Annotated in this window: 64 protein-coding genes and 4 tRNA genes (1 of these 68 cut by a window edge); 59 read left to right on the plus strand and 9 right to left on the minus strand. The window is 55.5% G+C overall.

The features are described 5' to 3' along the window. Window positions 1–241: 241 nt before the first annotated feature. From birA to bfr, 49 genes are all read left to right on the plus strand, one after another. Window positions 242–1,189 (plus strand): bifunctional biotin--[acetyl-CoA-carboxylase] ligase/biotin operon repressor BirA, encoded by a 948-nt coding sequence (gene birA, locus KO536_RS18265; protein WP_219262607.1) that lies wholly within the window; start codon window positions 242–244, stop codon window positions 1,187–1,189. Then, on the plus strand, window positions 1,179–1,922 hold the full coding sequence (locus KO536_RS18270; protein ID WP_219262608.1) for a pantothenate kinase: 744 nt from the start codon (window positions 1,179–1,181) through the stop codon (window positions 1,920–1,922). Before birA ends, KO536_RS18270 begins: the two co-directional genes overlap by 11 nt. A gap of 7 nt (window positions 1,923–1,929) precedes the next feature. Next, window positions 1,930–2,406, plus strand: a complete 477-nt coding sequence (locus KO536_RS18275; protein ID WP_219262609.1) for a hypothetical protein — start codon at window positions 1,930–1,932, stop codon at window positions 2,404–2,406. A gap of 110 nt (window positions 2,407–2,516) precedes the next feature. Next, window positions 2,517–2,601: transfer RNA gene (locus KO536_RS18280), tRNA-Tyr, on the plus strand. A gap of 25 nt (window positions 2,602–2,626) precedes the next feature. Then, window positions 2,627–2,700 (plus strand) — tRNA-Gly (locus tag KO536_RS18285). A gap of 26 nt (window positions 2,701–2,726) precedes the next feature. Beyond that, window positions 2,727–2,802, plus strand: a tRNA-Thr gene (locus tag KO536_RS18290). A gap of 240 nt (window positions 2,803–3,042) precedes the next feature. Then, window positions 3,043–3,118, plus strand: a tRNA-Trp gene (locus KO536_RS18295). Window positions 3,119–3,163: 45 nt separating this feature from the next. Continuing rightward, window positions 3,164–3,532, plus strand: a complete 369-nt coding sequence (gene secE / locus KO536_RS18300; protein ID WP_003444399.1) for a preprotein translocase subunit SecE — start codon at window positions 3,164–3,166, stop codon at window positions 3,530–3,532. A 9-nt stretch (window positions 3,533–3,541) separates the two neighbouring features. Beyond that, the gene (gene nusG / locus KO536_RS18305) at window positions 3,542–4,075 is read left to right on the plus strand and encodes a transcription termination/antitermination protein NusG (RefSeq protein WP_003444397.1); all 534 of its coding nucleotides are present in this window, start codon (window positions 3,542–3,544) and stop codon (window positions 4,073–4,075) included. A 116-nt stretch (window positions 4,076–4,191) separates the two neighbouring features. Next, on the plus strand, window positions 4,192–4,623 hold the full coding sequence (rplK, locus tag KO536_RS18310) for a 50S ribosomal protein L11 (protein WP_008008888.1): 432 nt from the start codon (window positions 4,192–4,194) through the stop codon (window positions 4,621–4,623). After that, window positions 4,623–5,318: a 50S ribosomal protein L1 gene (rplA, locus tag KO536_RS18315; RefSeq protein ID WP_003444394.1), complete on the plus strand. Its 696-nt coding sequence runs from the start codon at window positions 4,623–4,625 to the stop codon at window positions 5,316–5,318. The genes rplK and rplA overlap by 1 nt, the downstream gene beginning before the upstream one ends. A gap of 196 nt (window positions 5,319–5,514) precedes the next feature. Further along, window positions 5,515–6,015, plus strand: coding sequence for a 50S ribosomal protein L10 (gene rplJ / locus KO536_RS18320; protein ID WP_003444392.1), 501 nt, complete (start codon window positions 5,515–5,517; stop codon window positions 6,013–6,015). Between the two features lie 80 nt (window positions 6,016–6,095). Next, on the plus strand, window positions 6,096–6,461 hold the full coding sequence (gene rplL / locus KO536_RS18325) for a 50S ribosomal protein L7/L12 (protein ID WP_003444390.1): 366 nt from the start codon (window positions 6,096–6,098) through the stop codon (window positions 6,459–6,461). Between the two features lie 219 nt (window positions 6,462–6,680). Next, a complete protein-coding gene (gene rpoB, locus KO536_RS18330) occupies window positions 6,681–10,754 on the plus strand; it encodes a DNA-directed RNA polymerase subunit beta (protein ID WP_133079711.1) in 4,074 nt (1,357 codons plus the stop codon). A gap of 64 nt (window positions 10,755–10,818) precedes the next feature. Then, window positions 10,819–15,018 carry a DNA-directed RNA polymerase subunit beta' gene (gene rpoC, locus KO536_RS18335; protein WP_019824371.1) on the plus strand — a complete coding sequence of 1,400 codons (4,200 nt, stop codon included), beginning with the start codon at window positions 10,819–10,821 and terminating at the stop codon, window positions 15,016–15,018. 216 nt (window positions 15,019–15,234) lie between these two features. After that, window positions 15,235–15,606, plus strand: a complete 372-nt coding sequence (rpsL, locus tag KO536_RS18340) for a 30S ribosomal protein S12 (RefSeq protein ID WP_002555494.1) — start codon at window positions 15,235–15,237, stop codon at window positions 15,604–15,606. Between the two features lie 123 nt (window positions 15,607–15,729). Next, on the plus strand, window positions 15,730–16,200 hold the full coding sequence (gene rpsG, locus KO536_RS18345; protein ID WP_019824369.1) for a 30S ribosomal protein S7: 471 nt from the start codon (window positions 15,730–15,732) through the stop codon (window positions 16,198–16,200). A gap of 30 nt (window positions 16,201–16,230) precedes the next feature. Further along, entirely contained in the window at window positions 16,231–18,336 is a 2,106-nt protein-coding gene (gene fusA, locus KO536_RS18350) for an elongation factor G (protein ID WP_019824367.1), read from the plus strand. A gap of 35 nt (window positions 18,337–18,371) precedes the next feature. Next, a complete protein-coding gene (tuf, locus tag KO536_RS18355) occupies window positions 18,372–19,565 on the plus strand; it encodes an elongation factor Tu (protein WP_003444379.1) in 1,194 nt (397 codons plus the stop codon). Window positions 19,566–19,707: 142 nt separating this feature from the next. Beyond that, entirely contained in the window at window positions 19,708–20,019 is a 312-nt protein-coding gene (gene rpsJ, locus KO536_RS18360; RefSeq protein WP_003186070.1) for a 30S ribosomal protein S10, read from the plus strand. Window positions 20,020–20,100: 81 nt separating this feature from the next. Further along, entirely contained in the window at window positions 20,101–20,736 is a 636-nt protein-coding gene (gene rplC, locus KO536_RS18365; RefSeq protein ID WP_003444377.1) for a 50S ribosomal protein L3, read from the plus strand. Window positions 20,737–20,748: 12 nt separating this feature from the next. Next, window positions 20,749–21,351: a 50S ribosomal protein L4 gene (rplD, locus tag KO536_RS18370; RefSeq protein ID WP_003444376.1), complete on the plus strand. Its 603-nt coding sequence runs from the start codon at window positions 20,749–20,751 to the stop codon at window positions 21,349–21,351. Further along, window positions 21,348–21,647: a 50S ribosomal protein L23 gene (gene rplW / locus KO536_RS18375; protein WP_003444375.1), complete on the plus strand. Its 300-nt coding sequence runs from the start codon at window positions 21,348–21,350 to the stop codon at window positions 21,645–21,647. The genes rplD and rplW overlap by 4 nt, the downstream gene beginning before the upstream one ends. Window positions 21,648–21,661: 14 nt before the next feature. After that, window positions 21,662–22,486 (plus strand): 50S ribosomal protein L2, encoded by an 825-nt coding sequence (gene rplB, locus KO536_RS18380; RefSeq protein ID WP_019824364.1) that lies wholly within the window; start codon window positions 21,662–21,664, stop codon window positions 22,484–22,486. A gap of 16 nt (window positions 22,487–22,502) precedes the next feature. Next, on the plus strand, window positions 22,503–22,778 hold the full coding sequence (rpsS, locus tag KO536_RS18385; protein ID WP_003232420.1) for a 30S ribosomal protein S19: 276 nt from the start codon (window positions 22,503–22,505) through the stop codon (window positions 22,776–22,778). 13 nt (window positions 22,779–22,791) lie between these two features. Then, window positions 22,792–23,124, plus strand: coding sequence for a 50S ribosomal protein L22 (rplV, locus tag KO536_RS18390; RefSeq protein WP_003444373.1), 333 nt, complete (start codon window positions 22,792–22,794; stop codon window positions 23,122–23,124). 13 nt (window positions 23,125–23,137) lie between these two features. Next, a complete protein-coding gene (rpsC, locus tag KO536_RS18395) occupies window positions 23,138–23,824 on the plus strand; it encodes a 30S ribosomal protein S3 (RefSeq protein WP_003176422.1) in 687 nt (228 codons plus the stop codon). Window positions 23,825–23,836: 12 nt separating this feature from the next. Further along, complete coding sequence (rplP, locus tag KO536_RS18400) at window positions 23,837–24,250, plus strand: 50S ribosomal protein L16 (RefSeq protein ID WP_016779178.1); 414 nt, start codon at window positions 23,837–23,839, stop codon at window positions 24,248–24,250. Beyond that, a complete protein-coding gene (rpmC, locus tag KO536_RS18405; protein ID WP_003444371.1) occupies window positions 24,250–24,441 on the plus strand; it encodes a 50S ribosomal protein L29 in 192 nt (63 codons plus the stop codon). Before rplP ends, rpmC begins: the two co-directional genes overlap by 1 nt. 2 nt (window positions 24,442–24,443) lie before the next feature. Further along, entirely contained in the window at window positions 24,444–24,710 is a 267-nt protein-coding gene (rpsQ, locus tag KO536_RS18410; protein WP_003194644.1) for a 30S ribosomal protein S17, read from the plus strand. Between the two features lie 23 nt (window positions 24,711–24,733). After that, the gene (gene rplN / locus KO536_RS18415; RefSeq protein WP_002555479.1) at window positions 24,734–25,102 is read left to right on the plus strand and encodes a 50S ribosomal protein L14; all 369 of its coding nucleotides are present in this window, start codon (window positions 24,734–24,736) and stop codon (window positions 25,100–25,102) included. 11 nt (window positions 25,103–25,113) lie between these two features. Continuing rightward, the gene (gene rplX / locus KO536_RS18420) at window positions 25,114–25,428 is read left to right on the plus strand and encodes a 50S ribosomal protein L24 (protein ID WP_133077080.1); all 315 of its coding nucleotides are present in this window, start codon (window positions 25,114–25,116) and stop codon (window positions 25,426–25,428) included. Between the two features lie 22 nt (window positions 25,429–25,450). Next, entirely contained in the window at window positions 25,451–25,990 is a 540-nt protein-coding gene (rplE, locus tag KO536_RS18425; protein ID WP_003444368.1) for a 50S ribosomal protein L5, read from the plus strand. Between the two features lie 13 nt (window positions 25,991–26,003). Continuing rightward, on the plus strand, window positions 26,004–26,309 hold the full coding sequence (rpsN, locus tag KO536_RS18430; protein ID WP_019409906.1) for a 30S ribosomal protein S14: 306 nt from the start codon (window positions 26,004–26,006) through the stop codon (window positions 26,307–26,309). A 212-nt stretch (window positions 26,310–26,521) separates the two neighbouring features. Continuing rightward, window positions 26,522–26,914 (plus strand): 30S ribosomal protein S8, encoded by a 393-nt coding sequence (gene rpsH / locus KO536_RS18435; RefSeq protein ID WP_003444366.1) that lies wholly within the window; start codon window positions 26,522–26,524, stop codon window positions 26,912–26,914. 12 nt (window positions 26,915–26,926) lie between these two features. Next, the gene (gene rplF, locus KO536_RS18440; RefSeq protein ID WP_003444365.1) at window positions 26,927–27,460 is read left to right on the plus strand and encodes a 50S ribosomal protein L6; all 534 of its coding nucleotides are present in this window, start codon (window positions 26,927–26,929) and stop codon (window positions 27,458–27,460) included. Between the two features lie 10 nt (window positions 27,461–27,470). Continuing rightward, a complete protein-coding gene (rplR, locus tag KO536_RS18445) occupies window positions 27,471–27,821 on the plus strand; it encodes a 50S ribosomal protein L18 (protein WP_003444364.1) in 351 nt (116 codons plus the stop codon). A gap of 3 nt (window positions 27,822–27,824) precedes the next feature. Continuing rightward, a complete protein-coding gene (rpsE, locus tag KO536_RS18450) occupies window positions 27,825–28,325 on the plus strand; it encodes a 30S ribosomal protein S5 (RefSeq protein ID WP_003186035.1) in 501 nt (166 codons plus the stop codon). Window positions 28,326–28,327: 2 nt separating this feature from the next. Next, complete coding sequence (rpmD, locus tag KO536_RS18455; RefSeq protein ID WP_003444363.1) at window positions 28,328–28,504, plus strand: 50S ribosomal protein L30; 177 nt, start codon at window positions 28,328–28,330, stop codon at window positions 28,502–28,504. A 3-nt stretch (window positions 28,505–28,507) separates the two neighbouring features. Then, on the plus strand, window positions 28,508–28,945 hold the full coding sequence (gene rplO / locus KO536_RS18460) for a 50S ribosomal protein L15 (protein ID WP_003444362.1): 438 nt from the start codon (window positions 28,508–28,510) through the stop codon (window positions 28,943–28,945). Next, window positions 28,946–30,274, plus strand: coding sequence for a preprotein translocase subunit SecY (gene secY / locus KO536_RS18465; protein WP_019409908.1), 1,329 nt, complete (start codon window positions 28,946–28,948; stop codon window positions 30,272–30,274). Window positions 30,275–30,306: 32 nt separating this feature from the next. Then, a complete protein-coding gene (gene rpmJ / locus KO536_RS18470; protein ID WP_002555468.1) occupies window positions 30,307–30,423 on the plus strand; it encodes a 50S ribosomal protein L36 in 117 nt (38 codons plus the stop codon). 129 nt (window positions 30,424–30,552) lie between these two features. Next, window positions 30,553–30,909 carry a 30S ribosomal protein S13 gene (gene rpsM, locus KO536_RS18475; RefSeq protein ID WP_016779184.1) on the plus strand — a complete coding sequence of 119 codons (357 nt, stop codon included), beginning with the start codon at window positions 30,553–30,555 and terminating at the stop codon, window positions 30,907–30,909. Between the two features lie 30 nt (window positions 30,910–30,939). After that, window positions 30,940–31,329 carry a 30S ribosomal protein S11 gene (gene rpsK, locus KO536_RS18480; RefSeq protein ID WP_007924177.1) on the plus strand — a complete coding sequence of 130 codons (390 nt, stop codon included), beginning with the start codon at window positions 30,940–30,942 and terminating at the stop codon, window positions 31,327–31,329. A gap of 18 nt (window positions 31,330–31,347) precedes the next feature. After that, complete coding sequence (rpsD, locus tag KO536_RS18485) at window positions 31,348–31,968, plus strand: 30S ribosomal protein S4 (protein WP_003444359.1); 621 nt, start codon at window positions 31,348–31,350, stop codon at window positions 31,966–31,968. 22 nt (window positions 31,969–31,990) lie between these two features. Further along, window positions 31,991–32,992 (plus strand): DNA-directed RNA polymerase subunit alpha, encoded by a 1,002-nt coding sequence (locus KO536_RS18490; RefSeq protein ID WP_003176403.1) that lies wholly within the window; start codon window positions 31,991–31,993, stop codon window positions 32,990–32,992. Between the two features lie 42 nt (window positions 32,993–33,034). Continuing rightward, window positions 33,035–33,421 carry a 50S ribosomal protein L17 gene (rplQ, locus tag KO536_RS18495; protein ID WP_003444357.1) on the plus strand — a complete coding sequence of 129 codons (387 nt, stop codon included), beginning with the start codon at window positions 33,035–33,037 and terminating at the stop codon, window positions 33,419–33,421. Window positions 33,422–33,594: 173 nt separating this feature from the next. Beyond that, complete coding sequence (locus KO536_RS18500; RefSeq protein ID WP_133077079.1) at window positions 33,595–35,043, plus strand: catalase; 1,449 nt, start codon at window positions 33,595–33,597, stop codon at window positions 35,041–35,043. A gap of 155 nt (window positions 35,044–35,198) precedes the next feature. Then, a complete protein-coding gene (bfr, locus tag KO536_RS18505; RefSeq protein ID WP_133077078.1) occupies window positions 35,199–35,663 on the plus strand; it encodes a bacterioferritin in 465 nt (154 codons plus the stop codon). Between the two features lie 66 nt (window positions 35,664–35,729). On the opposite strand, the gene uvrA is transcribed toward bfr, so the two are convergent. Further along, window positions 35,730–38,564, minus strand: a complete 2,835-nt coding sequence (uvrA, locus tag KO536_RS18510) for an excinuclease ABC subunit UvrA (RefSeq protein WP_219262610.1) — start codon at window positions 38,562–38,564, stop codon at window positions 35,730–35,732. Window positions 38,565–38,761: 197 nt separating this feature from the next. On the opposite strand from uvrA, the gene KO536_RS18515 reads away from it, so the two are divergent. The 5 genes from KO536_RS18515 to KO536_RS18535 all read left to right on the plus strand — a co-directional run bounded on the left by KO536_RS18515 (window position 38,762) and on the right by KO536_RS18535 (window position 45,030). Beyond that, entirely contained in the window at window positions 38,762–40,153 is a 1,392-nt protein-coding gene (locus KO536_RS18515; protein ID WP_019824342.1) for an MFS transporter, read from the plus strand. Window positions 40,154–40,162: 9 nt separating this feature from the next. After that, the gene (locus KO536_RS18520) at window positions 40,163–40,693 is read left to right on the plus strand and encodes a single-stranded DNA-binding protein (RefSeq protein WP_046810341.1); all 531 of its coding nucleotides are present in this window, start codon (window positions 40,163–40,165) and stop codon (window positions 40,691–40,693) included. Window positions 40,694–40,964: 271 nt separating this feature from the next. After that, the gene (locus tag KO536_RS18525) at window positions 40,965–43,079 is read left to right on the plus strand and encodes a mechanosensitive ion channel family protein (protein WP_219262611.1); all 2,115 of its coding nucleotides are present in this window, start codon (window positions 40,965–40,967) and stop codon (window positions 43,077–43,079) included. A gap of 144 nt (window positions 43,080–43,223) precedes the next feature. Continuing rightward, a complete protein-coding gene (locus KO536_RS18530) occupies window positions 43,224–44,108 on the plus strand; it encodes a sugar nucleotide-binding protein (protein WP_219262612.1) in 885 nt (294 codons plus the stop codon). Then, a complete protein-coding gene (locus tag KO536_RS18535; RefSeq protein WP_133077074.1) occupies window positions 44,101–45,030 on the plus strand; it encodes an NAD-dependent epimerase/dehydratase family protein in 930 nt (309 codons plus the stop codon). Before KO536_RS18530 ends, KO536_RS18535 begins: the two co-directional genes overlap by 8 nt. Window positions 45,031–45,088: 58 nt before the next feature. Here KO536_RS18535 and KO536_RS18540 read toward each other — a convergent pair whose 3' ends face one another. The 5 genes from KO536_RS18540 to KO536_RS18560 form a co-directional block, all read right to left on the minus strand. Further along, a complete protein-coding gene (locus tag KO536_RS18540; RefSeq protein WP_219262613.1) occupies window positions 45,089–45,787 on the minus strand; it encodes an OmpW family protein in 699 nt (232 codons plus the stop codon). Window positions 45,788–45,924: 137 nt separating this feature from the next. Next, the gene (locus tag KO536_RS18545; RefSeq protein ID WP_133077072.1) at window positions 45,925–46,449 is read right to left on the minus strand and encodes a DUF3299 domain-containing protein; all 525 of its coding nucleotides are present in this window, start codon (window positions 46,447–46,449) and stop codon (window positions 45,925–45,927) included. Window positions 46,450–46,459: 10 nt separating this feature from the next. Then, complete coding sequence (locus tag KO536_RS18550; protein ID WP_133077071.1) at window positions 46,460–47,725, minus strand: ABC transporter permease; 1,266 nt, start codon at window positions 47,723–47,725, stop codon at window positions 46,460–46,462. 1 nt (window position 47,726) lies between these two features. After that, the gene (locus tag KO536_RS18555; RefSeq protein WP_219262614.1) at window positions 47,727–48,437 is read right to left on the minus strand and encodes an ABC transporter ATP-binding protein; all 711 of its coding nucleotides are present in this window, start codon (window positions 48,435–48,437) and stop codon (window positions 47,727–47,729) included. Between the two features lie 139 nt (window positions 48,438–48,576). Further along, window positions 48,577–49,134, minus strand: a complete 558-nt coding sequence (locus KO536_RS18560; RefSeq protein WP_219262615.1) for a DUF2796 domain-containing protein — start codon at window positions 49,132–49,134, stop codon at window positions 48,577–48,579. A 134-nt stretch (window positions 49,135–49,268) separates the two neighbouring features. On the opposite strand from KO536_RS18560, the gene KO536_RS18565 reads away from it, so the two are divergent. Next, a complete protein-coding gene (locus KO536_RS18565) occupies window positions 49,269–49,616 on the plus strand; it encodes a hypothetical protein (protein ID WP_219262616.1) in 348 nt (115 codons plus the stop codon). A gap of 73 nt (window positions 49,617–49,689) precedes the next feature. Here KO536_RS18565 and trxA read toward each other — a convergent pair whose 3' ends face one another. The 3 genes from trxA to KO536_RS18580 are packed head-to-tail and all read right to left on the minus strand — an operon-like array spanning window position 49,690 to window position 51,732. Further along, window positions 49,690–50,565 (minus strand): thioredoxin, encoded by an 876-nt coding sequence (gene trxA, locus KO536_RS18570; protein WP_133077067.1) that lies wholly within the window; start codon window positions 50,563–50,565, stop codon window positions 49,690–49,692. A gap of 31 nt (window positions 50,566–50,596) precedes the next feature. Next, window positions 50,597–51,286, minus strand: coding sequence for a methyltransferase (locus KO536_RS18575; protein ID WP_133077066.1), 690 nt, complete (start codon window positions 51,284–51,286; stop codon window positions 50,597–50,599). Continuing rightward, on the minus strand, window positions 51,283–51,732 hold the full coding sequence (locus KO536_RS18580) for a hypothetical protein (RefSeq protein WP_219262617.1): 450 nt from the start codon (window positions 51,730–51,732) through the stop codon (window positions 51,283–51,285). Before KO536_RS18580 ends, KO536_RS18575 begins: the two co-directional genes overlap by 4 nt. A 139-nt stretch (window positions 51,733–51,871) precedes the next feature. Here KO536_RS18580 and nrdR point away from each other — a divergent pair, with 139 nt between their 5' ends. The 4 genes in view from nrdR to ribBA are tightly spaced (at most 46 nt apart) and all read left to right on the plus strand, a layout consistent with a single transcriptional unit that may run on beyond the window. Further along, window positions 51,872–52,336 carry a transcriptional regulator NrdR gene (gene nrdR, locus KO536_RS18585; protein WP_019824317.1) on the plus strand — a complete coding sequence of 155 codons (465 nt, stop codon included), beginning with the start codon at window positions 51,872–51,874 and terminating at the stop codon, window positions 52,334–52,336. Further along, complete coding sequence (gene ribD / locus KO536_RS18590) at window positions 52,333–53,466, plus strand: bifunctional diaminohydroxyphosphoribosylaminopyrimidine deaminase/5-amino-6-(5-phosphoribosylamino)uracil reductase RibD (protein ID WP_219262618.1); 1,134 nt, start codon at window positions 52,333–52,335, stop codon at window positions 53,464–53,466. Before nrdR ends, ribD begins: the two co-directional genes overlap by 4 nt. Window positions 53,467–53,512: 46 nt before the next feature. After that, window positions 53,513–54,175 (plus strand): riboflavin synthase, encoded by a 663-nt coding sequence (locus KO536_RS18595; protein ID WP_219262619.1) that lies wholly within the window; start codon window positions 53,513–53,515, stop codon window positions 54,173–54,175. A 16-nt stretch (window positions 54,176–54,191) separates the two neighbouring features. After that, window positions 54,192–54,781, plus strand: partial view of a bifunctional 3,4-dihydroxy-2-butanone-4-phosphate synthase/GTP cyclohydrolase II gene (gene ribBA, locus KO536_RS18600; RefSeq protein WP_133077064.1) — the 5' portion only. It continues 502 nt past the right edge of the window; the window shows 590 of its 1,092 coding nt (coding positions 1–590); its start codon is at window positions 54,192–54,194; its stop codon lies off the right edge, out of view.

Here is a 54,781-nt window from a genome sequence, read left to right on the forward strand (position 1 = left end):
GATGGTAGTGTGGGGTTTCCCCATGTGAGAGTAGGTCATCGTCAAGATTAAATTCCAAACCCCCTGTCTGCTAACGCAGACAGGGGGTTTGTTTTTGGGCCGAGAAAAGTTGCAGCTATGGCTAGCCGCACTTGTTGCTGTCCCACTTTTCAGGAGCGTCTGCTGCAGTGCGTAGCAGCGTTTCTATGCAATAGCTCTCCTCATGGCTATTATGCGTGCCTCATTGTGAGGCGATACTTGCATGCTGACGTTGTTGAAACTCCTTAAAGACGGTCGATTTCATTCGGGACAAGCGCTCGGGGCTGCGCTCGGCGTTAGTCGCAGCGCTGTATGGAAGCAGCTCCAGCACTTGGAGTCAGACTTGAACTTATCAATTCATAAGGTTCGTGGTCGTGGCTATCAGTTGGCTGCCCCCCTTGAGCTGCTTGAGCTGGATCAGTTGGCAGCGAGTCCTTGGCCTGTTGCGATTAGCCACTCGTTAGACTCTACGAATGCTGAAGCCCTGCGCGCGGTTGATCGTGGTGTAACGGCGCCATTTGTAATACTGGCTGAGAGACAGACCGCAGGCAGGGGGCGACGGGGGCGTAAGTGGGTTAGTCCTTTCGCGGAGAATATTTACTACAGTCTAGTGCTCCGGATGGATGGGGGTATGCGTCAGCTGGAAGGGCTTAGCCTCGTAGTTGGCCTTGCGGTGCTGAGTGCGCTCAGAGCGGTTGGTGTCTCGGATGCGGGGCTGAAATGGCCAAATGATGTGCTAGTGAGCAACAAAAAAATTGCCGGCATCTTGCTTGAGCTGGTCGGAGATCCGGCCGACGTATGTCATGTAGTCCTTGGTATCGGTATCAACGTTAACATGAGAGTGGCGAGTGAGGTTGATCAGGCCTGGACTTCGGTTTTTCTGGAGTCTGGAGTTGCGACTAACCGTAATGAATTAGTGTCAAAGCTCAGCGATAGCTTGCGCATGTATCTCAAGCGCCATGAGGTCTCAGGCTTTTCGGCTATTCAGTCGGAGTGGGAACAAAATCATTTGTGGCAAGGGCGTGAAGTCTCTTTGATCGCTGGGGTGCACCAGGTGAACGGTACGGTCATGGGTATTGACCGTCAGGGTGCGCTGCGTATGAGTGTAAATGGTGAGGAGAAGGTGTTCAGTGGCGGTGAGCTTAGTTTGAGGTTGCGCGATGATTCTTGAAATGGACTGTGGAAACAGTTTCATAAAATGGCGCGCTCTAGACGGCACGGTTGTAGTAAGCGGCGGAGTCGTGGACTCAGATGCTGGGCTTATGGCCGCGATACTAGCTGCTCCGGAGCTGCGCATAACCCATTGCCGCTTGGTTAGCGTGCGCAGTGATGACGAGACATCGAGTCTGGTGGCATCAATTGCCTCGATGCTCGGTGTCGGAGTGGAGTGTGCTAAACCTGCAAGGGAAGTCGCGGGTGTAAGTAACGGATATGAGGAGTTTGCTCGTTTGGGGCTGGATCGCTGGCTGGCTCTGGTTGGGGCATTTGAGCTGGCTAAGAATGCGTGCCTTGTTCTGGATTTCGGTACGGCGGTCACTGCGGACTTTGTTGCGTCCGATGGTCAGCACCTGGGAGGATTTATATGCCCTGGTATGCCCTTGATGCGGGACCAATTGCGTACGCATACGCGGCGTATCAGGTACGACGACTTTTCGGCGGAGCAGGCGTTGCTACAGCAGACTCCGGGTCGTACCACGGCTGAGGCTGTTGAGCGTGGTTGTTTGCTGATGATGAGAGGCTTCGTTTTGACCCAGCTGGAGTTGGCGCGCGAATATTGGGGGCAGGATTTTGAGGTTTTTCTCACGGGCGGTGACGCCAGTTTGGTGAGGGATATGGTGCCTGATGCTCGTTTGGTGCAAGACCTTGTATTTGTAGGCTTGGCGGTAGTGTGTCCCCTTCCTTGAGGTTCTTATGCGTTGGCTGTTTCTTCTGCTAGTTGTACTCAATATCTTTTATTACGTCTGGCATCAACAAGAGGCGCCGCCCAGGGCGAAGGAAGTCATTTCCTTGTCCTTGTATAAGGGGAACAAGCAGGACATACGCCTACTCAGTGAGGCGCGACCCAAGGTCGTCAGTGACAGTGTTTCTGGAGACCGTGTAGAAAGTCTGGAGTGCTTCTATATAAGCGGCTTATCCAGTGAAGAGCAGTTGCGCAGTCTTCAGAGCAAGCTTTCTGATGTGGATGTGCAGTCACTGCCGTCCACAGTGGTCCGAGATGATTCAGGGGGATATGTACTAAAACTCTCGCCTCAAATCGGTGCTGTGGGCACTGAAATGGCTTTGGCTAACCTTGCCAATGAATTCAATGGGTTAAAATACAAAAAAATGCGGTGTGAGGGCTTGCAGCCATCCGATAGTTTGCATAGAATGGCGCCCGCTCCACAGTGAACACCGAACAGGCTACTAGGTGTGAAGCGAGTCAAGTTGCTAACTTCCTGATTTAATTGAAGAAAGTGGTTGACATAAGGTTAGAATGATGTAGAATTCTAGCCAGCTCAGGAGGGGTTCCCGAGCGGCCAAAGGGATCAGACTGTAAATCTGACGTCTACGACTTCGAAGGTTCGAATCCTTCCCCCTCCACCATATTCAAGCTAGAACAGCAAGATTTGCGGGTGTAGTTTAGTGGTAGAACCTTAGCCTTCCAAGCTAATGATGCGGGTTCGATTCCCGCCACCCGCTCCAGTCTAGCTGTTTTCGCAACGTGTTTCGCTCTTGTAGCTCAGTTGGTAGAGCACACCCTTGGTAAGGGTGAGGTCAGCGGTTCAAATCCGCTCAAGAGCTCCATATAACAAGGCAGATATGAAAATATCTGCCTTTGTTTTAACAGGTGCATAGCCTGTCTGGGGTGTTTGCTGGTGGTGCTTTTGGTGCTGCTGCCCTGGTTGGTTGTTACGGTTGTGAGTAGCTCGCATTCTGCTGCTCGCTGGCAATCTCCGCTTTGATAGGGTTGGTTGCAAAAGTAATTGCATAAGTTGTTGAAAGGTCTCTCTCGTGTCGGCATAATCGGCGGCTCGATAATGTTTTAGGTCAGTAGCTCAATTGGCAGAGCGACGGTCTCCAAAACCGTAGGTTGGGGGTTCGATTCCCTCCTGACCTGCCAGATTCGCTCATTGCGTCTGGCTTTCTTTTCACAGGATCCTCTTAGATGACTCCCAAGGCTGAAGTTCAAGGCTCTCGCTTCGATCTCCTCAAGTGGCTTGTAGTGGTTGCTCTTGTGGTGGTTGGCGTTGTTGGGAATCAGTATTATTCTGGTTCGCCGATCCTGTATCGCGTCATTGCACTTCTTGTGATTGCTGCTGTTGCTGCCTATGTAGGCTTGCAGACGGCTAAAGGCAAGTCGTTCTCTGTATTGGTGAAGGAAGCTCGTACTGAGATTCGTAAAGTCGTATGGCCAACTCGCCAAGAAACTACGCAGACCACGTTGATCGTGGTGGCTGTTGTTCTTGTTATGGCGTTGCTGTTGTGGGGTTTAGATTCCCTGCTCGGTTGGCTCGTTTCCTTGATTGTTGGCTAAGGGTGTCCCGTGGCTAAGCGTTGGTACGTAGTGCATGCTTATTCGGGTTACGAAAAGCATGTTATGCGCTCTTTGATTGAGCGTATTAAGCTGGCAGGCATGGAAGAAGGCTTCGGCGAAATTCTGGTTCCCACTGAAGAAGTGGTTGAAATGCGTAATGGCCAGAAACGCAAAAGCGAGCGTAAGTTCTTCCCTGGTTATGTGCTGGTTCAGATGGATATGAGCGAGGGTACTTGGCACTTGGTCAAGGATACTCCGCGCGTAATGGGCTTCATTGGTGGGACTGCCGACAAGCCGGCGCCGATCACTGATAAAGAGGCGGAAGCAATTCTGCGTCGTGTTGCTGATGGTAGCGACAAGCCTAAGCCAAAAACACTATTCGAACCGGGCGAAGTTGTCCGTGTTACCGACGGTCCATTTGCTGATTTCAATGGCACAGTCGAAGAAGTTAACTACGAAAAGAGCCGCATCCAAGTGGCAGTGCTCATTTTCGGTCGCTCTACTCCGGTAGAGCTAGAGTTTAGCCAGGTCGAAAAGGTCTAGTTAGACACGAATCCCAACCCCATGGTCTAGGCTGTGGGGTTTTGTCGTCACTGGGATAAACGCGCAAGTAACCGGGGAGCCTCTTTAGGCGCTTGAACCCGTAATTGGAGTGCCTCATGGCTAAGAAGATTACCGCTTACATCAAGCTGCAAGTGAAGGCCGCTCAGGCCAACCCAAGTCCACCCGTAGGCCCGGCTCTGGGTCAGCACGGCGTGAACATCATGGAATTCTGCAAAGCTTTCAACGCCCGTACTCAGGGTATTGAGCCAGGCCTGCCGACTCCAGTGATCATCACTGTATACAGCGACCGTAGCTTTACGTTCGAAACCAAGTCGACCCCTGCTTCGGTTCTGCTGAAGAAGGCTGCTGGTCTGACTAGCGGTTCCGCTCGTCCAAACACCGTTAAGGTTGGCACTGTGACTCGTGCTCAGCTGGAAGAAATCGCGAAAACCAAAAACGCGGATCTGACTGCAGCTGATATGGAAGCAGCCGTGCGTACTATCGCCGGTTCTGCTCGTAGCATGGGCCTTAACGTGGAGGGTGTGTAATGGCTAAGCTGACTAAGCGTCAAAAGGCAATCGCCGGTAAAATTGAAGCTGGCAAGTCTTACAACTTTGTAGACGCTGCTGCTTTGCTGGCTGAGCTGTCGACTGTAAAATTCAGCGAGTCTTTTGACATCGCCGTTAACCTGGGCGTAGACCCACGTAAATCTGACCAGGTTGTTCGTAGCGCTACTGTGCTGCCACACGGCACTGGCAAGACTGTACGTGTAGCTGTGTTCACTCAGGGTCCAGCTGCTGAAGCTGCTCTGGCTGCCGGCGCTGATCGCGTTGGTATGGACGACCTGGCTGCCGAAATGAAAGGCGGCGACCTGAACTATGACGTAGTTATTGCCTCCCCGGACGCAATGCGTGTTGTTGGTCAGTTGGGTCAGATCCTTGGTCCACGTGGTCTGATGCCTAACCCTAAGGTTGGTACTGTAACTCCAGACGTAGCTACCGCTGTCAAGAACGCGAAGGCTGGTCAGGTTCGTTATCGCACTGACAAAAACGGTATCATCCACACTTCCGTTGGCAAGATCGGTTTTGATGCCGTCAAGCTGAAGGAAAACGTTGAAGCCCTGATCGCTGATCTGAAGCGTATCAAGCCAGCTTCTTCGAAAGGTATTTATGTTAAGCGCGTTACCCTGAGCACCACTATGGGCCCAGGCTTGGTCATCGACCAAGGTTCTTTGGACGCGTAAGACAAATTGGCGTGCTTTTAGCTCGCCAATGAAAGATTGGGGTCCCTGCCTGGCGGGGGCTATCCAAGACCGTAGGCGGCGCAAGCCTTAAACCTCAAGCCTACGCAGATGGTGCTCCCGGTTCCTTACCGAATCAGACACCAAAACGACATCCGGCCTCGGTTGGATGAAACGGTAACATGCAGGAGTTAAACCCGTGGCAATTAAACTCGAAGACAAGAAGGCCATCGTCGCTGAAGTCAACGAGGCTGCCAAAGTTGCCCTGTCCGCTGTTGTGGCTGATGCCCGCGGTGTGACAGTAGGCGCTATGACCGGACTCCGTAAAGAGGCTCGTGAAGCTGGCGTTTACGTACGTGTTGTACGTAACACCCTGCTAAAGCGCGCTGTTGCTGACACTGAATACAGTGTCCTCAACGACGTGTTCACAGGCCCGACCTTGATCGCATTCTCGAACGAACATCCAGGCGCTGCTGCCCGTTTGTTCAAAGAGTTCGCTAAAGGTCAGGATAAGTTCGAGATCAAGGCAGCTGCGTTCGAGGGCAAGTTCCTCGCAGCTAATCAGATCGACGTACTGGCAAGTCTGCCGACCCGTGACGAAGCAATTTCTCAGCTGATGAGCGTGATTCAAGGCGCTACCAGCAAATTGGCTCGTACTCTGGCGGCACTTCGCGACCAGAAAGAAGCAGCTGCAGCCTAAGGCTGAGCAACTCCTTTCAGCGTTTATTGTTTATTTCGATGGCCGCCTAGGCTGTCACCCCAATACAGGAATTTATAGTCATGTCTCTGACTACTCAAGAAATCATCGACGCAATCGGTTCGAAATCCGTTCTGGAAATCGTTGAGCTGATCAAGGCAATGGAAGAAGCATTCGGCGTTTCTGCTGCTGCTGCTTCTGCTGGTCCTGCTGCTGCCGCTGCTGTTGTTGAAGAGCAAACTGAATTCAACGTCATGCTGCTGGAAGCTGGCGAGAAGAAAGTTAACGTGATCAAGGCTGTTCGTGAGCTGACTGGTCTGGGCCTGAAAGAAGCCAAGGCAGTTGTAGACAGCGCTCCTAGCGTTGTTCTGGAAGCTGTTGCGAAAGACGCAGCTGACAAAGCCAAGGCAGCCTTGGAAGAAGCAGGCGCTAAAGTCGAGCTGAAGTAAGCATCGACCTTGCGTCTCCAGCCCAAGCGTTAAGCTGAGGCTGATGGCTGGTGGCTCTTGCCACCGGCCTTTTTCCGTTATTGGCAGTCGACTAGGTCGATGCCTTTAACGTGCTGTAACCACCCTGTGCGGTGGAGCAAACCAAGGGGTTTGCACGATTTTCTGGCTGCTCCCGTCGGGAGAGGCCAAACAAGCAGGTGACCAAGCTGGGGAACGCTGATGGCTTACTCATATACTGAGAAAAAACGTATCCGCAAGGACTTTAGCAAGTTGCCGGACGTCATGGATGTGCCGTATCTCTTGGCAATCCAGCTGGATTCGTATCGTGAATTCTTGCAGGCGGGAGCGACTAAAGATAAGTTCCGCGACGTGGGCCTGCATGCGGCCTTCAAATCCGTTTTCCCGATCATCAGCTACTCCGGCAATGCTGCGCTGGAGTACGTCGGTTATCGCTTGGGCGAGCCGGCATTTGATGTCAAAGAATGCGTGTTGCGTGGCGTAACGTACGCCGTACCTTTGCGGGTAAAAGTTCGTTTGATCATTTTCGACAAAGAATCGTCGAACAAAGCGATCAAGGACATCAAAGAGCAAGAAGTCTACATGGGTGAAATCCCCCTGATGACTGAAAACGGTACCTTCGTAATCAACGGTACCGAGCGTGTAATTGTTTCCCAGCTGCACCGTTCCCCGGGCGTGTTCTTTGACCACGACCGCGGCAAGACGCACAGCTCCGGTAAGCTGCTTTATTCTGCGCGTATCATTCCTTACCGCGGTTCGTGGTTGGACTTTGAGTTCGATCCGAAAGACTGCGTGTTCGTGCGTATCGACCGTCGTCGCAAGCTGCCTGCATCGGTATTGCTGCGTGCGCTGGGCTATACCACTGAACAAGTGCTGGACGCGTTCTACACGACCAACGTGTTCCACGTTCAGGGCGAAAGCATTAGCCTGGAACTGGTTCCGCATCGTCTGCGCGGTGAAATCGCGGCCATCGATATTACCGATGACAAAGGCAAGGTGATTGTTGAGCAGGGTCGTCGTATTACTGCTCGCCACATCAACCAGCTGGAAAAAGCGGGTATCAAAGAGCTCGTTATGCCTCTGGACTATGTCCTGGGACGCACAACGGCCAAAGCTATCGTGCATCCGGCTACCGGCGAAATCATTGCTGAGTGCAACACCGAGCTGACGACTGAAATCCTGGCAAAAATCGCCAAGGGCCAGGTTGTTCGCATCGAGACGTTGTACACCAACGATATCGACTGTGGTCCGTTCGTTTCCGACACTCTGAAGATCGACTCCACCAGCAACCAATTGGAAGCGCTGGTCGAGATCTATCGCATGATGCGTCCAGGCGAGCCGCCAACCAAAGACGCTGCCGAGACCCTGTTCAACAACCTGTTCTTCAGCCCTGAGCGCTATGACCTGTCTGCGGTCGGCCGGATGAAGTTCAACCGTCGTATCGGTCGTACCGAGATCGAAGGTTCGGGCGTGTTGTGCAAAGAAGACATCGTTGCTGTGCTGAAGACCCTGGTCGACATCCGTAACGGTAAAGGCATCGTCGATGACATCGACCACCTGGGTAACCGTCGTGTTCGCTGTGTAGGCGAAATGGCCGAGAACCAGTTCCGCGTTGGCCTGGTGCGTGTTGAGCGTGCGGTCAAAGAGCGTCTGTCGATGGCTGAAAGCGAAGGCCTGATGCCGCAAGACCTGATCAACGCCAAGCCAGTGGCTGCGGCGGTGAAAGAGTTCTTCGGTTCGAGCCAGCTGTCCCAGTTCATGGACCAGAACAACCCTCTGTCCGAGATCACCCACAAGCGCCGTGTTTCTGCACTGGGCCCGGGCGGTTTGACGCGTGAGCGTGCCGGCTTTGAAGTTCGTGACGTACACCCGACTCACTACGGCCGTGTTTGCCCGATTGAGACGCCGGAAGGTCCGAACATTGGTCTGATCAACTCCTTGGCTGCCTATGCGCGCACCAACCAGTACGGCTTCCTTGAAAGCCCGTACCGTGTGGTTAAAGACGCACTGGTAACTGACGAGATCGTTTTCCTGTCCGCCATCGAAGAAGCCGATCACGTGATCGCTCAGGCCTCGGCCACGATGAACGACAAGAAAGTCCTGATCGACGAGCTGGTAGCTGTTCGTCACTTGAACGAATTCACCGTTAAGGCGCCGGAAGACGTCACCTTGATGGACGTATCTCCGAAGCAGGTTGTTTCGGTTGCAGCGTCGTTGATTCCGTTCCTCGAGCACGATGACGCCAACCGTGCGTTGATGGGTTCGAACATGCAGCGTCAAGCTGTACCGACCCTGCGCGCTGACAAGCCGCTGGTAGGTACTGGCATGGAGCGTAACGTAGCTCGTGACTCCGGCGTTTGCGTCGTGGCTCGTCGTGGCGGCGTGATCGACTCTGTTGATGCCAGCCGTATTGTGGTTCGTGTTGCTGATGATGAAGTTGAGACCGGCGAAGCTGGTGTTGATATCTACAACCTGACCAAGTACACCCGCTCCAACCAGAACACTTGCATCAACCAGCGTCCGCTGGTCCGCAAGGGTGATCGTGTACAGCGCAGCGACATCATGGCTGACGGTCCGTCCACCGATATGGGTGAACTGGCGTTGGGTCAGAACATGCGTATCGCGTTCATGGCCTGGAACGGTTACAACTTCGAAGACTCCATCTGCCTGTCGGAACGAGTTGTTCAAGAAGATCGCTTTACCACGATCCACATTCAGGAACTGACCTGTGTGGCACGTGACACCAAACTTGGGCCTGAAGAGATCACTGCAGATATCCCGAACGTGGGTGAAGCTGCACTGAACAAACTGGACGAAGCCGGTATTGTTTACGTAGGTGCTGAAGTTGGCGCTGGCGACATTCTGGTAGGTAAGGTCACTCCGAAAGGCGAGACTCAGCTGACTCCAGAAGAGAAGCTGTTGCGCGCAATCTTCGGTGAAAAAGCCAGCGACGTTAAAGACACTTCCCTGCGTGTACCTACCGGTACCAAAGGTACTGTAATCGACGTACAAGTCTTCACTCGTGACGGCGTTGAGCGTGATGCTCGTGCCCTGTCGATCGAGAAGACCCAGCTGGACGAGATCCGCAAGGATCTGAACGAAGAGTTCCGTATCGTTGAAGGCGCTACTTTTGAACGTCTGCGCTCTGCTCTGGTTGGTCGTATTGCCGAGGGCGGTGCCGGTCTGAAGAAAGGCCAGGAAATCACCAATGAAATCCTGGACGGTCTTGAGCATGGTCAGTGGTTCAAACTGCGCATGGCTGAAGATGCTCTGAATGAGCAGCTTGAAAAAGCTCAGGCCTACATCATCGATCGCCGTCGTCTGCTGGATGACAAGTTCGAAGACAAGAAGCGCAAACTGCAGCAGGGCGATGACCTGGCTCCGGGCGTGCTGAAAATCGTCAAGGTTTACCTGGCAATCCGTCGTCGCATCCAGCCGGGTGACAAGATGGCTGGTCGTCACGGTAACAAAGGTGTGGTCTCCGTGATCATGCCGGTTGAAGACATGCCGTACGATGCCAATGGCACCCCGGTTGATGTGGTTCTCAACCCGTTGGGCGTACCTTCGCGTATGAACGTTGGTCAGATTCTCGAAACTCACCTGGGCCTCGCGGCTAAAGGTTTGGGCGAGAAGATCAACCTCATGATTGAAGAACAACGCAAGGTCGCTGACCTGCGCAAGTTCCTGCATGAGATCTACAACGAAATTGGCGGTCGTCAAGAAAGCCTGGATGACTTCTCCGATCAGGAAATCCTGGATCTGGCGAAGAACCTTCGTGGCGGTGTGCCGATGGCTACCCCGGTGTTCGACGGTGCCAAAGAAAGCGAAATCAAGGCAATGCTTCGTTTGGCAGATTTGCCGGACAGCGGCCAGATGACGCTGACAGACGGTCGTACCGGCAACCAGTTTGAGCGCCCGGTTACCGTTGGCTACATGTACATGCTGAAGCTGAACCACTTGGTAGACGACAAGATGCATGCTCGTTCTACCGGTTCTTACAGCCTGGTTACCCAGCAGCCGCTGGGTGGTAAGGCACAGTTCGGTGGTCAGCGTTTCGGGGAGATGGAGGTCTGGGCGCTGGAAGCCTACGGCGCGGCATACACTCTGCAAGAAATGCTCACAGTGAAGTCGGACGATGTGAACGGTCGTACCAAGATGTACAAAAACATCGTGGACGGCGATCACCGTATGGAGCCGGGCATGCCCGAGTCCTTCAACGTGTTGATCAAAGAAATTCGTTCCCTCGGCATCGATATCGATCTGGAAACCGAATAACACGTGACGCGAATCGAGAGCGGGGCTGTTTAGCCCGCTCTCTGCTCCGCCAGGAGGAAAGGCCTTGAAAGACCTACTGAATTTGCTGAAAAACCAGGGTCAAGTCGAAGAGTTCGACGCCATCCGTATTGGATTGGCATCGCCTGAGATGATCCGTTCGTGGTCGTTCGGTGAAGTTAAAAAGCCGGAAACCATCAACTACCGTACGTTCAAACCTGAGCGTGACGGCCTGTTCTGCGCCAAGATCTTTGGCCCGGTAAAGGATTACGAGTGCCTGTGCGGTAAGTACAAGCGCTTGAAGCACCGTGGTGTGATCTGTGAGAAGTGTGGCGTTGAAGTCGCACTGGCCAAGGTCCGTCGCGAGCGCATGGCTCACATCGAACTGGCTTCGCCGGTTGCTCACATCTGGTTCCTGAAATCGCTGCCGTCCCGTATCGGCTTGCTGATGGACATGACCCTGCGTGATATCGAACGTGTTCTCTACTTCGAGAGCTATGTCGTTATCGATCCAGGCATGACCACTCTGGAAAAAGGTCAGCTGCTGAACGATGAGCAGTACTTCGAAGCGCTGGAAGAGTTCGGCGACGACTTTGATGCCCGTATGGGTGCTGAAGCTGTCCGTGAACTGCTGCACGCTATCGACCTGGAACACGAGATTGGCCGTCTGCGCGAAGAAATTCCGCAAACCAACTCCGAAACCAAAATCAAGAAGCTGTCCAAGCGCCTGAAGTTGATGGAAGCCTTCCTGGGCTCCGGCAACCTTCCTGAGTGGATGGTACTGACCGTTCTGCCGGTTCTGCCGCCAGATCTGCGTCCTTTGGTTCCGCTTGATGGTGGTCGTTTCGCGACTTCCGACCTCAACGATCTGTATCGTCGGGTAATCAACCGTAACAACCGCTTGAAGCGCCTGCTTGATCTGTCCGCTCCGGACATCATCGTGCGCAACGAAAAGCGTATGTTGCAAGAAGCGGTCGATGCATTGCTCGACAACGGCCGTCGTGGTCGCGCTATTACCGGTTCGAACAAGCGCCCTCTGAAATCCTTGGCTGACATGATCAAGGGTAAGCAGGGTCGTTTCCGTCAGAACTTGCTCGGTAAGCGTGTTGACTACTCGGGTCGTTCGGTAATTACCGTAGGTCCGACCCTGCGTCTGCACCAGTGCGGTCTACCGAAGAAAATGGCTCTTGAGCTGTTCAAGCCGTTCATTTTTGGCAAGCTGGAAATGCGTGGTCTTGCTACCACCATCAAAGCAGCCAAGAAAATGGTTGAGCGCGAGTTGCCGGAAGTTTGGGACGTTCTCGCTGAAGTTATCCGCGAACACCCAGTGCTTCTCAACCGTGCACCGACTCTTCACCGTCTGGGCATCCAGGCCTTTGAACCGGTTCTGATCGAAGGTAAAGCTATCCAGCTGCACCCGTTGGTCTGTGCTGCGTACAACGCCGACTTCGACGGCGACCAAATGGCCGTGCACGTACCGCTGACGCTGGAAGCCCAGCTGGAAGCGCGTGCGTTGATGATGTCGACCAACAACATTCTGTCGCCAGCCAACGGTGAGCCAATCATCGTTCCGTCGCAGGACGTTGTATTGGGTCTGTACTACATGACTCGTGAAGCGATCAACGCCAAAGGCGAAGGTCGTGTATTCGCTGACTTGCAAGAAGTTGATCGTGTATTCCGTGCCGGCGAAGCCGCACTGCATGCCAAGGTCAAGGTTCGCATCAGTGAAACCGTCAACGATCGTGATGGCGGCAGCGTGAGCAACACTCGGATTGTCGACACCACCGTCGGCCGTGCGCTGTTGTTCCAGGTTGTGCCAAAAGGTCTGTCGTACGACGTCGTCAACTTGCCGATGAAGAAAAAAGCGATCTCCAAGCTGATCAACCAGTGCTACCGCGTGGTTGGTTTGAAAGAGACCGTGATCTTCGCTGACCAGTTGATGTACACAGGTTTTGCTTACTCGACCATTTCCGGCGTTTCCATCGGTGTTAACGACTTCGTTATCCCGGATGAAAAAGCTCGCATCATCGCGGCTGCGACCGATGAAGTGAAAGAGATCGAAAGTCAGTACGCCTCCGGCCTGGTAACCCAGGGCGAGAAGTACAACAAAGTAATCGACCTTTGGTCGAAAGCTAACGACGAAGTTTCCAAGGCAATGATGTCCAACCTCTCGAAAGAGAAGGTTATCGACCGTCACGGCGTTGAGGTTGAGCAAGAGTCGTTCAACTCGATGTACATGATGGCCGACTCCGGCGCACGGGGTTCTGCAGCGCAGATCCGTCAGCTGGCCGGTATGCGTGGTCTGATGGCCAAGCCGGACGGTTCCATCATTGAAACGCCGATTACTGCGAACTTCCGTGAAGGCCTGAGCGTACTTCAGTACTTCATCTCTACTCACGGTGCTCGTAAGGGTCTGGCGGATACCGCCTTGAAGACAGCTAACTCCGGTTATCTGACTCGTCGTCTGGTAGACGTTGCGCAAGACTTGGTTGTGACTGAAGTTGACTGCGGTACCGAACACGGTCTGCTGATGACTCCGCACATCGAAGGCGGCGACGTTGTAGAGCCGTTAGGTGAGCGCGTTCTGGGTCGAGTAATCGCCCGTGACGTGTACAAGCCGGGTACCGAGGACATTATCGTTCCTGCGGGCACTCTGGTTGACGAGAAGTGGGTTGAATTCATCGAGCTGAACAGCATCGATGAAGTAATCGTGCGTTCGCCAATCAGCTGTGAAACTCGCTTCGGTATATGTGCCAAGTGCTACGGTCGTGACTTGGCTCGTGGTCACCAAGTGAACATCGGTGAAGCTGTCGGCGTAATCGCTGCTCAGTCGATCGGTGAGCCGGGTACACAGCTGACGATGCGTACGTTCCACATCGGTGGTGCGGCAAGCCGGACCTCTGCTGCTGACAGTGTTCAGGTGAAGAATGGCGGTACTGTCCGTCTTCATAACCTCAAGCACGTTGAGCGTGTAGATGGCTGCCTGGTAGCTGTATCCCGTTCCGGTGAGCTGGCCATCGCTGATGACTTCGGTCGTGAGCGTGAGCGCTACAAGCTGCCGTACGGCGCCGTAATTTCGGTTAAAGAAGGTGACAAGGTTGACGCTGGCTCGATCGTAGCCAAGTGGGATCCGCACACTCACCCAATCGTTACCGAAATGAAAGGTACCGTGACCTACGTGGGCATGGAAGAAGGCATCACGATCAAACGTCAGACTGACGAATTGACCGGTATGACCAACATTGAAGTCCTCGACGCCAAAGACCGTCCAGCTGCCGGCAAGGACATCCGTCCAGCCGTTAAGATGGTTGGTGTGGATGGCAAGGATCTGCTGTTGCCTGGTACCGACGTACCGGCTCAGTACTTCCTGCCAGCCAACGCCCTGGTCGGTGTAGCGGATGGTGCGGAAATCGCGATCGGTGACGTTATCGCTCGTATTCCGCAAGAGACTTCGAAAACTCGAGACATCACCGGTGGTCTGCCACGCGTTGCTGACTTGTTCGAAGCGCGTCGTCCGAAAGAAGCCTCGATTCTGGCTGAAGTCAGCGGCACCATCGCGTTCGGTAAAGAAACCAAAGGCAAGCGCCGTCTGGTTATTACCCCGAACGACGGTACTGATCCGTACGAAGAGCTGATTCCAAAGTGGCGTCACCTGAACGTCTTCGAAGGCGAGCAAGTGAACCGCGGCGAAGTTATCTCCGACGGTCCAAGCGATCCACACGACATCCTGCGTTTGCTGGGTGTAAGTGCGCTGGCCAAGTACATCGTTAACGAGATTCAGGACGTTTACCGTCTGCAAGGCGTAAAAATCAACGATAAGCACATCGAGACCATTCTGCGTCAGATGTTGCGTAAAGTTGAGATTGCCGAGTCTGGTGATTCCACCTTCATCAAGGGCGACCAGATGGAGTTGACCCAGGTGTTGACCGAGAACGAGCGTTTGGGCGGCGAAGATAAATTCGTATCCAAGTTCACTCGCGTCCTGCTGGGTATCACCAAGGCGTCGTTGTCGACTGAGTCGTTCATTTCCGCGGCCTCTTTCCAAGAGACTACCCGCGTATTGACCGAAGCAGCGGTAACCGGCAAGCGCGACTACCTGCGTGGCCTGAAAGAAAACGTTGTCGTGGGTCGTTTGATCCCGGCAGGTACCGGTTTGGCATACCACAGCGAGCGCAAGCGCCGCCGTGAAGCTGACAAGCCGTTGCGCGTGAGCGCCAGTGAAGTGGAAGCTGCACTGACCGAAGCGCTGAACTCGAGCGGTAACTGAGTTCTGCGGTAAATGAGAGATGGGCCCCGGCAGTTCCGTTCATCGAATCGAGACATTTTGTCGGGGTTTGATGAGTGGGAAGGTCGGGGCCTTGTCTTGACTGGGGGCAAGATCCTCTTTAGACTCTTGTACCCCTAAATTTGGCGGGAATTCGTTCCTGCCATTTTGCTTTTCTTGCAAGACAATAGCGTCGCAAGACAACAGTGGAGCTAGTAGATGGCAACTATCAACCAGCTGGTACGTCAGCCGCGTAAGCGTATCGTCGAGAAATCCGACGTGCCTGCGCTGCAAAACTGCCCGCAACGTCGTGGCGTATGCACCCGTGTGTATACAACTACGCCGAAAAAACCTAACTCGGCACTGCGTAAAGTATGCCGTGTGCGCCTGACCAACGGTTTCGAGGTTTCCTCGTACATCGGTGGTGAAGGTCACAACCTGCAAGAACACAGCGTGGTACTGATTCGTGGCGGTCGTGTAAAAGACTTGCCAGGTGTTCGTTATCACACCGTTCGCGGCTCTTTGGATACTTCCGGCGTTAAAGGTCGTAACCAAGGTCGTTCGAAGTACGGTACCAAGAAGCCGAAGTAGTATTCGGTTGCTGGTAAAAAATGCAGATTTCTTTTTTTCTGAGTCGATAAGAGTAAGGTCGGACGTGCATCTTTTGGATGTAATGGTTCCGAGCTAACCTGAAGACCGTTTGAGGGCTTATCCATGCCAAGAAGACGCGTAGCAGCCAAGCGCGATGTGCTTGACGATCCAAAATACGGAAGCCAAATCCTGGCCAAGTTCATGAACCACGTGATGGAAAGCGGCAAAAAAGCCGTTGCCGAGCGTATCGTTTATGGCGCGCTGGAAAAGGTTAAAGAACGCAAGAACAGCGATCCCCTGGAAATCTTCGAGAAAGCTCTCGACGCCATCGCTCCGCTGGTCGAAGTGAAGTCGCGCCGTGTAGGCGGTGCTACTTACCAGGTTCCGGTCGAAGTTCGCCCGTCCCGTCGTAACGCCCTGGCAATGCGCTGGTTGGTAGACTTCGCCCGTAAGCGCGGCGAGAAGTCTATGGCTCTGCGTTTGGCTGGCGAACTGTTGGACGCAGCTGAAGGTAAAGGTGCTGCTGTTAAGAAGCGTGAAGACGTGCACCGTATGGCCGAAGCTAACAAAGCTTTCTCGCACTACCGCTTCTAAATTCAGCTTCACTAATTTTGCGAGGGCTTTATGGCTCGTACTACTCCGATTAGTCGCTACCGTAACATCGGTATCGTCGCTCACGTGGATGCTGGTAAAACCACTACCACCGAGCGCGTACTGTTTTACACTGGCAAAAGTCACAAAATGGGCGAGGTGCATGATGGCGCCGCGACCACAGACTGGATGGTTCAGGAGCAGGAGCGTGGTATTACCATTACTTCTGCTGCTATCACCGCCTTCTGGAAAGGTTCTGCCAAGCAGTACAAGGACGAGCATCGCTTCAACGTAATCGATACCCCGGGCCACGTTGACTTCACTATTGAAGTTGAGCGTTCCCTGCGCGTACTCGACGGCGCTGTCGTTGTGTTCTGTGGTACCTCGGGTGTTGAGCCTCAGTCGGAAACCGTATGGCGTCAAGCCAACAAATACGGCGTTCCACGTCTTGTTTACGTAAACAAGATGGACCGTGCTGGCGCCAACTTCCTGCGCGTTATTGAGCAGATCAAGAAGCGTCTGGGCCACACTCCGGTTCCAATCCAGCTGGCTATCGGTTCTGAAGACAACTTCCAGGGTCAGATTGATCTGATCAACATGGAAGCTGTGTACTGGAACGATGCTGACAAGGGTATGGTTCCTGTTCGCAAAGAAATTCCAGCTGAGCTGAAAGATCTTGCTGACGAATGGCGCGACAACATGGTTCAGGCTGCGGCCGAGGCCAATGAAGAGCTGATGAACAAGTACCTCGAAGGTGAAGAATTCACCATCGCGGAAATTAAGGCTGCTCTGCGTCAGCGTACTATCGCTGGTGAGATCGTCTTGGCTGTTTGCGGTTCTTCCTTCAAGAACAAGGGTGTTCCCCTGGTTCTCGACGCCGTTATCGACTTCCTGCCTGCTCCGACTGATATTCCTGCCATCAAGGGTACTGACCCTGATGACGAGAGCATCGAGCTGGAGCGTCATGCTGACGACAGCGAGCCGTTCTCGGCTCTGGCGTTCAAGATCGCTACCGACCCATTCGTGGGTACCTTGACCTTCGTCCGTGTTTACTCGGGCGTGTTGAACTCCGGCGATGGCGTGATCAACTCGGTTAAAGGCAAGAAAGAGCGTGTGGGTCGTATGGTGCAAATGCACGCAAACGCCCGTGAAGAAATCAAGGAAGTACGCGCTGGTGACATCGCGGCCTTGATCGGCATGAAGGACGTCACCACTGGTGAGACTTTGTGCAACGCTGACAAGCCAATCATTCTGGTTCGCATGGACTTCCCGGAGCCGGTTATTTCGGTTGCCGTAGAGCCTAAGACCAAGGATGACCAGGAAAAAATGGGTGTTGCACTGGGCAAGCTTGCTCAGGAAGATCCATCTTTCCGCGTTAAAACTGATGAAGAGACTGGTCAGACGATCATCTCGGGCATGGGCGAGCTGCACTTGGACATCCTGGTTGATCGGATGCGCCGTGAGTTCAACGTCGAAGCCAACATCGGTAAGCCTCAGGTTTCGTATCGTGAGCGCATCACGAAGAACTGTGAGATCGAAGGCAAGTTCGTTCGTCAGTCCGGCGGTCGTGGCCAGTTTGGTCACTGCTGGATCCGTTTTGCACCTGCTGACGAAGGTCAGGAAGGTCTGCAGTTCGTGAACGAAGTGGTAGGTGGTGTGGTTCCTAAGGAATACATCCCGGCTATCCAGAAGGGCATCGAAGAGCAGATGAAGAACGGTGTTGTTGCCGGCTATCCGCTGATCGGCCTGAAGGCTACCGTGTTTGATGGTTCTTACCACGACGTCGACTCCAACGAGATGGCGTTTAAGGTGGCTGCTTCCATGGCGACCAAGCAACTGGCTACCAAAGGTGGTGGTGAGCTGCTTGAGCCGATCATGGCGGTAGAGGTTGTTACACCTGAAGACTATATGGGTGACGTGATGGGCGACTTGAATCGTCGTCGCGGCATGATCCAGGGTATGGAAGATACGGTTTCCGGCAAAGTTATTCGTGCCGAGGTTCCGTTGGGTGAAATGTTCGGTTATGCGACCGACGTTCGTTCCATGTCTCAGGGTCGCGCAAGCTACTCTATGGAATTCAAAAAATACGATACAGCTCCGGCGCACATCGTCGAAACTGTTACTAAAAAACAAGGCTGATTTAGTTCAGTCCTTTAGGCAAGGAGTTAATTGTCGTGGCTAAAGAAAAATTTGATCGTTCCCTACCGCACGTCAACGTTGGCACTATCGGTCACGTTGACCATGGTAAAACCACGCTGACTGCAGCTCTGACTCGTGTTTGCTCCGAGATTTTCGGTTCGGCAATCGTTGACTTCGATAAAATCGACAGCGCGCCAGAAGAAAAAGCTCGTGGTATCACCATCAACACTGCGCACGTTGAATACAACTCGCTGATCCGTCACTACGCTCACGTTGACTGCCCAGGTCACGCTGACTATGTGAAGAACATGATCACCGGTGCTGCTCAGATGGACGGCGCTATCCTGGTTTGTTCGGCCGCTGATGGTCCGATGCCGCAAACCCGTGAGCACATCCTGCTGTCCCGTCAGGTTGGCGTTCCGTACATCGTGGTTTTCCTGAACAAGGCTGACCTGGTAGACGACGCTGAGCTGCTGGAACTGGTTGAGATGGAAGTGCGCGATCTGCTGAGCACTTACGACTTCCCAGGCGACGACACTCCGATCATCATCGGTTCTGCTCGTATGGCTCTGGAAGGCAAAGACGACAACGAAATGGGCACCACTGCCGTTCGTAAACTGGTTGAAACTCTGGATACTTACATTCCGGACCCAGTTCGTGTTATCGACAAGCCGTTCCTGATGCCAATCGAAGACGTATTCTCGATCTCTGGTCGCGGTACTGTTGTAACTGGTCGTATCGAGCGCGGTATCGTTCGCGTTCAAGATCCGCTGGAAATCGTTGGTCTGCGTGACACTACTGTTACCACCTGCACCGGCGTTGAAATGTTCCGTAAGCTGCTTGACGAAGGTCGTGCTGGCGAGAACTGCGGCGTGCTGCTGCGCGGCACCAAGCGTGACGACGTAGAGCGTGGCCAGGTTCTGGTTAAGCCGGGTTCGGTTAAGCCGCACACTACCTTCGAAGCTGAAGTGTACGTGTTGAGCAAAGAAGAAGGCGGCCGTCACACTCCGTTCTTCAAAGGCTACCGTCCACAGTTCTACTTCCGGACCACTGACGTGACCGGTAACTGCGAACTGCCGGAAGGCGTTGAAATGGTAATGCCAGGCGACAACATCAAAATGGTTGTCACCCTGATCAAAACCATCGCAATGGAAGACGGTCTGCGTTTCGCAATCCGTGAAGGCGGTCGTACCGTCGGCGCTGGCGTAGTAGCCAAAATCATTGCTTAAGCTTTGATTGCCTGAAAAAGCCCCCGCTCAGCGGGGGCTTTTTTTATTGAGTTGACACCCAGTTGGGCCATCTATAGAATTGCGCCTCCTTTAAACGGGCGTATTGCGCTCGGTGGGAATAGCAATCGGAGTCTGAAATCCAATGCAAAATCAGCAAATCCGTATCAGGTTGAAGGCTTTTGACCATCGCCTGATCGACCAATCAACCCAGGAAATCGTGGAAACCGCGAAACGTACTGGTGCTCAAGTGCGTGGTCCAATTCCACTGCCTACCCGTAAAGAGCGGTTCACCGTTCTGGTCTCCCCGCACGTCAACAAAGACGCGCGTGACCAGTATGAGATCCGTACTCATAAGCGCGTTCTGGACATCGTCCAGCCAACGGATAAAACCGTTGATGCACTTATGAAGCTTGATCTTGCGGCCGGTGTGGAAGTGCAGATCAGCCTCGGCTAAGACTTGGGTCTTAGTCGTGTAACGCTCTGAAATGGGCGGCCATAGCGGGTGAAAGCCCCGTACACTCATGAGGTTTACAACATGACTATTGGTGTAGTCGGTCGTAAATGCGGTATGACCCGTATTTTCACCGAAGAAGGTGTCTCCATTCCGGTTACGGTCATTGAGATCGAGCCGAATCGCGTCACCCAGTTCAAAACTGAAGAAACCGATGGCTATCGTGCAGTGCAAGTCACTGTCGGCGAGCGTCGCGCTTCGCGTGTAACTGCTGCTCAAGCGGGTCACTTCGCTAAAGCAAACGTTGCAGCTGGTCGTACCGTAATGGAATTCCGTCTTGAAGAAGGCGAGTACCAAGCAGGCGATCTGATCAACGCTGAAATCTTCACCGCAGGTCAGATGGTCGATGTGACCGGTCAGTCCAAAGGTAAAGGCTTCCAGGGTACGATCAAGCGTTGGAATTTCCGTGGCCAAGATAACACTCACGGTAACTCCGTTTCCCACCGCGTCCCGGGCTCTATTGGCCAGTGCCAGACTCCTGGTCGTGTATTCAAGGGCAAAAAAATGTCCGGTCATATGGGCGCTGAGCGCGTGACCGTGCAGTCCCTCGAAGTAGTGCGCGTCGACGCTGAACGCAATCTGTTGTTGGTCAAGGGTGCTGTTCCTGGCGCTACTGGCGGCAACCTGGTTGTACGTCCGGCGGCCAAGGCTCGCGGTTAAGGGGAAGCTGACATGCAATTAAATGTAAATGATGCTCAAGCGATCGAAGTTTCCGAACTGACGTTTGGCGGCGAGTTCAACGAGACGCTGGTTCACCAGGCAGTCGTGGCCTACATGGCTGGCGGTCGTCAAGGTAGCAAGCAGCAAAAGACCCGTTCCGACGTTCGTGGTGGCGGTAAGCGCCCTTGGCGTCAGAAAGGTACTGGCCGTGCTCGTGCCGGTACTATCCGTAGCCCAATCTGGCGTGGCGGTGGTACTACTTTCGCAGCTCGTCCACAAGATCACTCTCAGAAGCTCAACAAGAAGATGTATCGCGCAGCAATGCGTTCCATCCTTGCTGAACTGGTTCGTACTGATCGTCTGATCGTGGTTCAGGACTTCGCAGTTGAAGCGCCGAAAACCAAAGATCTGCTGAACAAACTGAATGGCATGGGTCTGACAGACGTCCTGATCGTGTCTGAAGTTGTTGATCAGAACCTGTACCTGGCTGCTCGTAACCTGCCACACGTTGATGTACGTGACGTGCAAGGTTCCGACCCAGTTAGTCTGATCGCATACGACAAGGTGTTGATCACCGTGTCGGCCGTGAAGAAATTCGAGGAGCTGCTGGGATGAACCAGGAACGCGTATTTAAAGTTCTGCTTGGCCCGCACGTTTCCGAGAAGGCTACGGTTCTGGCAGACAAGAAAGGCCAGTTCGTTTTCAAGGTTGCTACTGATGCAACCAAGCTGGAAATCAAGAAGGCCGTCGAAAGCCTGTTCAGCGTGAAAGTTGAGCGTGTTACTACCCTGAATGTTCTGGGTAAGAGCAAGCGCACCGCTCGCGGCGTGGGCAAGCGTAATGACTGGAAGAAGGCAGTAATCTCCCTTCAGCCAGGCCAAGATCTCGATTTCAGCAGCAGTGCTGAGTAAGGAAGGGGTGCATCATGGCAATCGTTAAATGCAAACCGACTTCCCCTGGCCGCCGTCATGTGGTCAAGGTGGTCAACCAGGAGCTGCATAAAGGCGCTCCTCACGCACCGCTGCTCGAGAAGAAATCGAAGACTGGTGGTCGTAACAACAATGGCCGTATTACCACGCGTCACATCGGTGGTGGTCATAAGCAGCATTATCGTTTGGTCGACTTCCGTCGCAACGACAAAGATGGCATTCCAGCCACTGTTGAGCGTATCGAATACGATCCAAACCGTACTGCTCACATTGCTCTTATGTTGTACGCAGACGGCGAACGCCGTTACATCATCGCCCCTAAAGGCGTGAGCGCTGGCGACCAGCTGATTTCGGGTGCTTTGGCTCCGATCAAGCCAGGCAACCAGTTGCAACTGCGCAGCATTCCAGTTGGTAGCACCGTACACGGCATCGAATTGAAGCCGGGCAAAGGCGCACAAATCGCTCGTTCCGCTGGTGCTTCGGCTCAGCTGGTCGCTCGTGATGGTGTCTACGTGACCCTGCGTCTGCGTTCCGGTGAAATGCGTAAAGTATTGGCTGAATGCCGTGCAACGCTTGGCGAAGTCTCGAACTCCGAGCACAGCCTGCGTTCGCTGGGTAAAGCTGGTGCCAAACGCTGGCGTGGCGTTCGCCCAACCGTTCGTGGTGTTGCCATGAACCCGGTTGACCACCCACATGGTGGTGGTGAAGGTCGTACCTCTGGTGGTCGTCATCCGGTATCGCCATGGGGCTTCCCGACTAAGGGCGCGAAGACTCGTGGTAATAAGCGTACCGACAAAATGATCGTCCGTCGTCGCAAGTAAATAGAGGGATACGACAGTGCCACGTTCTCTGAAAAAAGGTCCTTTTATTGATCTTCACCTACTGAAGAAGATCGAAGTGGCGGCGGAAAAGAACGATCGCAAACCGGTGAAAACCTGGTCGCGTCGTTCGATGATCCTGCCACAAATGGTCGGTTTGACCATCGCTGTGCATAACGGTCGTCTTCATGTCCCAGTTCTTGTGAACGAAGACATGGTTGGCCATAAACTAGGCGAGTTTGCCGGTACCCGCACTTATCGTGGGCACGTGGCAGACAAGAAAGCCAAGCGTTAAGGGGTAAGGAACGATGGAAGTAGCCGCTAAGTTGTCGGGCGCTCGAATCTCCGCCCAGAAAGCCCGCTTGGTCGCCGACCAGATCCGCGGGAAGAAGGTGGGCGAAGCGCTCAACCTGTTGGCTTTCAGCAACAAGAAAGCCGCCGAGATCATCAAGAAAGTGCTGGAGTCGGCCGTAGCCAACGCCGAGCATAACGAAGGCGCAGACGTTGACGACCTTAAAGTCGCCACCGTTTTCGTCAACGAAGGGCGTTCGCTGAAGCGCATCATGCCGCGTGCCAAAGGCCGCGCTGATCGCATCGTCAAGCGGTCTTGCCATATCACTGTCAAGGTTGCTGACAAGTAACGGAGTCGAAGAGATGGGTCAGAAAGTACATCCCATTGGCATTCGCCTGGGAATCGTCAAGGAGCACACCTCCGTCTGGTACGCAGACGGCCGGACTTATGCGGACTACTTGTTCGCTGATCTGAAGGTGCGTGAATACCTCCAAGACAAACTAAAAAGCGCGTCCGTAAGCCGTATCGATATCCATCGTCCGGCCCAAACTGCACGTATCACCATCCACACCGCTCGTCCAGGTATCGTTATCGGGAAGAAAGGTGAAGATGTTGAGAAACTGCGTCAGGACCTGACCAAGCAAATGGGTGTGCCTGTGCACATCAATATCGAAGAGATCCGCAAGCCGGAACTCGACGGTATGCTGGTTGCGCAGAGCGTAGCTCAGCAGCTGGAGCGTCGTGTAATGTTCCGTCGCGCGATGAAACGCGCTGTACAGAACGCTATGCGCATTGGTGCCAAAGGCATCAAAATCCAAGTGAGCGGTCGTCTCGGCGGTGCTGAAATCGCACGTACTGAATGGTATCGCGAAGGTCGTGTGCCATTGCACACCCTGCGTGCCGACATCGACTATGCCAACTACGAAGCTCACACCACTTACGGTGTGATCGGTGTAAAGGTTTGGATCTTCAAAGGCGAAGTAATTGGTGGTCGCCAAGAAGAGCTGAAGCCACAAGCACCAGCGCCTCGTAAAAAAGCTGCTAAGTAAGGGGTACGCCAAATGTTACAACCTAAGCGTACGAAGTTCCGCAAGCAAATGACTGGCCACAACCGTGGCTTGGCATTGCGCGGTAGCAAAGTCAGCTTCGGCGAATATGCGCTGAAGTCTGTTGCTCGTGGTCGTCTCACCGCTCGTCAGATCGAATCAGCGCGTCGTGCACTGACCCGTCACGTTAAGCGTGGCGGTAAGATCTGGATCCGTGTATTCCCGGACAAGCCTATTTCCAAAAAGCCCCTCGAAGTTCGTATGGGTAAAGGTAAGGGTAACGTGGAATATTGGGTTGCCCAGATTCAGCCAGGCAAAGTCCTGTATGAAATCGAGGGTGTTACTGAAGAGCTGGCGCGTGAGGCTTTCGCCCTGGCTGCTGCAAAGCTGCCGCTCGCCACCTCCTTTGTTAAACGGACGGTGATGTGATGAAAGCGAATGAACTTCGTGAAAAATCCGCACAGCAGCTGAACGAGCAACTGCTCGGCTTGCTGCGCGACCAGTTCAATCTGCGTATGCAGAAAGCAACTGGCCAGTTGGGGCAGTCGCATCTGCTCTCGCAAGTTAAGCGTGACATCGCTCGCGTGAAGACTGTGCTCAAACAGCAGGCAGGTAAGTAATCATGGCTGAAGCCGAAAAGACTGTCCGTACGCTGACTGGCCGTGTTGTCAGCGACAAGATGGACAAAACCATCACCGTTTTGATCGAGCGTCGCGTTAAGCACCCGATCTACGGTAAATACGTTAAGCGTTCGACTAAGCTGCACGCGCACGACGAAACCAATCAGTGCCACATCGGCGACAAAGTCACTATTCGTGAAACTCGTCCGATGGCCAAGACCAAGTCTTGGGCACTGGTTGATGTTCTCGAACGCGCTGTGGAAGTCTAAGGACTAGGGGTCGGAGAAATTATATGATTCAGACTCAATCCATGCTCGATGTGGCCGATAACAGCGGCGCACGCCGCGTTATGTGCATCAAGGTGCTGGGTGGCTCCCATCGTCGTTACGCTGGTATCGGTGACATCATCAAAGTTACCGTGAAGGAAGCAATTCCTCGCGGTAAAGTGAAAAAAGGCCAAGTGATGACTGCTGTTGTAGTCCGCACTCGTCACGGCGTACGTCGTGCTGATGGCTCCATTATCCGCTTTGATGGCAACGCTGCTGTTCTTCTGAACAACAAGCAAGAGCCGATCGGCACCCGTATCTTTGGGCCAGTGACCCGTGAACTTCGTACTGAGAAGTTCATGAAGATCGTCTCGCTCGCCCCAGAAGTGCTGTAAGGAGATCCGACATGCAAAAGATTCGTCGTGACGACGAGATCATCGTGATCGCCGGCAAAGACAAAGGTAAGCGCGGTAAGGTGCTTAAGGTTCTCGCTAACAACCGTCTGGTTATTGGCGGTCTGAACCTGGTTAAGCGTCATACCAAGCCTAACCCGATGTCGGGCGTACAAGGCGGTATCGTCGAGAAAGAAGCTCCACTGGACGCTTCTAACGTGGCCATCTTCAACAGCGAAACCAGCAAAGCAGATCGCGTTGGTTTTAAAGTAGAAGACGGCAAAAAAATTCGTGTCTTCAAGTCGACCCAAAAAGCGGTTGATGCTTGAACACTGCTAGGTAGATGAGACCATGGCACGACTAAAAGAGATTTACCGGAAGGAAATCGCTCCGAAACTTAAGGAAGAACTTAAGCTTTCGAACGTGATGGAAGTTCCGCGCGTTACCAAAATCACCCTGAACATGGGTTTGGGCGAAGCGATCGGTGATAAGAAAATCATCGAGCACGCTGTAGCTGATTTGGAAAAAATCACGGGTCAAAAATGTGTAGTGACCTACGCTCGCAAGTCCATCGCAGGCTTTAAAGTTCGCGAAGGCTGGCCGATCGGCGTTAAGGTTACTCTGCGCCGTGAGCGTATGTATGAATTCCTGGATCGTCTGCTGTCGATCTCCCTGCCTCGGGTTCGCGACTTCCGCGGCCTGAATGCCAAGTCCTTCGATGGTCGTGGTAACTACAGCATGGGCGTTAAAGAGCAGATCATCTTCCCGGAAATCGACTACGACAAAATCGATGCCCTCCGCGGTCTGGACATTACCCTGACCACCACTGCTCGAACGGATGATGAAGGTCGCGCATTGCTGCGTGCATTCAAATTCCCGTTCCGCAACTGATTGGAGTAGGACCATGGCTAAGATGAGCATGAAAAACCGCGAGCTGAAACGTCAGCTTACGGTTGCCAAGTTCGCCAAGAAGCGTGCTGAGCTGAAAGCTATCATCGTTGATCTGAACGCAAGTCCAGAAGCACGTTGGGAAGCTCAAGTTGCTCTGCAGAAGCAGCCACGTGACGCAAGCGCTGCGCGCATGCGTAACCGCTGCCGCCTCACTGGTCGTCCGCATGGTGTTTACCGCAAGTTCGGCCTTGGCCGTAACAAATTGCGTGAAGCAGCAATGCGCGGTGACGTACCAGGTCTGGTTAAAGCCAGCTGGTAAGGCGTACAGGCAAAGTTACCCCTGTCAGGGTCGTAAGATCCTGACAGCCGGTGACCTTGAATATGAATCAAGCCCCTATTGGGGCTTGATTCATTTCTGGCGTGTGTCTAGAATGACCGGCTCGCCTGAGCCCGTGCTTTTTAAGCATTGAGTCACTCGGCGACAGTTGTAGCCGCAAGGCTAATTCTTTTTGTATCAGGAGCGTCTAGCCCATGAGTATGCAGGACCCGTTAGCGGACATGCTAACTCGAATCCGTAATGCCCAGATGGCTGAAAAGTCCGTCGTAAGCATGCCATCTTCCACGTTGAAGGTAGCTGTAGCCAAAGTTCTTAAAGACGAAGGTTACATCGCGGATTATCAGATCAGCAGCGAAATCAAACCACTGCTGTCTATCGAGCTGAAATACTTCGAAGGCCGTTCGGTTATCGAAGAAGTTAAGCGCGTTAGCCGTCCAGGCCTGCGTCAGTACAAGTCCTCCGAAGATCTGCCGAAAGTTCGTGGCGGTCTAGGTGTGTCTATCGTCTCCACCAGCAAAGGTGTGATGACGGATCGTGCTGCGCGCGCTGCCGGTGTCGGCGGCGAAGTTCTTTGCACTGTGTTCTAAGGGGGGATAAGCATGTCACGCGTCGCTAAGAACCCCGTTAAGCTGCCAGCTGGTGTCGAAGTAAAATTCGCCGGCCAACAGCTTTCGGTGAAGGGTGCCAAGGGCACTCTAGAACTGAACATCCATTCGTCCGTTGAGATTGTTGAAGAAGCTGGTGAGCTGCGTTTCGCTGCTCGCAATGGCGATCAACAAACTCGCGCAATGGCTGGTACCACTCGTGCGTTGGTAAACAACATGGTCCAAGGCGTAAGCCAAGGCTTCGAGCGTAAGCTCCAGCTGGTCGGTGTTGGTTACAAAGCGCAAGCAAAAGGCACAGTGCTGAACCTGGCTCTTGGCTTCTCGCACCCAGTGGATTACGAATTGCCGGAAGGCATCACCGCTGAGACTCCTAGCCAAACCGATATCCTGATCCGGGGTATTGATAAGCAGCTGGTAGGTCAGGTGGCCGCTGAGATCCGCGGTTTCCGTCCGCCAGAGCCTTATAAAGGCAAGGGTGTACGTTACGCGGACGAAGTCGTCCGTCGTAAAGAAGCCAAGAAGAAGTAGGGCATAGCAAATGACCGACAAAAAAGTTACTCGACTGCGTCGCGCTCGCAAAGCACGTCTGAAAATGCACGAACTAGAAGTCGTGCGTCTCTGCGTGTTCCGCTCGTCTCAGCATATATACGCCCAGGTCATCTCGGCCGACGGCAGCAAAGTCCTGGCAAGCGCCTCGACTTTGGACAAAGAACTGCGTGATGCTGCCACTGGCAACATCGACGCGGCCACAAAGGTTGGCCAGCTGGTCGCTACGCGTGCAAAAGCCGCTGGCGTCTCGCAGGTGGCTTTCGACCGCTCTGGCTTCAAGTACCACGGCCGCGTGAAAGCGCTGGCTGAGGCTGCTCGTGAAGCTGGGCTGGAGTTCTAAGTTATGTCAAATAACGACCAAAAGCGCGACGAAGGCTACATTGAGAAGCTGGTTCAAGTTAACCGCGTAGCCAAAACCGTTAAAGGCGGCCGTATCTTCACTTTCACCGCGTTGACCGTGGTTGGTGATGGTAAAGGGCGCGTTGGCTTCGGCCGTGGCAAGTCACGTGAAGTGCCTGCTGCGATCCAGAAGGCAATGGAAGCTGCTCGCCGCAACATGATTCAAGTGGACCTGAACGGCACCACTCTGCAGTACGCCATGAAATCCGCCCACGGCGCTTCCAAGGTTTACATGCAGCCTGCTTCTGAAGGTACCGGTATCATCGCTGGCGGCGCTATGCGTGCTGTCCTCGAAGTTGCTGGTGTTCAGAACGTACTGGCCAAGTGCTACGGCTCGACTAACCCGGTAAACGTGGTTCACGCCACTTTTAAAGGTTTGAAAGCTATGCAGTCTCCTGAATCTATTGCCGCCAAGCGTGGCAAAAGCGTCAAGGAGATCTTCTGATCATGGCTACCGTTAAAGTAACGCTGATCAAAAGCATGACCGGCCGTATCCCTAATCACAAACTGTGCATTAAGGGTCTGGGTCTGCGTCGCATCGGTCACACTGTAGAAGTACTTGATACTCCCGAGAATCGCGGGATGATCAACAAGGCTTACTACATGCTGCGTGTAGAGGGTTAATCGATGAAACTCAATGATCTGAGTCCAGCGCCGGGTTCCCGTCGCGAAAAGCATCGTCCGGGCCGTGGTATCGGTAGCGGTTTGGGCAAGACTGGTGGCCGTGGTCACAAAGGTCAGTCCTCCCGTTCCGGTGGCACAATTGCTCCAGGCTTTGAAGGCGGTCAACAGCCGCTGCATCGCCGTCTGCCTAAGTTCGGTTTCGTTTCCCTGAAAGCCATGGATCGCGCAGAAGTGCGTTTGTCCGAGCTGGCTAAAGTGGAAGGCGACATCGTTACTGTGCAGACCCTGAAAGATGCCAACGTGATCAACGTCAACGTGCTGCGTGTGAAAATCATGCTGTCCGGTGAAGTTACTCGCGCTGTCACAATCGGCAAGGGAATCGGCGCCACCAAAGGTGCGCGTTCGGCTATCGAAGCAGCTGGCGGCAAGTTCGAGGAATAAATGGCTAAGCAAGGTGCTCTCTCAGCGCTCAGCAAAGGCGGGTTATCCGAGCTCTGGGCTCGACTGCGTTTTCTATTCCTGGCGATTATCGTCTACCGAATAGGCGCACACATCCCAGTTCCTGGTATCAACCCGGACCGGCTGGCGGACCTGTTTCGACAGAATGAGGGGACCATACTTAGCTTGTTCAACATGTTTTCCGGCGGCGCGCTGGAGCGGATGAGTATTTTTGCGCTGGGGATCATGCCGTACATTTCGGCATCGATCATCATGCAGCTTATGTCCGCTGTCAGCCCGCAACTGGAGCAGTTGAAGAAGGAAGGTGAAGCTGGTCGTCGCAAGATAAGCCAGTACACCCGCTACCTCACTGTCGTTCTTGCTCTCGTCCAGGCTATTGGCATGTCCATTGGCTTGGCGGGGCAGGGCGTAGCGTTCACTGGTGACCTAGGCTTCCATTTCGTTGCAATAACCACTTTTGTGGCGGGTGCAATGTTCATGATGTGGCTGGGTGAGCAGATTACTGAGCGTGGTGTTGGCAACGGTATCTCGATGTTGATTTTTTCGGGTATCGTCGCCGGTCTTCCGAGAGCAATAGGGCAGTCTTTCGAGTCTGCGCGTCAGGGCGATATCAATATTTTCGCTTTGGTTGCTATCGGTTTGCTGGCAGTAGCGATTATCGGTTTCGTGGTGTTCATTGAGCGTGGTCAGCGTCGTATTGCTGTTCATTACGCCAAGCGTCAGCAGGGCCGTAAGGTTTTTGCTGCGCAGACTAGCCACCTACCGCTGAAAGTGAATATGGCTGGTGTTATTCCGGCTATTTTTGCGAGCAGCATTTTGCTGTTCCCGGCTTCGCTGGGTGCCTGGTTCGGTCAGTCTGAAGGTATGGGCTGGTTGCAGGACATCTCGCAGTCGATCGCTCCTGGTCAGCCGTTGAATATTCTGCTGTTTAGTGCAGGGATTATTTTCTTCTGCTTCTTCTATACGGCGTTGATGTTCAATCCGAAAGACGTAGCGGAAAACCTGAAGAAGTCCGGTGCCTTTATTCCGGGTATCCGTCCAGGCGAGCAGTCGGCACGCTATATTGATGGCGTTTTGACTCGTTTGACTCTGTTCGGTGCTCTTTATATGACGGCCGTGTGCCTGTTGCCCCAGTTCCTGGTGGTTGCGGCAAACGTTCCGTTCTACCTTGGCGGGACCTCGTTGCTGATCGTGGTCGTGGTTGTTATGGACTTCATGTCCCAAGTACAATCGCACCTCGTTTCGCACCAGTACGAATCCCTGATGAAGAAAGCCAACCTGAAGGGCTACGGCAGCGGCATGCTCCGCTGAAGTACTACCCCGTAAGGTGAGAGGAGTTGGTGATGAAAGTTCGTGCATCGGTGAAAAAGCTGTGCCGTAACTGCAAGATTATTCGCCGCGAAGGTGTTGTTCGGGTAATTTGCAGCGCGGAACCACGTCACAAACAGCGCCAAGGCTGAGTGTGATCTGTTTGAAGCCCAGCAGCTAGTGCGCTGCTGGGTTGATTATTTGTTATTACAGCGATATTATCTCGCGCCCTATTTCTTGGCTTCCGGGGCGTAGGTAGCTGTCAATTGGAGTCCCACTGAATGGCCCGTATTGCAGGCGTTAACATTCCAGATAACAAGCACACTGTTATCTCGCTGACCTACATCTATGGTGTTGGTCGCACTACCTCACAGAAAATCTGTGCGGATGCTGGTGTAAACCCAGCCGCTAAGATCAAGGATCTGAGCGACGAGCAGATTGAGTTGCTGCGTGGCGAAGTGGCGAAGTTCACCACTGAAGGTGACCTGCGTCGTGAAGTCAACATGAAAATCAAACGCTTGATGGACTTGGGCTGCTACCGCGGTCTGCGCCATCGTCGTGGTCTTCCAGTACGCGGTCAGCGTACCAAGACCAACGCGCGTACTCGCAAAGGTCCGCGTAAGCCGATCCGCAAGTAATCGCACCAGCGAATCGACAGGAATTTAGTCATGGCAAAACCTGCTGCTCGTCCTCGTAAGAAAATTAAAAAGACAGTGGTTGATGGCATCGCCCACATCCACGCGTCTTTCAACAACACCATCGTGACCATCACCGACCGTCAGGGTAACGCGCTTTCTTGGGCTACCTCCGGTGGTTCGGGTTTCCGCGGTTCTCGCAAGTCCACCCCGTTCGCTGCTCAAGTAGCTGCTGAACGTGCTGGTCAAGCTGCGCTGGAATATGGCCTGAAAAACCTTGACGTTAACGTTAAGGGCCCAGGTCCAGGTCGTGAGTCCGCTGTCCGTGCTTTGAACGGCTGTGGCTATAAGATCGCCAGCATCACCGACGTGACGCCTATCCCGCACAACGGGTGCCGTCCGCCGAAGAAGCGCCGCGTGTAATCCAGGAGACTGTAAAGAATGGCTCGTTACATTGGTCCAAAATGCAAACTGGCACGTCGTGAAGGCACCGATCTCTTCCTGAAGAGTGGTGTGCGCGCTATCGAATCGAAGTGCAATATTGAAGCTGCTCCAGGCATCCACGGCCAACGCCGCGGTCGCCAATCCGACTACGGTACCCAACTGCGTGAAAAGCAGAAGGTCCGTCGTATCTACGGCGTTCTCGAGCGTCAGTTCAGCGGCTACTACAAACAAGCTGCTGGCAAGAAAGGTGCAACCGGTGAAAACCTGCTGCAACTGCTCGAATGCCGCCTGGATAACGTCGTATACCGTATGGGTTTCGGTTCTACTCGTGCCGAATCTCGTCAGTTGGTATCGCACAAGTCGATCAGCGTTAACGGTCAGACCGTAAACGTTCCGTCCTACCAGGTTCGTGCTGGTGACGTGGTCGCTATCCGCGAGAAAGCAAAGAACCAGCTTCGCATTGTCCAAGCTCTCGATCTGTGTGCCCAACGTGGCCGCGTAGAATGGGTAGAAGTAGACACTGAGAAGAAGTCGGGCGTTTTCAAGAACGTTCCTGCTCGCAGTGATCTGTCCGCCGACATCAACGAAAGCCTGATTGTCGAGCTCTACTCCAAGTAAGGGCTAGAAAATAGGTGCATCCATGCAGATTTCGGTAAATGAGTTCCTGACACCTCGCCATATTGATGTGCAAGTTGTCAGTCCAACCCGCGCTAAAATCACTCTCGAGCCTCTCGAGCGTGGTTTTGGCCACACCCTGGGCAACGCGCTGCGCCGCATCCTGTTGTCCTCAATGCCAGGCTGTGCAGTAGTCGAGGCCGAGATTGACGGTGTGCTCCACGAGTACAGCGCCATCGAAGGTGTACAGGAAGACGTAATTGAAATCCTGTTGAACCTTAAAGGTCTGGCTATCAAGCTGCACGGCCGTGACGAAGTTACGCTGACCTTGTCGAAGAAGGGTTCGGGGGTGGTTACCGCTGCCGATATTCAGCTGGATCATGATGTCGAGATCGTTAATCCCGATCACGTAATCGCCAACCTGGCGTCTAACGGCGCCTTGAACATGAAGCTCACCGTAGCTCGTGGTCGTGGTTATGAACCAGCAGACTCGCGTCAGAGCGATGAAGATGAAAGCCGCAGCATTGGTCGCTTGCAGCTTGACTCTTCGTTCAGCCCGGTTCGCCGTATCGCATACGTGGTGGAAAACGCCCGTGTCGAGCAGCGTACTAACCTGGACAAGCTGGTTATTGATCTGGAAACCAACGGTACACTGGATCCTGAAGAGGCCATTCGTCGTGCTGCAACCATCCTGCAACAGCAGTTGGCTGCATTCGTCGACCTCAAAGGTGACAGCGAACCAGTGGTAATCGAACAGGAAGACGAGATCGATCCGATCCTGCTTCGTCCGGTTGACGATCTGGAACTGACCGTGCGTTCGGCCAACTGCCTTAAGGCGGAGAACATTTACTACATCGGTGACCTGATTCAGCGCACCGAAGTAGAACTGTTGAAGACTCCGAACCTGGGCAAGAAATCCTTGACTGAAATCAAGGACGTTCTGGCCTCCCGTGGTCTGTCCCTCGGCATGCGCCTCGACAACTGGCCGCCTGCAAGTCTTAAGAAGGACGACAAGGCGACTGCCTGATCGTCGTAATCACCGAACGTTGTGTTTGGTAAGGAATGAACCATGCGTCATCGTAAAAGTGGTCGTCACCTGAGCCGCACTAGCTCCCACCGCAAGGCTATGTTTCAAAACATGGCAGTGTCGTTGTTTGAGCACGAGCTGATCAAAACGACTCTGCCGAAAGCCAAAGAATTGCGTCGCGTTGCTGAGCCGCTGATTACTCTGGCCAAGAATGATTGTCTGGCTAACCGCCGTCTGGCCTTCGACCGTACGCGTTCGAAAGCCATCGTTGGTAAGCTGTTCAACGATCTGGGCAAGCGTTATGCAACTCGTGAGGGTGGCTACCTGCGCATCCTCAAGTGCGGTTTCCGCGCTGGCGACAACGCGCCTATGGCGTACGTCGAGTTGGTTGATCGTCCAGTTGGCGGTGAAGCTGTATCCGCTGAGTAAGACGTCAGTCTCTACAAAGAACCGGGCCTAGTGCCCGGTTTTTTGTGCCTGTTAGATTAGTATTCTCTATTGATTCTGATCATTTAATGCATTTGCCCGTGAGTAGATCATGGTCAATACTCCTCCTCAGCCGATTAGCCGGCAGCACAAAGACTGACTGAGGAAGCAAACACATGAGCCAGACCAAAACGCTTACAACCGCCAGCGGCGCTCCAGTTGCTGATAACCAGAATTCTCGTTCTGCTGGCCCTCGCGGCCCTTTGCTACTCGACGATTTTCATCTGATCGAGAAGCTCGCTCACTTCAACCGGGAAAACATTCCGGAGCGTCGTGTGCACGCCAAGGGTTCAGGTGCACACGGCACCTTCACACTGACCCGTGACATGGCTCAGTACAGCAGTGCCAAGCTGTTCGACACCATCGGCAAGCAAACGCCCACTTTTCTGCGTTTTTCAACCGTAGGTGGCGAACGTGGCTCGGCCGATACCGAACGCGATCCTCGCGGCTTTGCGCTTAAGTTCTACACCGAGGAAGGTAACTGGGACATCGTGGGTAACAACACCCCCGTGTTCTTCATTCGTGATCCACTTAAGTTTCCTGATTTTATCCACACCCAAAAGCGTCTGCCGCAAAGCAACCTGAAAAGCGCGCAGATGATGTGGGATTTCTGGTCGCACTCGCCGGAGTCGCTGCACCAGGTCACCATCCTGTTCTCTGATCGTGGCATTCCCGATGGCTACCGTCACATGCACGGGTTTGGCAGTCATACCTACAGCCTGATCAATGCAGCGGGTGAGCGTCACTGGGTCAAATGGCACTACAAGACCAAGCAAGGTATCAAAAACCTGCCGCCTGCCGAGGCTGCACGACTTGCAGGTACTGACCCGGACTACGCACAGCGGGATTTGTTTGGTGCCATTGAGCGCGGTGATTTCCCGAAATGGCGTGTCTGCATGCAAATCATGACCGAAGCGCAAGCCGCCGCACACTACGAAAATCCGTTCGACGTGACCAAAACCTGGTCGCAGAAAGAGTTTCCATTGATTGAAATCGGTGAACTTGAGTTGAACCGTAATCCGCTCAACTACTTCGCAGAAGTCGAGCAAGCTGCGTTTGGTCCCAGCAACATGGTCCCAGGTGTCGGCTTGTCTCCGGATCGTATGCTCCAAGGTCGTGTGTTCGCTTATGCCGATGCCCATCGCTACCGTGTAGGCACCAACCATCAGCACCTGCCGATCAACGCACCACGGGTGCCTGTGCATAACTATCAGCGTGATGGCTCAATGGCTTTTGGCAATAATGGTGGTGCTGCGCCGAACTACGAGCCCAACAGCTACGCTGATGCGCCAAAACAAGCGCCGCAGTTCGCCGAGCCGCCTTTGGCCCTGAGTGGTGCGGCGGATCGTTACGATCATCGCGTTGACAGCGATTACTACAGTCACGCGGGTGCATTGTTCCGCCTGATGAATGACGAGCAGAAAGCCCTGCTCATCAATAACATCGCAGGGGCAATGGACGGGGTTTCGGCCGACGTCGTGGAGCGTCAGTTGCAACATTTCTACAATGCCGATCAGGCTTACGGTGACGGTGTCGCCAAAGCGCTGGGCGTAAAGGCTAAGTAAGTCTAAGTGAGAAGCAGAACCGCCCTCAATAGGGCGGTTTTTGCGTTATTTAGGTCTGTTTTCTCTACAAATACAGGATTTTATAGCGATTGAGTCGTGACCTCTCAGTCAGCTTGGTTCAAACTACAGGCTTTCAAGCAGGGAGATGTGCGGCGATGCAAGGGCACCCGGACGTAATCGATTACCTCAACACGTTGCTCACCGGCGAGCTGGCTGCACGTGATCAATACTTTGTTCATTCCCGCATGTACGAGGACTGGGGATTTACCAAGCTCTACGAGCGCATCAACCACGAAATGGAAGAAGAGGCACAACACGCTGATGCGTTGATGCGCCGGATTCTGATGCTTGAAGGTACTCCGCGCATGCGCCCGGATGATCTGGATGTGGGCACCACCGTGCCGGATATGTTCGCGGCTGACCTGCGCCTTGAATACAAGGTCCGCGCTGCGCTGTGCAAAGGTATTGCACTGTGTGAGCAGCACAAGGACTACGTAAGCCGTGACATGTTGCGCATTCAGTTGGCAGACACCGAAGAAGATCACACCTACTGGCTGGAAAAACAGCTGGGCCTGATCAAAACGATAGGTCTGCAGAACTACCTGCAATCGCAGTTCTGATCGGCGTAAGCCTCAACAAAAAGCCCCTGCCATCTCACGATGGCAGGGGCTTTTTCTTACTGCGATTTAAGCTTTGTCGCGAATCAACAACGGTTTCAGATAGAAGCCCGTATGAGATTGCGACATCTCGGATACTTCTTCCGGAGTGCCGGTTGCGATGATCTGACCACCCTTGGAACCGCCTTCAGGTCCCAGGTCAACCAGCCAGTCAGCAGTCTTGATCACATCCAGGTTGTGCTCGATCACCACCACGGTATTGCCGTGATCGCGTAGACGATGCAATACATCCAACAACTGCTGAATATCGGCAAAGTGCAAACCTGTAGTAGGTTCATCGAGGATATACAGCGTTTTACCGGTATCGCGCTTGGACAGCTCGCGGGACAGTTTCACCCGTTGTGCCTCGCCGCCTGACAGCGTTGTGGCGGACTGCCCCAGCTTGATGTATGACAGGCCTACATCCATCAGCGTTTGCAGCTTACGCGCCAGGGCTGGTACTGCATCGAAGAACACGCGTGCTTCCTCAATGGTCATCTCCAGCACTTCGTGAATGCTCTTGCCCTTGTATTTGATTTCAAGGGTCTCACGGTTATATCGCTTGCTCTTGCACACATCGCAAGGCACGTAGATGTCAGGCAGAAAGTGCATTTCTACCTTGATCAAGCCATCACCCTGACAGGCCTCGCAGCGCCCACCTTTCACGTTGAATGAAAAACGCCCTGGACCATAGCCCCGCGAGCGGGATTCCGGTACGCCGGAGAACAACTCGCGTATCGGCGTGAACAGTCCGGTATAGGTAGCAGGGTTGGAGCGTGGTGTGCGGCCAATCGGGCTCTGGTCGATGTCTACGACCTTGTCCAGATGCTCCAGGCCTTTGATGCTGTCGTGAGCCGCGGCTTCCAGCGTGGTTGCGCCGTTGAGTGCCGTGGCGCTGAGCGGGTAGAGCGTGTTGTTGATCAGTGTCGACTTGCCCGAGCCCGAAACCCCGGTCACGCAGGTCAGCAGGCCTATAGGAATTTCCAGGTCCACGTTGCGCAAGTTGTTGCCGCGAGCGCCCTTGAGCGACAGCGTCAGCTTCTTGTCGCGTGGGGTGCGTTTGGCCGGCACGGCGATCTTCACCCGGCCCGACAAGTACTTGCCAGTCAGCGAGTCAGGGTGCGCCATGACCTCGGCCGGTGTGCCCTGCGCGACGATATGCCCGCCATGCACGCCCGCGCCCGGGCCAATGTCCACTACGTAGTCCGCCAGACGAATTGCATCCTCGTCGTGCTCCACCACAATCACCGTGTTGCCGATATCGCGCAGATGCTTGAGGGTGCCCAGCAATCGGTCGTTATCGCGCTGATGCAGGCCAATGGAGGGCTCATCGAGGATGTACAGCACCCCGACCAGTCCTGCGCCAATCTGGCTGGCCAGACGAATACGCTGGGCTTCACCGCCAGACAACGTATCGGCACTGCGATCCAGTGACAGATAGTCGAGCCCCACATTCACCAGAAACTGCAGACGCTCGCGGATTTCCTTGAGAATCTTGTCGGCAATTTCGCCGCGACGCCCGGTCAGGCTCAGGGTGCTGAAGTACTCGGTCGCATCGCCAATAGGCATATTGGTCACGGCCGGGAGGGTTTTTTCGCCGACCCACACATGACGGGCTTCGCGGCGCAGACGGGTACCGCGGCAGTCCGGGCATGCCTGGGTGCTAAGGAACTTGGCCAGCTCTTCGCGCACGGTGGCCGATTCAGTTTCACGGTAGCGCCGCTCAAGGTTCGGCACGATGCCTTCAAACGGATGCGCGCGTTTAACGATGTCGCCGCGGTCATTCAGATAGCGGAAATCGACATTCTGCGTGCCGCTGCCGTACAGGATGACTTTTTGTTTGTCAGCCGCCAGCTCGCTGAACGGTACTTCAAGGCTGAAGTCGTAATGCTTGGCCAGCGCTCCCAGCATCTGGAAGTAATAAACGTTACGCCTGTCCCAGCCGCGAATCGCGCCCTCTGCCAGGGTTAGCTCGCCATTGACCAGGCGCTTGATGTCAAAAAACTGCTTGACCCCCAGGCCGTCACAGGTCGGGCATGCGCCAGCCGGGTTGTTGAAGGAGAACAGCTTGGGCTCCAGCTCGCTGATCGCGTGGCCGCAGATCGGGCAGGCGAAGCGTGCGGAGAAGATCATCTCTTCGCCCGGCTCGTCGTCCATCGGCGCGACCAGGGCAATGCCATCGGCCAGCTTCAGCGCGGTCTCGAATGATTCGGCCAGGCGCTGCTGCAGGTCAGCCCGCACTTTAAAGCGGTCGACCACCACGTCGATGGTGTGCTTCTTCTGCTTGTCGAGTTTGGGCAGTTCATCCAGCTCACAGAGCTTGCCGTTGACGCGAGCCCGCACGAAGCCCTGGGCCCGCAGCTCTTCGAATACGGAGAGGTGTTCACCCTTGCGCTCGCGAATGACCGGAGCCAGCAACATCAGTTTGCTGCCTTCAGGCTGCGCCAGCACCAGATCGACCATTTGGCTGACGGTCTGGGCTTCAAGGGGGATGTCGTGATCCGGGCAGCGGGGGATGCCGACGCGGGCGTACAGCAAGCGCAGGTAATCGTAAATTTCGGTAATGGTGCCAACCGTGGAGCGCGGGTTGTGCGAAGTCGATTTTTGCTCGATGGATATCGCTGGCGACAGACCTTCGATGGTATCGACGTCAGGCTTTTCCATCATGGAAAGGAACTGCCGCGCATAGGCGGACAACGACTCGACATAACGGCGCTGGCCTTCAGCATACAAAGTGTCAAACGCCAGGGATGATTTGCCGGAGCCAGACAGTCCGGTGATGACGATCAGTTTGTCCCTTGGCAGGGTCAGGTCGATGTTCTTCAGGTTGTGGGTTCGTGCCCCACGTATCAGGATCTTGTCCACTGCGGCCTCGCTTGGCGGGCATAACGTAAACGAATGAGTATACGGATCTGTATGAAAGCTGTGCAGGCCTTGATGGCACGATGTCATTCAAGCAGCCTTTATAACTTTTGCGTGACAAAGCGTCGCGGCTCTCTCGCGTATGTGCTGTTACTCGATGGGACTGATAGAATCGCCGCCGGTTCACATGAGGTTTTTCCATGCACGATCCCCACAGCGAACGCATGAGTAGCGGCGAGACCCGAGCGGCAAGCGGTCTGGCCCTGGTGTTCGCCTTCCGTATGCTAGGCATGTTTATGGTGTTGCCGGTTTTGGCAACCTATGGGATGGACCTTGCCGGTGCGACGCCCGCCCTGATAGGTCTGGCAATTGGCGCTTATGGCCTGACCCAAGCCATTTTTCAGATCCCGTTTGGTGTGATTTCCGACCGTATTGGACGGCGCCCGGTCATTTATCTGGGGCTGATTGTCTTCGCCTTGGGTAGCGTGCTGGCGGCTAACTCAGATTCGATTTGGGGCGTTATCGCGGGACGAATCCTGCAGGGGGCGGGTGCAATTTCTGCTGCCGTTATGGCGCTTTTGTCTGACCTCACCCGTGAGCAGCACCGCACCAAGGCGATGGCCATGATCGGCATGACCATTGGTTTGTCATTTGCGGTTGCAATGGTCGTGGGGCCACTGCTGACCCGTGCCTTTGGTCTGTCTGGCCTGTTTCTGGCGACAGGTGCCATGGCACTGCTGGGGATCGTGATTGTCATGTTCATGGTGCCGCGCTCGACCGGGACCTTGCAGCACCGCGAGTCCGGCGTGGCCAGGCAGGCTTTGCTGCCAACCTTGCGCCATCCCGACCTGCTGCGTCTGGATCTCGGCATTTTTGTGTTGCACGCCATGTTGATGTCGAGCTTTATCGCGTTGCCGCTGGCTCTGGTCGAAAAGGCCGGACTGCCCAAGGAGCAGCACTGGTGGGTGTACCTGACAGCCTTGCTGATTTCTTTCTTCGCCATGATCCCGTTCATTATCTATGGCGAAAAGAAACGCAAAATGAAACGAGTTTTACTCGGTGCCGTCGCGACGTTGATGCTCACTGAGCTATTCTTCTGGCAGTTTGGCGACAGCTTGCGCGCATTGGTGATTGGTACCGTAGTGTTCTTTACCGCGTTCAACCTGCTTGAGGCTTCATTGCCTTCGCTGATCAGCAAAGTTTCACCGGCGGGTGGCAAGGGCACGGCGATGGGGGTCTATTCCACCAGTCAATTCCTGGGTTCGGCACTGGGTGGCATACTCGGCGGCTGGTTATTCCAGCATGGCGGTTTGTCGGTTGTGTTCCTTGGAGGCGCAGGTCTGGCTGCACTCTGGTTGGCCTTTGCTGTTACCATGCGTGAACCACCATATGTAACCAGCCTGCGCTTGCCGTTATCGCCTGAGGCGCTCCGCGAAGCAGGTCTGACCGAGCGTTTGAAGGCAGTTGCTGGCGTTACAGATGCAGTGATCGTGGCTGAAGAAGCTGCGATTTATATCAAATTGGACACCGAACTATTGGATCGCGCGACACTCGAGCAGTTGGTTAACCCAGCGCCGACGTGCGAAGCCTAGGAGAACGTTATGGCCCGTGGGGTTAACAAAGTTATATTGGTCGGCACGTGCGGCCAGGATCCCGAAGTTCGCTACTTGCCTAACGGTAATGCCGTGACCAACCTGAGTCTGGCAACCAGCGAACAGTGGACTGACAAGCAGACCGGTCAGAAAGTCGAAAAGACTGAATGGCACCGTGTATCGATGTTCGGCAAAGTTGCCGAAATCGCTGGCGAATACCTGCGCAAGGGTTCGCAGGTTTACATCGAAGGCAAGCTGCAGACCCGCGAGTGGGAAAAAGACGGTATCAAGCGTTACACCACCGAAATCGTGGTCGACATGCAAGGCACCATGCAGCTGTTGGGTGGCCGTCCACAGGGCGACCAGCAAAACCAGGGCGGTGGTAACAACTACCAGCAACAGCAATCCGCTCCGCGTCAGCAGGCTCAACGCCCTGCGCCGCAACAGCAGCCTCAGCAGCAGTCGCGTCCAGCGCCGCAACAGCAGGCACCACAACCTGCTCCGGACTTCGACAGCTTCGATGATGATATTCCATTCTGATTTGTAGCTTTCGAGCTGCATTGAAGTACTGAGAAAGGCCCGTCGCTGACACAGCGACGGGCCTTTTTTTGTGCCGCGCATTTGGAAGGGAGGGCACGGTTGACCCGTGACAGGGCGCGCTTGAGTTGCATATGAGAGAGTTTTCGCACGAAGGTGCGGGGTTAATCCGTGTATTGACTACGCTGTACCGGGAACTGCGCGTCGAGTTGCCAGCTGAATTTTTGGCTGGTTGCGATCTGCTCGCCAGACTTGTCCAGGGGGATCTCAAGGTTTGCTCACATTCAAAACAGCATGTTTGTTCCTCATCCTGTTGTTAACAGGCAACGGTGTTGTTCAGGCAGCGCCTACGCTGGCCTCCATCATGAAAGCCGAAGAGTCTGACGGTAAGCCGCCGGTTCTGGTCGATGGCGGCTTGCTGGGTGCCCTGGGTGCCGGTATGGATGAGGTGCAGAGCCAGCTGGGCTCCAGCGTGGAGCAGTTGAGCGCCTGGAGTTTGCGCTCCAAACGGGCTGCAGAAGAGGTTGAGGCCCTGGTAATCCAGGCATCGACTCATCCCTCGTGGAGCGGTGTGTGGGACTTTTTCCTGTTGTCCTTGATCTGGGCAGGCGCGTTCATCGGATTAATGCTGGCGGGACGTTGGCTGGCAATTTATCTGGGCAAGAGCCGACGCATTAACAGCCGGGAGCGGATACAAGCGTTTATCGGTTTCGGGCTGCCTTATCTGGTGCCTGCGCTGCTGAGCATAGTGTTGACGCTGTATGTCAGTCGTTTTCTGAACGACACCCTTGGCCGTTCGCTGGCGCTCAGCCTGTCCTATGCGAGCAGTGCAGGGGTGTTCTGCTCGGCACTGGTGCTGTCACTGAATACGATGTTTGAGGTGGAACACAAGCGGATCGCAGTCCAGATCATTCGCGAGTACGCCATGCGTCCGCTATTTTTCATCGGCTTTTTGGCAGCCCTGAGTGATGCCATGAACAGCCCGCAAATCACTCAGGAAATTGGCGGCAACATTACCAGTTGCCTCTCGGTTTTTTCAGGGTTGCTGGCATGCGCCATTCTGGCCTTTTTGGCAGTCCGGCTTCGCCGTCCCGTCGCTCATCTGTTTCGTAACAGGGCCTTGGCCCAGCGTCTGGGGCAGCCCGCATTGCAAGAGTCATTGCGCATTTTTTCGGTGCTCTGGTATTGGCCCCTGTTGCTGATGCTGCTGGCAACGGCACTCAACTTGCTGGGCGTGGGTGAGGGCAGTGAGCGTGCTTTGCGCAATGCGCTGCTGACATCCGGATTGCTGATCGGCACGGTATTTCTGAGTACGATTCTGCATCATTCATTTCGCACGAGAATTCGAAGCTCCGGAGCCTACAAAGATCGCTTTATAAATGTGGTTTACGCCTTGTTGCGCATTGTCCTGGCAGTGAGCTTTATTGAGCTCTTGGCGAAAATCTGGGGTTTCTCGTTGCTGGCCTTTGCATCGGACAGCAGCACCGGCAGGGTTATCAGTGACTCGCTGGGGCACATCCTGCTGATTTTCCTGGTGACCTGGCTGTCATGGGTCGTGCTCGACACGGCCATTCAACAAGCACTGGAGCCCACGACCAACCGGCGTGGCACCCACGAACCCAGCACGCGGATCAAAACCATCCTGCCGTTGGCCCGCAATGCGATCAAAGTGGTGTTGGTGGTGATCTGTACCATCACCACTATGGCCAATCTGGGGGTGAACGTAGCTCCCTTCCTGGCGGGGGCCGGGGTTATCGGCCTCGCGATCGGCTTTGGCTCTCAACAGTTGGTGCAAGATGTCATTACTGGGTTGTTCATCATCATTGAAGACACCATTTCGGTCGGCGATTGGGTGGTGGTCGACTCTTCCCACGCGGGTACGGTCGAGGGGCTGACCATCCGTACGTTGCGCCTGCGGGACTCGCGAGGCTTTGTCCACTCGGTGCCGTTTGGTCAGATCAAGGCGGTGATCAACCACTCCCGGCAGTTTGCCTACGCATTTTTTTCAGTGCAGTTCACCTACGACACCGACATGGATAAAGCGACGGCTCTGATCCGGGAGGCGGGGAATCAGATTACTGGCGATCCATTGCTGAGTCTCAGCTTGCAGGGATCGTTGACCATCTTTGGTGTCGACAGCATGACCCTGGACGGGGTGACGATTACTGCGCAGTTCCGCACCCTGTCCGGGGCGCAGAACACCGTTAGCCGGGCGTTCAATGACCGGCTTAAAAAGCTTGTGGATAAGTCGCCGGACGTGCATTTTGCGCAACATTATCCACAGGGGTTTCTGATGCCCGTGCGTGAGTCGGAACAAGCGTCGCAAACGGACTCTTTGGCTCAACGGCCTACGGTATTGCTGTCAGACATCCCGCCGAGATCACAGTGAGGACCAACTGCATGGGGGCAGTTTGTCAGTGACGCGCGGGGCAGAAACCCGCAAAATGCGGCTATCTTGATCATGGTCAGCAGCTTTCACGGCTGATTTTCTGGTATACATCACCGTTCTGAATAGACTGGGTCTGCATACTTTATGCGAATGCGCCTTATGTTATTGGGCGGCGGAAATGCCCTCGGGCAGGCGCTGATTCGTCTGGGTGCCGAGGAAGACATTAATTTCCTTGCCCCGCGTCCACCGCAAGACGGTTGGGACGCCGCGAGCCTCACGCAGCTGCTCGATGACACCCGCCCGGATGCTGTCATCAACCTTGCGTACTACTTCGACTGGTTCCAGGCGCAGTCCGTGAGCGAGGCACGCCTTGGCGCCCAAGAGCGTGCTGTCGAGCGTCTGGCCGAGTTGTGCCAGCACCACAGCATCACCTTGCTGCAGCCTTCCAGCTATCGAGTTTTCGATGGGTCGCGAGCCACGGCCTACAGCGAGAAAGACGAGCCCGTTCCGCTCGGGTTGCGCGGTCAGGCCCTGTGGCGCATCGAGCAAAGTGTGAGGGCCATTTGCCCACAACACGTGCTGCTGCGTTTTGGCTGGTTACTTGATGACAGTCCCGACGGCACCCTTGGGCGGTTTCTGGCCCAGGCCGAAAAGCCGGGCGAACTGCTGATGGCCGATGACCGACGGGGCAACCCGACACCGGTGGACGACGCCGCACGGGTTATTATCTCTGTACTCAAGCAGCTTGATTGTGCGGCGCCTCTGTGGGGCACTTACCACTACGCCGGACATGAAGCGACGACGCCGCTGGCGCTGGGGCAGGCGATTCTGGCCGAGGCGCGCAATCTGCACCCGCTGGCAGTTGAGGCACCTACGCCCCAGGCCCATGCCGCGCGGCCGGATGCGGCTGAAGAGCCCCAGCACGCGGTGCTGGCCTGCAAAAAAATTCTACACACCTTCGGGATCAAGCCTCGCGCATGGCGTGCGGCTCTTCCCGCTTTACTGGACAGGTTTTATCGTCATGGTTGATGCTCCCGTTTTAATCACCGGTGGCGCCGGCTTTATTGGTTCCAATCTGGTAGATGCCTTGCTGGCCAAGGGCTACTCCGTAAGAATTCTCGATGACATGTCCACAGGCAAGCGCAGCAATCTGCCAATGGACAACTCGCGTCTCGAACTGATTGAAGGTGATGTGGCTGATGCCGCACTGGTGACCAAGGCCATGGCCGGTTGCAGTGCCGTGGTTCATCTGGCAGCGGTCGCTTCGGTACAGGCGTCGGTGGACGATCCGGTACGCACGCATCAGAGCAACTTCATCGGCACCCTGAACGTGTGCGAAGCCATGCGCGAAACGGGCATCAAGCGTGTTGTATTCGCGTCCAGTGCTGCGGTGTACGGCAACAATGGCGAAGGTGAGTCGATCGTCGAAGACACGCCAAAAGCGCCGTTGACGCCTTACGCAGCCGACAAGCTGTCCAGCGAGTACTACCTGGATTTCTACCGCCGCCAACACGGCCTGGAACCGGTCATTTTTCGCTTCTTCAATATCTTTGGTCCACGCCAGGATCCATCCTCACCGTACTCCGGCGTGATCAGCATTTTCAGCGAGCGTGCTGAAAAGGGCCTGCCTATCACCATTTTTGGCGATGGCGAGCAAACACGTGACTTCGTGTACGTGGGTGATCTGGTCAAGATTCTGGTGCAGGCCGTGGAAGCCACAAAGGCTGAAGAGGGCGCGATCAACGTTGGATTGAACAAGGCCACAACGCTCAATCAGATGCTTGCAGCCCTGAGCGAAGTCGTTGGAGAGTTACCACCTATCAGCCACGGTCCGGCCCGCTCTGGCGATATCCGTCATTCCCGTGCCGATAACACCCGTCTATTGCAGCGCTTCACGCTGGGCGAAACCACACCGATGAGTGTCGGGCTGGCGCGCCTGCTGGGCCGCTAAGGGTTTTTTGCCCACAAAAAAAGGCGCCTTTCGGGCGCCTTTTTTATGGGTGGCTGGCTTAGAACTTGTAGCCCAGGCCTACCATGTAAACCCACGGGTCTACATCAACGTTGACCTTGGCGCGTGTGCCCGGTGCAACGCCGTTGTTTTCTACGGTCGCGCGGGTATCGATATCGATATAGCGCGCCTGGGCGTTGATCATGATGTTGTCGGTCAGCATGTAGTCAGCGCCCAGCTGCCATGCCATGCCCCAGGAGTTTTTCGCCTTGAAGTTGTCGAAACCCGCGGCGCTGGCACTGCTGCCGACGTGCTCGTCGTAGATCCAGGTGTAGTTGATACCGGCACCGACGTAAGGCTGGAACACCGACTTGGAGTCCAGTGGGTAGTAAACAACGCTCAGGGTCGGCGGCAAGTGCTTGAGGCTGCCCAGCTTACCGTTGGCCGCATCCAGGCCGGTGCCCTTGAGTTTGACGTCATGTTCAAACGGCGTTGCCGCCAGCAGTTCAATACCCACATGATCGGTAATCATGTAAGCAAAGTTGAGACCCAGTTGCGTGTCGCTGCTCATGGTCGCCTTGCCGCCCAGATCGGTGCCTGCCAATGGGCCCTGATCAACCTTGACGCTGGAGCTGTCGGCTTTCGGGTTTACGGTGATGGCACCGGCACGCAGGATGATGTCGCCTTCGGTGTGTGCGTGAGCAAGAGGGGCGACGACAGCGAGCGCAAGGGCGGCTGCGCTGAGCAAAGACTTGTGCATGGGAGCTCCATTGGGATATTTAAAATTTATATAACCAATGGTAATGAGCCCGCAGCTCCGTTCAGTTGACCCAGCTCAATGAAAAGATGAGGTTGTGAAAAATTCGTTAGTTGCCAAGAGTGCACGGGGCTTTTGATTTACTCAGGCAACTCGTACACCACGATTTTCTGCGCATCCATCTGATAGCCCGCATCGGCCAGTTCGCTGGTGCTGGCCTTGACCTGCATCGCGCCTACGATCCAGTACGGCTGGTACAGCTCCTCGAGTTTGACGCCCTCTTTGCTGGTTACATGCACGATCTGGTTTGACGGTGGTGGTGGTACGTGGATACAGGCGCCGAAGTAGGGCACCAGTAAGAAGTCGGTGGTACGGCCGTCTTCGCTGACTTCAAGGGGCACGATATAGCCCGGCAGGCGGATCAGTTGGCCGTCCAGCGCCGGGACCACCGGCGCATTGGGCAAGTCCTGTCTGGCTGCTGGTGCGGTCTCCATGTCACCCATTTGAGACAAGTCGTGCAAGGGTGTCATGTCCGGGGCTTCAGGCGGCGCATCCGCCGGGATCATCTCTGACCATGTCAGCTCTTTTGGCTCGGCCGCCCACAGCGGTGTGGCCACCAGCAGTAACAGCGCCAGTACTGCGCGTGACAGTGCAGACCTTTTCATAAACTTAAGCTCATAAACGAATGGACAGGCCATCGGCCAGCGATTGTCGGTAGGCGCGCCATGCGGGCACGCAGCCCATCAGCAGGGCCGCCGCCAGAATACCGCCCAGCAGCGTCCATTCATATTCACTTGGCCATGCCAGTGGCAAATACAGCCCGTAATTGGATTGCACGTAGCCTTGTGCAATGGCAATGCACACATACAGCAAACCAACGCCAGCAATCACTCCGGCCAATGCCAGCGCGAGCGCTTCGAAGATCAGCAGGGTTGCGATGTGCCAGGGCCGTGCGCCCACGGAGCGCAGAATCGCCATCTCGCGCCGACGCTCATTGAGGCTGGTCAAAATCGCCGTGAGCATGCCGATCAACCCGGTCAACACCACGAACAGCGAAACCACAAACAGCGCCTTTTCAGCGGTGCTCATCAGGCTCCAGAGTTCTTGCAGGGCTACGCCTGGCAAAATGGCCATCATGGGCTCGCCGCGAAACTCATTGATTTCACGTTGCAGGGCAAAGGTTGAAATCTTGCTGTTCAGGCCCAGCATGAAAGCGGTGATGGCCTGTGGCGTGAGGTCCATATTGCGTGCCTGGTCCGCGCTGACACGTCCGCTACCCTGGGCGGGCACCCCGTTATGCCAGTCGATGTGAATCGCTTCCATGCCGCCAAGACTGATATGCAGTGTGCGGTCAACCGGGGTGCCGGTGCGCTTGAGAATACCGACCACGGTGAACGGTTTGTCGTCATGCTTGACCAGGCTGATCGCTGCCACGCCATGGGCCAGCACCAGCTTGTCCCCCAGTTTGTAGTGCAGGGCCTCGGCGACTTCGGCGCCCAGTACCACCTCGAACGGATCGGTTGCAAAGGCGCGGCCACTGTCCAGTTTCAAGTTTTGCTTGTGGCCGTACTGGTAGTGCTCAAAGTAGTTCTCGTTGGTGCCCATCACCCGATAACCACGATGAGAATCGCCCAAGGACATGGGAATTGCCCATTTCACTTTCGGGTTGTTGGCGAAGTGCTCAAAGCTGTCCCAACGAATATTGTTGGTGGCATTGCCGATGCGAAACACCGAATACAACAGCAGGTTGACCGAGCCTGAGCGGGCGCCAACGATCAGGTCTGTGCCGCTGATGGTGCTTGCAAAGCTGGCCCTGGCTTCGGTGCGCACCCGCTCGACTGCCAGCAGCAGGCACACCGAAAGGGCAATGGCGAAGGCAGTCAGCAGTGCGGTAAAGCGACGGTTAGCCAGACTGGCCAGCGCTAGACGAAACAGATACATCTCAGACCTCTACCTTTGTTGCAGCGCGATTGAGTTCAGACAACGACAGGTTGCGGTCGAACAGGGGGGCCAGGCTTTGATCGTGACTGACAAACAGCAGGCTGGCGCCAGCCTCGCGGCACTCGGTAAACAGCAACTGGATAAAGGCTTCACGGGCGTCGGCATCCAGCGCGGAAGTGGGTTCGTCGGCAATCACCAGTTCGGGCTGGCCGATCAGTGCGCGGGCGGCGGCGACACGCTGCTGCTGGCCAATCGAAAGTGAATCTGCGCGTCGTTCCAGCAGTGCCGGGTCTTTGAGGCCCAAATGTGCGAGCAGGGTTTGTGCGGCGTTATCCACACTGCCATGACGCTGCACGGCACGGCTGGCGCGTAGTTTGGAAAAATGGCAAGGCAGTTCAACGTTCTCGCGAACCGATAAAAACGGCAGCAGATTGAACTGCTGAAAGATATAGCCCGTGTGATCAACCCGAAAACGATCGCGCGCCCCCGAGCCTAGCTCGCTCAGTTCCTGGCCCAGCAAGCGGATCGTGCCCCGGTTGGCTTTTTGAACCCCCCCCAGCAAGCCCAGCAGTGTGGTTTTACCGCTACCGCTGGGGCCTTTGAGAAACAGGGTTTCACCGGGTTCCAGGCGAAACGCCGGGATATCCAGCAGCACGGGGTGTCCCGGCCAGCTGAAGCTCAGGTCGCTCAGTTCGATAAGTGCTTGGGTCATGGGGGGAGGAAATCGCCTGTGTCATCGGGGGGTGTTTTTTGTGGGAGCGGGCTTGCTCGCGATTCAGACGCTGCAGTCTTTCAGTGAAAGCACGGTGACGCCATCGCGAGCAAGCCCGCTCCCACAGAGGGGCGGGTATTTAAAACTTCAACGTAGGTGCCTTGGCCGTCACTTCCACCGCTTGCTGACCGCTTGGGCCGATCAGTTGTACCTTGAATTTATGAGTGCCGGGGAATGTCTTGAAAAACTGGGTCAGGTCCAGGGCTTTCAGAGCATCCGGTTTGCTGCACGTAAACGCGTAGTGGGCTTCGATATCGCTATGGTGGTGCTCGCCCTTGGCTGCGCCTTCTTCAGGAGCCGGTTCGAACAGCGGACTCTTGAGCTCCTGATCGTCAGCTATGCAGCCAGCTGCCTTCGGGATGCTGAACAGTACCAGCGGGTCTTCCAGTTGTTTACGGGCCAAACTGACCTTGGCTTTATCATCTTGGGTCGTGGCCACGTGTTCAAAGCCCACCAGATTCATTGACGGACCGTCGAGGTCCAGTTCCAGTGTCTGACCGTCCAGCGCCACATTCAAGCTTCCCACGCCATGCTCATGGGGCGCCAGGCTGCCGTGTTCATGGTCGTGATCGTCGGCGGCGTGAGCCATCGCCAGCGGCAACAAGGCAAACGGCAAAGCAAGAAGCAAACGGCGCATGGGAGCACTCCAGCAAGAAATATGAATGTTTTGTTATGTGATCTTATAACAAGTGTTGCGAGAGTTTGCCCGTGTGCTTGGCGTTACGCAAGACGCATGGGAGCATGGCTTCATGAAATTTCAGGAGCACAACGATGGTGCGCATTCGCGGAACGATAGGTGACTGGCCGGTCGATTTGACGGTGGAGCTGGATGATAGCGATTGGGCGAAGCTGGGTGCGCAGTTGCCTGTGGGTGATGCGGCGGCCGCTGCGCCACCTGCCAAGCCCGCGAGTCAGGACGATGCGGTATGGGAAACGACCAAAGACTTGCTGCGCAAGGCTGGCCAGATGACCGGGCCTGAACTGCTGGGCCAGCTTGAAGCGCTGACCGGCAGTACGGGCGCAGGCAAGCGCTTGTTGGTGCGCCTGCGTCATTGTGCCGAGGTCAAGGTGATCAGCGGTGCAGACTCACCGATCTATAGCTGGGTTGACGGGGCGTAACAAAAACCCTGTAGCAGCTGCCGCCGAACGCAGCCTCGTTCCCTCGGCAACTGCTACAGAGATGTATCGGCGTTTAGTACAGCGCAGCAAACAGTTTGCGGCGGTACGTGGTGACCAGCGGGTGGTCGTTGCCCAGCAGGTCGAACACTTGTAGCAACGTCTTGTGGGTGATGCCTTCGTTATAGCTGCGGTTGCGGGTAAACAACTTCAGCAAGCCGTCCAGAGCCCCTTCATATTGCTGGCGCGACAATTGCTGAATCGCCAGTTGGTACGCCGCTTCATCGTCCTGCGGGTTTTGCGCCACGCGGGTTTTCAAATCGGCAACATCCGGCAAATCGGCCGCCTGACGCAAAAACGTCAGCTGAGCCTTGGCTCCTGCCAGTTCGGCTTTGTGCTCGTCGCTTTTGACGGCATCCAGCACGGCCTGCGCTTCAGTCAACTCACCGCGCTCGGCCAGGCAACGGCCGTACAGGATCAGTGCCTTGGCGTTGCTGTTGTCTTCGGTCAGGATACTTTTGAGCAGGGCTTCGGCATCGGCAAAACGGCTTTCGGCAAATAGCGCCTGGGCCTGTACCAGCGGGTCTTCTACCTCAGGTTCAGGCATGACCACGTGGGGGGCGAGCATGGCGCGGATCGCCGATTCAGGCTGTGCTTCCTGGAACCCGTCGACCACCTTACCGTCCTTGAACAGCACGACCGTGGGTAAAGTCTGAATGCCGATACGGCCCACAATGTCCTGCTCGACATCGCAATTGACCTTGGCCAGCAGCAACTCGCCCTGATAGTCCTCGGCGATTTGTTCCAGGATCGGCAGCATCACCTTGCAGGGCGCGCACCACTCGGCCCAGAAATCCACCAGCACGGGCTGCTCGAAAGACGCCTGTACAACCAGTTTGTCGAAGTCAGCGGAGGTTACGTCGAAGCTGAAAGAGGGCGTAGGCTGATTCATTATGTGTCTCGAAGCAGGTAAATGAGGGCAACTATAAAGGCTGGACGCGAGCGCTGAAAGGCGTTGGTTCGCGTTGCGCGTGATACAGGCTGACGTTGCGAAATTCGTGGGGTTCGGCCAGATCGGGCAAGGTCAGTGCCTTGAGCATTTCCAGCTGCCGATACAGCGGATGCCTGAAGTCACGCACCCGGGAATCAGCGACCAGCGCCTGTTGGCCGCGGGCGAGGAAGTGATCCAGCAGCGGCAGGTTTTCGCGGTCATACAGCACGTCAGCCACCAGGATCAGGTCAAACCGGTCGGCCTCGGCAAAAAAGTCCCTGGAATAGCCGAGCTCCACATCATTGAGTTGCGCATTTGCCCGGCATGCTGCCAGCGCCAGCGGGTCAAGGTCGCAGGCCACGACTTCCAGCGCCCCGGCCCGGGCAGCAGCAATCCCCGCGACGCCGGAGCCAGCACCAAAATCCAGCACGCGCTTGCCTTTGACCCAGTGCGGCCGATCGGCCAGAAAGCGCGCCAACGCCAACCCGCTGGCCCAGCAAAACGCCCAATAGGGCGGCTCGTAGAGAATGCGCCGGGTTTCGTCAGGGGTGAAGGCGCGATCCATATTGTGCGCATCGATCAACCAGAGCTTGAGCGCGGTGTCGGGCAAGTCGGTGATGACCAGTTGCGCATCACCCAATAACTCGCCTAGCGACTGCTGCAGGTCTAGCGGTGTGTTCATGGCGCTTTGACGAGTGCCAGGGTCCCCAGCGCCTGCGTAGTGGGCTGGCTGATAATCCGTGAAGGCAGGTGCAGGATCAGTTGCCCGGACTGGCTGGCGCGTCCGCGCAGTTCGACCCGCGCACCGGCCGGGAAGGCCTCGGGGTTGAATCGCAGCTTGAATGGCAGGGCCTGGTTGTTGCCGATGATTTTGCTGCTGGCCATCAGTCCTTGGGGGCGTCCGCGGTCGTCGACGATCAGTATGGCCAGCTCAACCTCGGCGCCTGCCGGCACACCAGTCAGTACGCCACTCAACTCGCGCTGATACGCCGGTAGCGGGCCAAGGTCAGCCGGGGCGTCGGTTTTTGGCTGCGTCAGCACTTGGGGCTGTGCCGATTTGGGTGGCTCACTGCTACAAGCCACCAGCAAACTGGCAAGGCACAGCAAAACAAGCGTTCGTAGCGGCATACACGGCTCCAGCAGCAGGTCAGTCGATGTAACAGATGGTGTAAAACATAGTAGCCCGTCTGTATACCGTAAAGCCTATGGCTTGTCTTGCCAGTGGGATGCGCTAACATGGCGCTCCCCATTTTTGTTGGCTGCCACCATGCACTGTCCCTTCTGCGGTGCCAACGACACTAAAGTCATCGACTCGCGTCTGGTCGCCGAGGGCGACCAGGTGCGTCGCCGGCGCGAATGCCTGGCCTGTGGTGAGCGTTTCACCACCTTTGAAACAGCCGAGTTGGTGTTACCCCGTCTGATCAAGCAAGACGGCAGTCGTCAGCCCTTCGACGAAGATAAGCTGCGCGCCGGCATGCAGCGGGCGCTGGAAAAGCGCCCGGTGAGTGTCGAGCGCCTTGAAGCCGCCCTTGCCCGAATCAAGCACAAGCTACGCGCCACCGGCGAACGTGAAGTCAAATCGCTGGTTGTTGGTGAACTGGTCATGGGCGAGCTGCAAAAGCTCGACGAAGTGGCCTATATCCGCTTTGCCTCGGTCTATCGACGCTTCCAGGACTTGAACGAGTTCCGCGAAGAGATCGACCGACTTGCCCGTGAGCCTTCCAAAGAATGACCCAGTCCCCTGAACAATCGATTTTAGACATCCATTACATGGCCCGCGCCATCGAGTTGGCGCGCAACGGTTTGTACACCACCCATCCCAACCCGCGTGTCGGTTGCGTGATCGTGCGTGACGGGCAGATCGTTGGCGAAGGCTGGCATGTGCGCACCGGCGAGCCCCATGCCGAAGTCCACGCCCTGCGCGCAGCGGGCGAGCTGGCCCGTGGCGCCACGGCCTATGTCACCCTTGAGCCGTGCAGCCATCACGGCCACACCCCGCCGTGCGCCGAAGGCCTGATCACGGCTGGCGTGGCGCGTGTGGTTGCGGCCATGCAGGACCCCAATCCGGAAGTCGCCGGGCGCGGCCTCAAGCGTCTGGCCGACGCCGGGATTGAAGTGCTCAGCGGTGTGCTGGAAGCCGATGCCCGGGCGCTGAACCCGGGCTTCCTGAAGCGCATGGAACATGGTCTGCCGTTTGTGCGGGTCAAGCTGGCGATGAGCCTTGATGGTCGCACCGCGATGGCCAATGGCGAAAGCCAGTGGATCACCGGTCCCGAGGCGCGCTCTGCGGTACAGCGTCTGCGGGCCCAGGCCAGCGTCGTACTGACCGGTGCCGATACGGTTCTGGCCGACGGCGCGCGCCTGACCGTGCGTGGCCCCGAGCTGGGTCTGAGCCCTGAGCTGACGGCATTGGCGCTCAGCCGGCCGCCGCTGCGGGTACTGATCGACGGGCGTTTGCGGGTGCCGCTGGATGCGCCGTTTTTCAAGGCTGGCCCGGCGCTGGTCGCCACCTGCGTGCCACCTGCCGAGCAGTACCGCACGGGGCCCGAATGCCTGGTGATCCACGGTGCCAACGGCCAGGTTGATCTGCGCAAATTGCTGGTTGCGCTGGCGGCACGCGGCGTCAACGAAGTGCTGGTCGAGGCCGGTCCGCGCCTGGCCGGGGCATTTGCCGATCAAGGCCTGGTCGATGAGTACCAGATCTTCGTCGCGGCCAAGTTCTTGGGCTCCACAGCCCGGCCACTGCTTGAGTTGCCGTTGACCCACATGAGCGAAGCACCATTGCTCAAAATCACTGAAATGCGCGCGGTGGGCGATGACTGGCGAGTCACCGCCATTCCCGTGCCGCCAGCGAGCGTATAATTCTCAGTCTTCGTTTTACGCAGGCTTTGTTCTCAAGGGGAACGCCATGTTTACCGGCATCATCGAATCCATCGGCAGCATCCGTGCATTGACCCCCAAGGGCGGTGATGTGCGAGTTTCCATCGACACCGGCAAGCTCGACCTGAGCGATGTCAAACTCGGCGACAGCATCGCGATCAATGGGGAGTGCCTGACCGCCGTGGAACTGCCGGGCAACGGCTTTGGGGCTGAGGTCACCCGCGAAACCCTGGACTGCACCGCGTTCAACGACCTGAAAAGCGGCAGCCGGGTCAACCTGGAAAAAGCCCTGACGCCGACCACGCGCCTGGGTGGTCATCTGGTGAGCGGTCACGTTGATGGCGTGGGTGAAGTGATCTCCCGTGAAGAGAACGCCCGTGCCATCGAGTTTCGTATCCGTGCGCCCAAGGAACTGGCCAAGTACATCGCCCACAAAGGCTCGATCACGGTCGACGGCACCAGCCTGACCGTGAACTCGGTCAACGGCGCCGAGTTCTCCCTGACCATCATTCCGCACACCCTGAGCGAAACCATCATGGACGATTATCGTCCGGGTCGCCGGGTCAACCTCGAAGTCGATTTGCTGGCGCGTTACCTTGAGCGTCTGCTGCTGGGCGACAAAGCCGCCGAGCCGACCTCGGGTGGCATCAGCGAAAGTTTTCTGGCCGCCAACGGCTACCTCAAATCCTGACTTAAGGGGGTGCCGCGTGGCGCTCAACAGCATCGAAGAACTGGTTGAAGATATCCGCCAAGGCAAGATGGTCATCCTCATGGATGACGAAGACCGCGAGAACGAAGGCGACCTGATCATGGCCGCCGAGTGCTGCAAGGCCGAGCACATCAACTTCATGGCGCGCTTCGCCCGTGGGCTGATCTGCATGCCGATGAGCCGCGAGCGCTGCGAGCTGCTCAAGCTGCCATTGATGGCGCCGCGCAATGGCTCCGGCTTTGGCACCAAGTTCACCGTATCGATCGAAGCGGCTACCGGCGTGACCACCGGCATTTCCGCCGCTGACCGCGCGCGTACCGTGCAAGCGGCTGCGGCCAGGGACGCCAAGGCCGAAGACATCGTCAGCCCTGGCCACATCTTCCCGCTGATGGCCCAGGCGGGCGGCACCCTGGCCCGCGCCGGTCACACCGAGGCGGCCTGCGACCTGGCGCGCATGGCCGGTTTCGAGCCAAGCGGCGTGATCTGCGAAGTGATGAACGATGACGGCACCATGGCTCGTCGTCCGGAACTGGAGACCTTTGCGGCCGAACACGGCATCAAGATCGGCACCATTGCCGACCTGATTCA

This window comes from Pseudomonas sp. NKUCC02_KPG (genome assembly GCF_019345465.1).
Lineage (GTDB): Bacteria > Pseudomonadota > Gammaproteobacteria > Pseudomonadales > Pseudomonadaceae > Aquipseudomonas.

What these genes read in the sequence shown, in the direction of transcription:
- birA (WP_219262607.1), top strand. Translation starts at nt 242, where the DNA reads ATGCTGACGTTGTTGAAACTCCTTAAAGACGGTCGATTTCATTCGGGA.
- KO536_RS18270 (WP_219262608.1), top strand. Translation starts at nt 1,179, where the DNA reads ATGATTCTTGAAATGGACTGTGGAAACAGTTTCATAAAATGGCGCGCT.
- KO536_RS18275 (WP_219262609.1), top strand. Translation starts at nt 1,930, where the DNA reads ATGCGTTGGCTGTTTCTTCTGCTAGTTGTACTCAATATCTTTTATTAC.
- secE (WP_003444399.1), top strand. Translation starts at nt 3,164, where the DNA reads ATGACTCCCAAGGCTGAAGTTCAAGGCTCTCGCTTCGATCTCCTCAAG.
- rplK (WP_008008888.1), top strand. Translation starts at nt 4,192, where the DNA reads ATGGCTAAGAAGATTACCGCTTACATCAAGCTGCAAGTGAAGGCCGCT.
- rplA (WP_003444394.1), top strand. Translation starts at nt 4,623, where the DNA reads ATGGCTAAGCTGACTAAGCGTCAAAAGGCAATCGCCGGTAAAATTGAA.
- rplL (WP_003444390.1), top strand. Translation starts at nt 6,096, where the DNA reads ATGTCTCTGACTACTCAAGAAATCATCGACGCAATCGGTTCGAAATCC.
- rpoB (WP_133079711.1), top strand. Translation starts at nt 6,681, where the DNA reads ATGGCTTACTCATATACTGAGAAAAAACGTATCCGCAAGGACTTTAGC.
- rpsL (WP_002555494.1), top strand. Translation starts at nt 15,235, where the DNA reads ATGGCAACTATCAACCAGCTGGTACGTCAGCCGCGTAAGCGTATCGTC.
- rpsG (WP_019824369.1), top strand. Translation starts at nt 15,730, where the DNA reads ATGCCAAGAAGACGCGTAGCAGCCAAGCGCGATGTGCTTGACGATCCA.
- fusA (WP_019824367.1), top strand. Translation starts at nt 16,231, where the DNA reads ATGGCTCGTACTACTCCGATTAGTCGCTACCGTAACATCGGTATCGTC.
- rpsJ (WP_003186070.1), top strand. Translation starts at nt 19,708, where the DNA reads ATGCAAAATCAGCAAATCCGTATCAGGTTGAAGGCTTTTGACCATCGC.
- rplC (WP_003444377.1), top strand. Translation starts at nt 20,101, where the DNA reads ATGACTATTGGTGTAGTCGGTCGTAAATGCGGTATGACCCGTATTTTC.
- rplD (WP_003444376.1), top strand. Translation starts at nt 20,749, where the DNA reads ATGCAATTAAATGTAAATGATGCTCAAGCGATCGAAGTTTCCGAACTG.
- rplW (WP_003444375.1), top strand. Translation starts at nt 21,348, where the DNA reads ATGAACCAGGAACGCGTATTTAAAGTTCTGCTTGGCCCGCACGTTTCC.
- rplB (WP_019824364.1), top strand. Translation starts at nt 21,662, where the DNA reads ATGGCAATCGTTAAATGCAAACCGACTTCCCCTGGCCGCCGTCATGTG.
- rplV (WP_003444373.1), top strand. Translation starts at nt 22,792, where the DNA reads ATGGAAGTAGCCGCTAAGTTGTCGGGCGCTCGAATCTCCGCCCAGAAA.
- rpsC (WP_003176422.1), top strand. Translation starts at nt 23,138, where the DNA reads ATGGGTCAGAAAGTACATCCCATTGGCATTCGCCTGGGAATCGTCAAG.
- rplP (WP_016779178.1), top strand. Translation starts at nt 23,837, where the DNA reads ATGTTACAACCTAAGCGTACGAAGTTCCGCAAGCAAATGACTGGCCAC.
- rpmC (WP_003444371.1), top strand. Translation starts at nt 24,250, where the DNA reads ATGAAAGCGAATGAACTTCGTGAAAAATCCGCACAGCAGCTGAACGAG.
- rpsQ (WP_003194644.1), top strand. Translation starts at nt 24,444, where the DNA reads ATGGCTGAAGCCGAAAAGACTGTCCGTACGCTGACTGGCCGTGTTGTC.
- rplN (WP_002555479.1), top strand. Translation starts at nt 24,734, where the DNA reads ATGATTCAGACTCAATCCATGCTCGATGTGGCCGATAACAGCGGCGCA.
- rplX (WP_133077080.1), top strand. Translation starts at nt 25,114, where the DNA reads ATGCAAAAGATTCGTCGTGACGACGAGATCATCGTGATCGCCGGCAAA.
- rplE (WP_003444368.1), top strand. Translation starts at nt 25,451, where the DNA reads ATGGCACGACTAAAAGAGATTTACCGGAAGGAAATCGCTCCGAAACTT.
- rpsN (WP_019409906.1), top strand. Translation starts at nt 26,004, where the DNA reads ATGGCTAAGATGAGCATGAAAAACCGCGAGCTGAAACGTCAGCTTACG.
- rpsH (WP_003444366.1), top strand. Translation starts at nt 26,522, where the DNA reads ATGAGTATGCAGGACCCGTTAGCGGACATGCTAACTCGAATCCGTAAT.
- rplF (WP_003444365.1), top strand. Translation starts at nt 26,927, where the DNA reads ATGTCACGCGTCGCTAAGAACCCCGTTAAGCTGCCAGCTGGTGTCGAA.
- rplR (WP_003444364.1), top strand. Translation starts at nt 27,471, where the DNA reads ATGACCGACAAAAAAGTTACTCGACTGCGTCGCGCTCGCAAAGCACGT.
- rpsE (WP_003186035.1), top strand. Translation starts at nt 27,825, where the DNA reads ATGTCAAATAACGACCAAAAGCGCGACGAAGGCTACATTGAGAAGCTG.
- rpmD (WP_003444363.1), top strand. Translation starts at nt 28,328, where the DNA reads ATGGCTACCGTTAAAGTAACGCTGATCAAAAGCATGACCGGCCGTATC.
- rplO (WP_003444362.1), top strand. Translation starts at nt 28,508, where the DNA reads ATGAAACTCAATGATCTGAGTCCAGCGCCGGGTTCCCGTCGCGAAAAG.
- secY (WP_019409908.1), top strand. Translation starts at nt 28,946, where the DNA reads ATGGCTAAGCAAGGTGCTCTCTCAGCGCTCAGCAAAGGCGGGTTATCC.
- rpmJ (WP_002555468.1), top strand. Translation starts at nt 30,307, where the DNA reads ATGAAAGTTCGTGCATCGGTGAAAAAGCTGTGCCGTAACTGCAAGATT.
- rpsM (WP_016779184.1), top strand. Translation starts at nt 30,553, where the DNA reads ATGGCCCGTATTGCAGGCGTTAACATTCCAGATAACAAGCACACTGTT.
- rpsK (WP_007924177.1), top strand. Translation starts at nt 30,940, where the DNA reads ATGGCAAAACCTGCTGCTCGTCCTCGTAAGAAAATTAAAAAGACAGTG.
- rpsD (WP_003444359.1), top strand. Translation starts at nt 31,348, where the DNA reads ATGGCTCGTTACATTGGTCCAAAATGCAAACTGGCACGTCGTGAAGGC.
- KO536_RS18490 (WP_003176403.1), top strand. Translation starts at nt 31,991, where the DNA reads ATGCAGATTTCGGTAAATGAGTTCCTGACACCTCGCCATATTGATGTG.
- rplQ (WP_003444357.1), top strand. Translation starts at nt 33,035, where the DNA reads ATGCGTCATCGTAAAAGTGGTCGTCACCTGAGCCGCACTAGCTCCCAC.
- KO536_RS18500 (WP_133077079.1), top strand. Translation starts at nt 33,595, where the DNA reads ATGAGCCAGACCAAAACGCTTACAACCGCCAGCGGCGCTCCAGTTGCT.
- bfr (WP_133077078.1), top strand. Translation starts at nt 35,199, where the DNA reads ATGCAAGGGCACCCGGACGTAATCGATTACCTCAACACGTTGCTCACC.
- KO536_RS18515 (WP_019824342.1), top strand. Translation starts at nt 38,762, where the DNA reads ATGCACGATCCCCACAGCGAACGCATGAGTAGCGGCGAGACCCGAGCG.
- KO536_RS18520 (WP_046810341.1), top strand. Translation starts at nt 40,163, where the DNA reads ATGGCCCGTGGGGTTAACAAAGTTATATTGGTCGGCACGTGCGGCCAG.
- KO536_RS18530 (WP_219262612.1), top strand. Translation starts at nt 43,224, where the DNA reads ATGCGAATGCGCCTTATGTTATTGGGCGGCGGAAATGCCCTCGGGCAG.
- KO536_RS18535 (WP_133077074.1), top strand. Translation starts at nt 44,101, where the DNA reads ATGGTTGATGCTCCCGTTTTAATCACCGGTGGCGCCGGCTTTATTGGT.
- KO536_RS18540 (WP_219262613.1), bottom strand. Translation starts at nt 45,787, where the DNA reads ATGCACAAGTCTTTGCTCAGCGCAGCCGCCCTTGCGCTCGCTGTCGTC.
- KO536_RS18545 (WP_133077072.1), bottom strand. Translation starts at nt 46,449, where the DNA reads ATGAAAAGGTCTGCACTGTCACGCGCAGTACTGGCGCTGTTACTGCTG.
- KO536_RS18550 (WP_133077071.1), bottom strand. Translation starts at nt 47,725, where the DNA reads ATGTATCTGTTTCGTCTAGCGCTGGCCAGTCTGGCTAACCGTCGCTTT.
- KO536_RS18555 (WP_219262614.1), bottom strand. Translation starts at nt 48,437, where the DNA reads ATGACCCAAGCACTTATCGAACTGAGCGACCTGAGCTTCAGCTGGCCG.
- KO536_RS18560 (WP_219262615.1), bottom strand. Translation starts at nt 49,134, where the DNA reads ATGCGCCGTTTGCTTCTTGCTTTGCCGTTTGCCTTGTTGCCGCTGGCG.
- KO536_RS18565 (WP_219262616.1), top strand. Translation starts at nt 49,269, where the DNA reads ATGGTGCGCATTCGCGGAACGATAGGTGACTGGCCGGTCGATTTGACG.
- trxA (WP_133077067.1), bottom strand. Translation starts at nt 50,565, where the DNA reads ATGAATCAGCCTACGCCCTCTTTCAGCTTCGACGTAACCTCCGCTGAC.
- KO536_RS18575 (WP_133077066.1), bottom strand. Translation starts at nt 51,286, where the DNA reads ATGAACACACCGCTAGACCTGCAGCAGTCGCTAGGCGAGTTATTGGGT.
- KO536_RS18580 (WP_219262617.1), bottom strand. Translation starts at nt 51,732, where the DNA reads ATGCCGCTACGAACGCTTGTTTTGCTGTGCCTTGCCAGTTTGCTGGTG.
- nrdR (WP_019824317.1), top strand. Translation starts at nt 51,872, where the DNA reads ATGCACTGTCCCTTCTGCGGTGCCAACGACACTAAAGTCATCGACTCG.
- ribD (WP_219262618.1), top strand. Translation starts at nt 52,333, where the DNA reads ATGACCCAGTCCCCTGAACAATCGATTTTAGACATCCATTACATGGCC.
- KO536_RS18595 (WP_219262619.1), top strand. Translation starts at nt 53,513, where the DNA reads ATGTTTACCGGCATCATCGAATCCATCGGCAGCATCCGTGCATTGACC.